Raw genomic sequence first — 57,671 nt, 5'->3', positions numbered from 1 at the left:
ACGGGCCGCAACCACGGCACCGCCACCGCGCCCGCCGCCGCGAGCAGCGCCGGTACCGCCAGGACCGACGGCGGTTCGGCCGGCCACGCGGCGGCGACGGCGGCCAGGGTGGGCAGGACCGCGATCGGACCGAGGACGGCGGCCCGGCGCGCGGTCGCGAGCAGGGCCGTGGCGATCAGCACGAGGGCGACGGTCAGGGCGCCGCGCGCGGTCGGGCCGCCGGCGGGCCAGGCCGTGAGCAGCGCGGCGACGGCGGTGGTCAGGGCGACCAGCCCGAGCACGGCGTTGCGCCGTGCCACGGCGGCCAACCCGGCGGCCGCGGTCAGGGACAGCCACATCCCGACCAGGGGTCCCGGGCCGATCGGGGCCAGGGCGGTCACGGCGGGTCCGCCGAGCGCGGTCGCCGCGATCACCAGCGCGGTCACCCACGGGCGGACGCGGAGCAGGGCGGTCACCGCGGCCAGGGCGAGCAGGGTCACCACGAGGGCCGCGGCGGACAGCTCGCGGGCGGCGGTCAGCGTCGAGTCGTGCCGGGCGAAGGCGTCGGTGAGCGAGGTGTAGGCGCGCAGCTGCCACGCGGTGACGTCGGGGGCGAGCCCGGCGTAGGCGGCGTCGACCAGGGCCGGCTCGGTCGGGGTCGGCGGGACGGACGCGGTGGCGGTGCGCCAGACCAGGGCCGCCGCCGCGAGCGGGTACAGCAGCCAGGTCCGGGGCAGCGGCGTCGGCGGCGCCCCGCGCCACGAGCGCAGGAACGTCCAGGACTCGGCGACCCGGCGCAGCGGGAAGAGCAGCGCCGCCGGCGTCACCCGACCCACGACCAGGGTGACCAGGTAGTCCGGCAGCACGACGACGGCCACCGCCACCAGCGCGGCCCGCGGGTCGAGCACCGCCAGCCCGGCGACCACGACCGGCCACACCACCATCAGGACCGCCGCGACGACCCGGCCGACCGCGTAGCCCGTCGCCACGCGATCACCGCGCAGCCGGCCGCCGCGGAACTCGCGCCAGAACCACGCCGGGTCGTGCGCGCGGTCGGCGGTGACCACCGACCGGGTGCTGAACGCGCCCGGCGAGTCGAGGCCGTCGGGGTGACCGAGCGCCGCGGACCGGGACAACCGCGCGATCGGTGGCGCCCCTCGAGCCACCGAGAGCGACGGGTGCCGGGTCCGCAGGCGTTCCGTCACCGCGACGGCACGTGCGGGGAGGGAGCCGGGCACGACCACGTGCGGGTCGACGGACTCCGCGGCGTCGAGCAGCGGGCGGGCGTGGTCGAGGAAGGCCGGGTCGATCCGCACGCCGGCGTCGACCACCAGCACGAACGGGAACCGCTCCGCGAGCCGGAACGCGCGCAACCCGGCGTCCACGGCGGCGGCCCGGTCGAGGTCCGCGAGGGTTTCGACCACCCGCGCGCCGGCCGCGCGCGCCCGGTCCAGGTCGCGACCGACCACGAACACCTGGTCGACCGGCACGACGGAGGGCAGCTCGCCGACCTCCCGGTCGTGGGCGAGCACCAGCACGGCGACGTCGTGCGCCCACCCCTGTTCCACGCGTGCACTGTGCGCGAAAGTCACCCGGATGTACTCATGCAGATGCACGAGTTCGGTGAGGGCCTGACCACGTGCGCGACCTGGTCGCACCGTCGCGATCACGGCGGCGGCGGGTCGAGCCCGGGCGGTCGGGTCGCGCGGTGGCGTGCGGTCGGGACGCCGGTGGTGTGTGCGCGGTCGGCCGGCAGGCGCCGTCACGCGCGCGGTCCCGCCGGGAACGCCCGGCGGGACCGGAGGAGTTCGCCCCAGTGAAGCCCCAGTGCGGTGTGGCTAGATCAGGTCGGGCAGCGCGCGCGCCACGTCGGCCGGCGCGGGCAGGCTCGTGATCTCGGCGGCGATGAGGCGTGCCGCGTCCCGGATCACGGTGTCGGCGAGCAGGGCGCCCGCGCGGTCGGCGACCGTCTCGGCGGTGACGGCCTCGCCCAGCAGCCGGTCGCCGAGCCCGCCGGCGGTGACGTGCTCGGCGTTGTTGAACTGGTCCGCGCCCTGCGGCACGATCAGCTGCGGCACGCCCGCCGAGAACGCGCCCAGGGTGGTGCCGCTGCCGCCGTGGTGCACCACGAGGTCGGTGTAGGGCAGCAGGTCGGCCTGCGGCACCCACTGGCGCACCTCGACGCCCGCCGGGAGCGCGCCGAGCGACGCCGGGTCGACCGTCGGCCCGGAGGCCACGAGCACCCGCGCGTCCAGGCGCGCCAAGCCCTCGATCGCGGTGCGCAGCACGCCCTCCGCGGCGAACGCGGTGCCCAGCGTCAGGTAGACCAGCGGCCGGTCGTGCGCGACCACCCAGTCCGGCAGCTCGCCCGGCTCGGCGAACGGCACCGGCCGCAGCGGCACCCGGCGCACGTCGCTCGCCAGGAACTCCTTGTCCTGGAACGACGGCGGGCACACGTCGACGTAGGTGTTGCCCAGCAGCATGGCGTGGTCCGGCTCGACGCCGAGGCCGATCTCGGCGGCCAGCGCCGTGACGTTGTCCTGCCACAGCGACTCGGCGACGTCCGGGCTCCACATCCGGCCGAAGCCGTGGCTCAGCGCGGGCACGCCCGCGAGCTCGGCGGCGAACCCCGCGCCCAGGTTGGCGATGCCGCGCACCACCAGGTCGGGCTTCCAGTCGGCGAGGATCGGGCGCAGGTCGTCGATGAACCTGCGGGGGATGATCGACCCGAAGACCCGCGCGATGACGTCGTGCGGGACCTCCTTGGGCTCGAGGGTGTCCGGGTTGCCCTGGAGGTCGAGGAACGCCTGGCGGATGCCGATGCCGCCCTGCGCGAACGCGATGTCGTGCTGCTCGAAGATCGGCGCGAACTGGCGGTCCGTGACGAACAGGACCTCGTGGCCCTGCTGCCGGGCCGCGATCGCGAGCGGGAGTGTCGGGTAGAGGTGGCCGTGTGCGGCCAGGCTCGAGAAGAGGATTCTCACCACCTCGATCATAGGCAGATTTCGCTGCCCGCCAACGGGTTCATCTCCCGTTGATCACGTTTGTCCCCCTGGTGTGTCGTGGTTCACGTCCGGGCGGGCGGACACCGTCGCGGCGATGCTGGCGGTCAGGAAGCGGGCCACGACGGCCTTCTCCGCGTCGCTGAAACCGGCCCACGCGGCGGTGAAGGCGGTGTCGAGCGGCCCGAAGAACCGCGCGCCCAGCGCCTTGGCCTTCTCCGGCACGAGCAGCTCGATCCGCCGCCGGTCGTGCGCGCTGCGGGACCGCTCGACGTGGCCGGACGCCTCCAGCCGGTCGAGCACGGACGTGGTGGCCGACGCGGACAGGTGCATGGCCTCGGCGAGCCTGCTCGGGGACATCGGCAGGCCGCTCCACCGGGCGTCCATGATCAGCGCGAGCGCGTTGAGGTCGGTGCGGTGCATGCCCTGCGCCTCGCCGAACAGCTCCGCGAACCGGTCGGTTTCCACCGTGAGCTGCCGCAACAGCCGTACCAGCGTCGAGTTGTCGACCACGAGCCCTCCCGTTAGCCTTTCGACGGTCGAACTATCAGATCGTCGAACAACGTATCCCCGGAGGACATTCTCCCGTGAACGGCACGCCGTCCCGAACCCGCTGGCTGCTGCCGGCGCTGATCGCCGTGGCCTGGCTCGCCCTCGGTGGCGTCGCCGGGCCGTACGCGGGCAAGTTGTCCCAGGTCTCGGTCAACGACAACACCGCGTTCCTGCCCTCCTCCGCCGAGGCGACCGAGGTCGCCGAGCGGGTGCGCGCGTTCGACACCACCCGCAGCCTGCCCGCCATCGTGGTCGCCGAGCGCGAGTCCGGCCTCACCGAGGACGACCTGACCTACCTGGGCAACCGGCCCTACCCGGGCCAGGCGTCGCCGGTGATCCCCTCGCAGCAGGACAAGCAGGGCGCGCAGGTGGTCGTCGCGGTGGACGCCTCGGACCCGGCCGACGGGGTGCAGAAGGTGCGCGCCGCGCTGTCCGACGTGCCCGCCGGGTTGACCGTGCTGGTCGGCGGACCGGCCGCGCAGGTCGCGGACCTCAAGGAGGCGTTCGGCGGCATCGACGGCATCCTGCTGCTGGTGGCGGGCGCGGTGGTGGCGTTGATCCTGGTGCTGGTCTACCGGAGCCCGCTGCTGCCGTTCGTGGTGCTGCTGTCCGGCGTGTTCGCGCTGAGCCTCGCGAGTTTCGTGGTGTACCTGTTGGCGGACAACGACGTGCTGGACCTCAACGGGCAGAGCCAGGGCATCCTGTTCATCCTGGTGTTCGGCGCCGCCACGGACTACGCGCTGCTGCTGGTGTCCCGGTTCCGCGAGGAGTTGCGCGACACGGGCGACCGCTACGTGGCGATGCGCACCGCCTACCGGGCCACGATCGAGCCGATCGCGGCCTCCGCCGGCACCGTCGTGCTCGGCGTGCTGTGCCTGCTGTTCAGCGACCTGAACTCGAACAAGGGCCTCGGCCCGGTGGCCGCGATCGGCATCGGCGCGGCGTTCGTGGCGTCGGTGACGTTCCTGCCCGCCGTGCTGGTGCTGCTGGGCCGGTCCGCGTTCTGGCCGCTGCGGCCCAAGCTCGGTTCGCCGCACCCCGAGGCCAGTGGCGTGTGGGCGCGGATCTCCGGCGTGATCTCCCGCAAGCCGCGCGCCACGTGGGTGCTCACCACGCTGGTGCTGCTGGTCGGGGTGGCGTTCGTGCCGCAGCTCAAGGCGTCGGGCACCGCGCAGTCCGACGTGTTCCTCACCGAGGTGGACTCGGTGCAGGCGCAGGAGGTGCTGTCCCGGCACTTCCCGGGCGGTTCCGGCGCGCCGACGGTCGTGCTCGCGCGGGCCGACAAGGCGGACGCGGTGGTGGCGGCGTCCCGGGTCGACGGGGTGGCCGACGCCAAGGCGGGCAAGGTGGTCGACGGCACGGTCAAGATCGACGTGACGCTGAAGGACGCGGCCGACTCCGAGGCGGCGGTGTCCACTGTGGAGCGACTGCGGGACGCGGTGCGCGCGGTGCCGGACGCGGACGCCAAGGTCGGCGGGCCGACCGCCACCCAGCTCGACACCCAGCGCACCTCCGAGCGGGACCGGCTGGTGATCATCCCGATCGTGCTGGTGGTGATCTTCCTGGTGCTGGCGCTGCTGCTGCGTTCGCTGCTCGCGCCGTTGCTGCTGATCGCGACCGTGGTGCTGTCGTTCGGCGCGACCATGGGCGTGTCGGCGCTGGTGTTCAACCACGTGTTCGACTTCCCCGGCGCGGACCCGGTGGTGCCGCTGTTCGGCTTCGTGTTCCTGGTGGCGCTGGGCATCGACTACAACATCTTCCTGATGACCCGGGTCCGCGAGGAGGCCGCGGAGCTGGGCACCCGGAAGGGAGTCCTGCGTGGACTGACGATCACCGGCGGGGTGATCACGTCGGCCGGCGTGGTGCTCGCGGCGACGTTCTCCGCGCTGGCCGTGCTGCCGATCCTGTTCCTCGCGCAGATCGCGTTCATCGTGGCGTTCGGCGTGCTGCTGGACACGCTCGTGGTGCGGTCGCTGCTGGTGCCCGCGCTGGGCGTGGACGTGGGTCGGCGGATCTGGTGGCCGTCGAGGTTGGCGCGCGGCGAGGACTGATCGGACTTACCCTCGGCCGCGTGTCGGTGCGGTTGAGCGAGTCGGTCATCGCCGTGGTGCTGTTCGCCCTGCTCGTGCCGGTGGCGGTGCTGCCCTGGATCCACTGGCAGTACCGCCGCTTCGGCCGGCTCCGGGGCTGGACGGCGTTCGTCGCCGCGGCGGGCGCGCTGTACGGGTGCGGGGTGGTCGCGTTCACCCTGTTCCCCCTGCCCACCGTCACGGCGGACTTCTGCACCGGGCGTCGGCTGTCGTCGTACTGGCAGCTGACGCCCTTCGCGTCGCTGGACGACATCGCGGGCGCCGGCTGGTCGCTCACCGGCCCGGAGTTCCTCCAGGTCGCGCTCAACGTGGTGTTGTTCCTGCCACTGGGTTTCCTGCTGCGCTACCGGTTCGGCCGCGGCTTCTGGGTGTCCACCGTGGTCGGTCTGCTGGTGTCGCTGCTGGTGGAGGTGACCCAGGGGACGGCGGTGTTCGGGCTGTACCCGTGCCCGTACCGGCTGGCCGACGTGGACGACCTGATGACCAACACGGCGGGCGCGGCGCTGGGCTGGGTGCTCGCCTGGGCGTTCGACCGGGCGCTGCCCTCCGCGCTGCCCGCGCGGGTGCCCGACCTGGACCCGCCGGGGTTGGCGCGGCGCGGGTTGGCGTTCGCGGCCGACCTGCTGACGTTCACCCTGGCGCAGTTCTCCTGCCTGGCCGTGCTGGCGCTGACCGGGCACGCCACGGGGCGCAGCGGGTTGACCGACATCGCGCTGAACCGGTGGTTCGGCGCGGCGTTCGGGCTGCTGGTGGTCGTGGTCTGCACGCTGGTGGTGCCGCTGTGCCGGTCCGACCGGGCGACACCCGGTCAGCTGGTGTTCTTCCTGGCCCTGTCCGACGCCCGGACCGGTGGTCAGGTGGCGGGCGAGGCCGTGGTGCGGCGGTTCCTCGGGTGGTGGCTTCCGGTGTTCCTGCTGATCTCGTGGGACGACGCGGGCTGGGTGTGGCCGGTGGCGCTGGTGGTCGGGATCGCGGCGCGGCTGCGGGCGGACCGGCGCAGCGTGCTGGGCCTGCTGTCGGGCACCCGCACCGTGACCCGCGCCGCGCTGCGTCACACCGGGACCGACAGGGTCGCGGTGTAGCCCGCGGTCACGTCGCCGGTCACGGTCGCCAGTTGGTGCTCGGCGCCGTCGTCGCCGAAGACCATGTCCTTGGTCAGCGAGGTCTGGCTGAGGTTGCGCACGCTCTGCATGTACCCGGTGGTGCCGTAGACGGTCTTGCAGATGTCCTCGGGTAGCGCGAGCTGGGACGTGGTGATCTTCGTTCCCGCCTTGGTCGCCTCCGCCAGGCTCGGGTAGACCTCGAAGTGGATGTGCGGCCAGCGCCCGGAGTACGCCGCGGGGAAGACGCTGGTGAACGTGACGGCGCCGGCCGCGTCCGCCTCCTGCACCCCGCGCAGGTAGTTCTCGCCGGTGATCCCCTTGCCGTACAAGGAGTACTCGCCGTTGATGTCGCAGTGCCACAGGTACACCGCCGCGCCCGCGTACGGCTCGCAGCCCGAGCTCGAGCTCTGGATCGCGAGCTTGATCGTGAGCGGCACGCCCTCGGCCGTGGTGGTACTGGAGCCGAAACTGGACCGGATGTCGCCGCGCACGATGCCGCTCTGGGTCAGCACGTTCGGGCCGTTGGAGCCGTCGCCCGGGTACGGTCCGGCGGTTTCCTGGGGTATCACGTCGTCGCACGTGGCGGCGGTGCTCGTGGCGCCGGTGGCGGCGCTCGTGGTGGTGGGGTTCGACGCGGTCGGGGTGGAGCCCGTGCCGCAGGCGGCCAGCGAGGCGAGGCCCGCGCCGCCGAGGAGGATCAGCGCCCGCCTGCGGTTCAGCGTGGCGAGGTCGAAGGCGAGGCCGCGGTCGTGGATGGCTGTCATGGCACCACCTTCGCCTGGGACCCTGTGAGCCGCCTGTCGGCCGGCTATGCGTGGGCCAGGGATTCACCCCACTCGATCCGGTGGTCGAACTGCCAGGTGAACTTCTCCGCCTTCACGAACCGCATCCCGATCGGCATCAGCAGGTCGCGCAGCACCCGGGCGACCGGACCCGCGGCCTTGTCGCTGTTGGTGCGCGCGGCCTGCGCGATGATCCGCTCGACCCGGGCCCGGCGCAGGCCCTCGTAGGCGGCGAACGCCCGGTCGTGCGGCAGGTCGCGCAGGCAGCGGGCGAGCTGGACGGCGCTCTCGACCGCCAGCGACGCGCCCTGGCCCGAGCTGGGCGACGTGGCGTGCGCGGCGTCGCCGATCAGCACCACCCGACCCCGGCTCCACCGCGGCACGGACGGCAGGTCCTCCAGCGCGCCGGTCACCACCAGGTCGGCCGGGTCGGTGCGGGCGATCATCCGGGTCGCGGGCGTGCGGTCGGCGGCGAACACCTCTTCCAGCCGGCGCAACCACTCCTCGGGTCCGGTGCCCCTGGCCTCGGTGGTGGACAAGGGGGTTCGGCTCGGCAGGTTGGCGAACCAGCCGGCCTCGCCGTCGTCGTGCACCTGGTAGCCGAAGAACGCCCGCTTGCCGAACACCAGCCGCATCGCGCCGTTCGTGGACGGCTCGTCGGTGTGCCCGAGCCGGGCGCCGAAGCCGAGCAGGCCCGCGTACCGGGGTTTCGGCGCGTCCGGGTCGATCAGCCCGCGCACGGTCGACCGGATGCCGTCCGCGCCGACGAGGACGTCGGAGTCCACAGTGGACCCGTCGGCGAACTCGGCGCGCACGCCGTCGGCGAACTCGGTCGCGGTGGTGAACTCCGCGCCGTGCCGGATCTCCACGCCGCGGCGCTCGGCCTCGTGCCGCAGCGCGCGGTGCAGGTCTTCGCGCCACACCAGCAGTTGCGGGGGCTCGCTGCCGAAGGCGCCCAGGGTTTTCCCGGTCCAGCTCTGGAGTTCCATGCTCCTCATGGGGGTGCCGACGGCGCGGACCGCGTCGCCGAGCCCCAGCACGTCCAGCGCCTGGAGCCCGTTGGGCGCGATGCTCAACGCGCCGCCCGTGCCGCCCTGGCCGGTGTGCCGCTCGTGCACGGTCGCCTCGACGCCCGCCTTGCGCAGGGCGACCGCGGCCACCGGTCCGCCGATGCCGCCGCCGATGATCGTCGCTCTCATGACCCCTCCTCGTGGAAGCCCGCCCACAGCGGGCGCCAGTCCCCGATCCGCTCCAGGAAGCCGGCCACGAACCGCGCCTCGGCGTCGATCATGGCCAGCCGGTACTCCTCCTCGACCAGGAAGAGCGGGTGCACGTCGGTCCCGTCGAGCAGGGCCTTCGTCTCCGCGCGCTGTGCCTCGAGCCCGCGCAGCCGGTCGTGCAGCAGCACCACCACCTCGTCCGGGTGCAGCGCGCCGATGAACGACAGCGCCGCCACGAACTGCGGGAACTCGTGCCGCGGCACGGCGACCAGGTCGCGCATCCAGTCCTTCAGCTCGGCCCGCCCGGCGTCGGTCAGCGCGTACACCGTCCGCTCCGGCCGCTGCCCGTCGCGCGAGGTCTCGTGCTCGGCGATGAACCCGGCTTTGGCGAGCTGCCCGACGACCATGTAGAGCGAGCCGTGGGTGAACTTGATGCTGCGGTCGTCACCGTGGTCGCGCAGGGCCTTGCTCAGCTCGTAGGGGTGCATGGGCTGCCGCACGAGGTACCCGAGCACGGCCAGTCCGAGCAGGTTCCCGACCTTCCGCTTCACCCGCTTCTCCTTTAGTCAGTCCTGACTATCTACCCTCGACTAGTCAGTGTCAACTATATGCTTGGCTGGGGGCATGACCGACTGGGAACCGCGGGTGGCACGGGTGTGGGCGCTGCTGGACGTACTGCCGGAGGCCGAGTTCCGGGCCCGCGTGGCGGATTTGGACCTCCCGCCGGCCGTGGCGGCGTTCGAGCGCGCCGCGGCGTTCGACTCGACGGGCCGCTCCGACCTGGCCGTGCCGCTGTACCGGGAGGCCCTGGCCCTGGGCGTGCCGGGCGAACGACGGCGGCGGGCGGTGGTGCAGCTGGCCAGTTCGCTGCGCAACCTGGGCGAGGTCGCGGAGAGCGTCGCCCTGCTGACCGCGGAACTCGCCGAACCCTCGGACCACCTGGACGACGCGGTCCGCGCCTTCCTGGCCCTGGCACTCGTGGACGCGGGCCGAGAACGTGAGGCGGCCTCGCTGGCCCTGGCCGCGTTGGCACCGCACTTGCCGCGCTACCAACGTTCCCTGGCGCACTACGCCCGCGCCCTGGTCGAGAGCTGACCGCCGGCTGTCGGTAGGGTGTGCGCCGTTCAGACGGGGAGGCGCGCGTGCGGTTCGAGCCCAAAGACCCGGACATCGCCACGATCGTCCGCCGGATCGACCAGTCCATCTACGATCTCCAGCCCGACTTCCAGCGGGGCGAGGTCTGGCCGATGGGCAAGAAGCAGCGGCTCATCGACAGCATCCTGCGCAACTGGCACGTGCCGCCGATCCACCTCGTGGCCACCGACGGCGGCACCTACGACGTGCTCGACGGCCAGCAGCGGCTCATCGCGATCCGGGACTTCGTCAACGGCCGGTTCGCGGTCGACGGCCGGATCGAGCCGCTGGACGACGTCCTGTCGGAGATCCACGGCATGCGCTACGGCGAGCTGCCCGTCAAGATCCGGAACCGGTTCGACAACTTCTCGATCCGGGTCTTCCAGCTGGACGACTACGAGCCGCAGGAGCCCTACGAGCTGTTCTTCCGGCTGAACCAACCCACCGTCCTGACCGAGGCGGAGAAGCGGAACGCGTTCATCGGCGGGCCGCGCAACCAGGTCAAGAAGCTGGTGGAGTGGGCCGCCGGCGAGGGCATGAACGCCGCCCGCCTCGGCTTCTCCAACGCCCGGATGAGCTACGACGACCTGATCGCCCGGTTCCTGATCACCCTGGACCAGGGCACGCTGCTGGAGAAGGTCACCGCCGCCAAGATCACCAACCGGTACCGCGACAACACCCCGTTCGCCGACCGGGTGATCGAGATGGCCCAGGTGGCGTTGGCGGAGCTGCTGAAGCTCCCCGTGCTCGACGAGTCGGTCCGGCGGGTCAAGCCGAACAAGGCGACCGTGCACACCTGGCTGTGCATGATCGCCAAGGCGCACCGGCACGGTCTGCTGGACGATCGGCGGGCGGCGCTGGTGGGCACCATCGAGTCCTTCGAGCTGCGCAGGCTCAGGCAGGCCGAACCCTCGGACCAGGACCGCCCCGACGCGTGGTTGATCCCGATCTTCAACGACCGCGCCACCTCCCGGGTCGCGGACATCTCGTCGGTGATGCTGCGCGACCTGACGGCCTGGATGGCGTTCCACATCCGGTCCGGGGGCACCGTCGAGGCGGGCTTCCTGGCGAGCCTTCCCGCCGCCTGGAAGGCCAGGTCGCTGCCCTCCGGCGCGGGCGACTCCGCGCTCAACGCCTGGGGCGTGCTCAACCAGTGGGGCGGTGACGGGTGGTTCTGAGGTCGGCCCAGCGGCGGAAGAACCTGGGGAGGCTGACCAGTCGGACCTATCCCCTCACGGTGACCTCGGCGCGCCTGTCCAACGGGTCCACGACCTACGAGGTGCCGTTCGCGCCCGGGTTGACGGTCGTGTCCGGCGGCAACGGCGCGGGCAAGACCGGGTTGCTGGAGACGATCGCGAAGTGCCTGTCCGGTCGCGACCCGGTCGCGCGGCTGCCCCACTGGCTCACCTCCGCCGAGATCTCCGGCACGCACGGGGACGAGCCGTGGACCGCGTCCTACGACGTGGCGACCGGGAGCAGGGCCGGTCGCTGTCCGGTGCCCGTCGAGTACATCGACGCCTCCGCCGAGACCGACCGGCTGCTGTCCCAGGTGCGCCAGGACGACAACCACCTGGACCTGATCGAGGGGCTCGACCCGGTGTACTTCGACCGCGACCAGGTCGAGCTGCTCGGGTACGTGCTGCGCCGCGGGTACGAGGAGGTGCGGGTGTTCGAGGTGACGTCGTTCAGCGACGACGAGACGCCGATCCCGTACTTCCAGGTCGTGTCCAAGGGCAAGTCCTACGACCTGCTCGAGATGGGCCGCGGCGAGCTGGCCGCGGCGTACCTGCTCTGGCGGCTCGGCGCCGTCGACAAGGGGTCGCTGGTCCTGGTCGAGGAGCCGGAGAGCCACCTCGCGTCCTTCTCCCAGGACATGCTCGCCGAGGCGATGATCGGGACGGTGGTCGAGCGCGGTCTCACCCTGGTGGTCTCGAGCCACTCGCCGGGTTTCGTGCGGTTGCTGCGGCAGGGGAGCGTCGTGCTCGTCGCCGCGTCGCCGGCACCGTCGTTCCGGTCGCCGGGACCGGTCGAGGTGGCCACCCACCTCGGGTTGCGGCCGTCGCGGGACGCGGTGCTGCTCACCGAGGACCGGGTGGCCGAGTTCGTGCTGCGGGAGGTGCTGGCCCGGACGGCACCGGACCTCCTCCACCGGGTGAGCACCCGGTTCGCGCCCGACGGTGAGTCGGCGGTCGTGCGCTCGGTGGCCCAGTTCGGCCGGTCGGTCGACGCGGACGGGTTCGTGGTCCTCGGGGTGCTCGACGGCGACCGACGCGAGGCCGGCCCCGGCCACGGTTACCTGCCCGGTGCGCAGGCGCCGGAACTCGTGCTGCGCGGCGTGGTCGACCAGTGGCGACAGGGCCGGTTCCCGGAGTGGGAGCCGACCCTGGCCGGTGGTCCGGAGCGGTTCGGGATGCTGCTCGAGGAGTGCGACGGGTTGGATCACCACGACTGGCTCGCCGAGCTGGGGAAGCGGTGTGGTGGTGACGGCCGGGTGGTGGGCGAGCTGGTGCCGTTGTGCCTGCGCGATCCCGTGCTCGCGGGACACGCGGACGAACTCGTGGAGTGGATCCGGGGTCGGCTCCGCCGCTAGGCGGGCACCGCGACCCGGGCGCCGACCCGGCCGCGCACCACGAGGACGGCCAGCCAGAGCAGCCACAGGCTCCAGGCCACGTAGCCCGCGAAGTTGACCTTCGACGCCCACTCGACGCCGATGGCCACGCCGGTGGCGATGCCGGCCGCGGCGAGGTAGGCCAGGGCCGTGTTCAGGAGGCCCGGGCGCAGGGCGCGGACGGTCAGCACGGTCCACGCGGCGGTCAGGAGGTAGCCGCCGATCTCGCCGATCCCGTTGCCCAGCACGGTGTTCAGCACGGTGAACGTGTGCACGTCGGCCGGGTCGGCCGGGTCCAGCGACGGTACCAGCAGGGGCCAGCGGAGCAGCCCGATCACCTGGACCACCGCGGCCGCCACGCCGGTCAGGGCGGCGGCTCTCGCGCCGCCCGCCAGGCGGGAGGTCAGCAGGGCGGCCGGTGCCAGGAGGGCGGCGCTGAGGGCGAGCAGGGCGAACTGCCACGCGACGGCCGGGTTCTCGTGGAAGCGGCGCAGGACGTCGGTCGGGTCCTGTGCCAGCACGGCCGGGTAGTCGAAGGAGGTTCCCAACAGGGTGAACGCCGTGTTCACCGCCACGACGGCGGTCACGAGCACGGCTGCGGTGGTGTGGCGGAGGGTCATCGCGAGGCCCCATCTCTGTACGGTGTACAGAGAGTTTGGACGCTGTACAGTGATCGTGTCAAGGAGGATCTGTGGGCAAACCTGGGCCGAAGCGGACGCTGTCCGGGGACGTGATCGTCACCGCGGCGCTGGCACTGCTGGACGAGCGCGGCGCCGAGGCGGTGTCCGTGCGGGGGATCGCGGCACGCGTGGGCGTCGCGCCGAACGCGATCTACACCTACTTCCCGGACAAGGCGGCCGTGCTGCGCGCGATCGTGGACCGGCTGATCGGCGAGCAGGGGCTCGAGGTGCTCGCCGGCGACCGGCCGTGGCGCGAGCGAATCGTGGCCGTCGCGCTCGGGTTGCGGGAGAACCTGCTGCGGCACCCCGGCGCGGCGGTGCTGATGATGAGCGCGCCGATGGACGGGCCGCGCGCGCTGGAACTGGGGGAGCGGCTGCTGGACGTGCTGGCCGAGGCCGGGCTGCCGCCGGACGACGCGGCCCGCGCCTCGTACGCGCTGATCGTGCACGTGCTCGGCTCGATCGCGCTGGAGGCGGCCGAGGTCGACCCGACCAAACCCGCGCCGCCCGAGGCGGAACGGGTCGCGGCACGGCGGCTCGCGTTCGCCGCCGTGCCGGCCGAGGTGTTCCCGCGCAGCGCCGCGGCCGCCGACGTGATGGCGGCCTACGTGTCCGAGGAGCAGTTCCGGTGGAGCCTGGGTCGACTGCTCGGGGGCCTCGCCTAGCGTCAGAACGCCTGGTTCGCGAAACCCTTGCGCGCGGCGGCGGACAGGAACGACTGGTACGCCGCCGTGGTCGTGTGCGGGTCGCCGGTCACGCCGAGCTTCGCCTTCGCCGCGTCGAACGCGGTCGTCGTCTTCGGGCCCCAGATCCCGTCCACGGCCAGCCCCGAGGACTGGAAGTCGTTGCACAGCGACTGCACGAACTTGGTGTCGGCCTCGGACGAGGTCAGGCAGCGCACCGGCAACCCGCCGAAGTCCGAGTGGATGTGGTCGGCGTGGTCGGCGTTGTACCAGCCGTCCAGCACGTACCGGAACCGCCGCCGGCACACCGCGTCCACGGCCAGGTAACGCCGTCGCACGGCCAGGTCCGTCGACGCGTGGTGGTGGTCCAGCGGTGACGAGACGGTGCCGCCCGACCACCGCACGTGGTCCAGGTCCATCGCGGTGCCCTCGCCGTGCTGACCGGTCTTGTTGACGTAGAACCCGGCCGACACCAGGTAGGTGATCGTGCCGTAGCCCGCCGACAACGACCGCAGGTCCCGGATCCAGGGCACCAGCACGTCGTAGAACGCCTGCGTGGCCTGCCAGTTGCGGGTCGACGTGTCACCGCGCGTCGAGCGCCAGTAGTAGACGGGCGTGCCGTCGATCGCGCTGAACGTGATCACCGGGAGACCTCCGTCGTGACCAGGCGGCCGTCGGCCAGCCAACCGAACCGGTCGCCCGCGGTGCCGGACGCCTTGGCGGAGAAGGGAACCGGCGCGGCCGTCGGCGCCGAGCCGAGCAAGCCGGTGAGCGGCGCGGAGCCGGCCAGTTCGTTGCCGATCCACCGCACGCCCGCCGGGGTGTGGACCAGCGCGCGCACCGCGACGCCGTCGACCCGGGAGTGGGCGGACCAGGTGACGCCGTCGCGCGAGGAGTGCAGCACCGTGCCGGAAACCCCGACGGCGGCGGCGATCCAGCCCTCCGGGGTCGAGGCGAGCGCGGTGGCCGACCACCCGTCGGTCCACTCGGGACCGCGCGCCGGCACGGTCGTCCAGCCGGCCGCGGAACGGCGGGCCGCGATCCGGGTCACGGGCGCTTTCTCGTGCGCCAGCACGGATCCGAGCGCCAACCCCGGTCCGACGGCGGTGAACGCCGACCGCACGCCGTGCAACCGGCGGACCTCGCGCCAGGCCAGGCCGTCGGTCGACTCCCAGATCACCGCGACGGGCTCGTCGCCGAGCGAGCCGACGGCGATCGCGGTCGTGCCGGAGACCGTGGCGTCCACGACGTCCGCGCCGGTCAGCCCGGTGGTCGGGAGGGTCGCGCCGGACGGGTCGACGAGCACCCACGAACCTCCTTGCCGGGCAAGGGCTCGCGGGGTGTCGCCGGTGGTGGCCGGACCCGCGACGCGGTCGACGGGTGTGGCGGCGGAGGCGGTGGTGGCCGCTGTGCTGACCAGGGCCGCGGTGGCGGCCGTGCCGAGTACGAACGTTCGCCGATCGAGCACGTCAGTCCTTTCGGGGGCAGGGGAATCGCTGACGTTGCGCATGGCCGGTGGGAACATTTCCCACGCAGGGTAGCGAACCGGTCACCCGGCGGGGCAAGGGTTTCCACCGGGTGTTCACCGGAGGTCGGTACGGCACCGAAGGCCGGCCGGGGGTCGGCCCTCCCGGTGACCGGTGCCACGACGGCTGGTCCGGGGCCGATCGGGACGGTTAAGCTCGCCGCGTTCGCGACTGGCGTGCCGAGGGTGGGACCGACCACCGGGGAGCGTTCCGCCGACGGGCACCGCGCGCCTGGGTGCCGCGGCAGCGCTTCCGCGCGCGTGGAGGTCGTCGTGCACGAACCCGCCATCACCCACCTCACCGGCGCCGATCCCGAGGTCGCCGCGCTGGTGCAGGCCGAGGCCGGGCGCCAGTTCGACAAGATCCGGCTCATCGCCTCCGAGAACTACGTGTCCGCCGCGGTGCTGGAGGCCACCGGCTCGGTGCTGACCAACAAGTACTCCGAGGGTTACGCGGGCCGCCGCTACTACGAGGGCCAGCAGGTGGTCGACCAGGTCGAGACGCTGGCCGTCGACCGGGCGAAGCGGCTCTTCGGGGTCGACCACGCCAACGTGCAGCCGTACTCCGGCTCGCCCGCGAACCTGGCCGCCTACCTGGCGTTCCTGGACCCGGGCGACAAGGTGATGGGCATGGCCCTGCCCGCGGGCGGCCACCTGACGCACGGCTGGCCGGTGTCCGCGACCGGGAAGTGGTTCCGCGGCGTGCAGTACGGCGTGCGCAAGGACACCGGCCGGGTCGACCTGGACGAGGTGCGCGACCTCGCCCTGGTGGAACGGCCGAAGGTGATCTTCTGCGGTGGCACGGCAATCCCGCGCGCCATCGACTTCCCGGCGTTCGCGGCGATCGCCCGCGAGGTCGACGCGGTGCTGGTGGCCGACGTCGCGCACATCGCGGGCCTGATCGCGGGCGGCGCGCACCCGTCGCCGGTCGGCCACGCGCCGGTGATCACCACGACCACGCACAAGACGTTGCGCGGTCCGCGCGGCGCGATGATCCTCACCGACGCCGAGCACGCGAAGGCGATCGACAAGGCGGTGTTCCCGGGGTTGCAGGGCGGCCCGCACAACCACACCACGGCCGCGATCGCGGTGGCGCTGGGCGAGGCGCTGCGGCCGGAGTTCTCGACCTACGCGCACGCCGTGGTGGCCAACGCGCGGGCGCTCGCGGCGGCGTTGGCGGAACGCGGTTTCGACCTGGTGTCCGGCGGCACGGACAACCACCTGATCCTGATCGACCTGACCTCGAAGCTGGTCGCGGGCAAGCCGGCCGCGAAGGCGCTGGACCGCGCGGGCGTCGAGCTGAACTACAACACGGTGCCCTTCGACCCGCGCAAGCCCTTCGACCCGTCGGGCGTGCGCCTGGGCACGGCCGCGATCACCACCCGCGGCCTGGGCGTCGAGCAGATGCCGCGGGTGGCCGAGTGGATCGACCGCGCGGTGGCGAACGTGGGCGACGAGGCCGCGCTCGACCGCGTCGCGGCCGAGGTGCGCGAACTGCTCGCCGGTTACCCGATGCCGGGCTGGGCCTAGGGAAACGCGGTCGGGCGGCATTGTCCGACAGTGCCGCCCGACCGCGGGCTAGCCGACGGCCGGCTGGGCGTGGCGCAGCAGGTCGGCCAGCCGGGTCACGTCGCGCAGGAACGTCTCGTGGCGCAGTTCGACCCGGTTGTCGTGCGGCGGGCCGACGGGTGGTGGCGCGCCGTCGACCAGGACCGGGATCGTGGTCGCCGAGGTTTCCGCCGGCGGTGCGCCCTCCGGGCTGACCACCAGCAGTTGCACGTCGCTCTCCCGCACGTCCTCCACCACCGCGCCGCCCAGGTGCCGGTCGAGCGCGTCGCCGATCCGGCCCGCGAGGTGGCGGTCCTCGTGCCGGTAGCGCAGGAACACCCGGACCGCGGGCCGGGGCTGCGGCACCACGAAACCGGCCAGCACGGCCAGCACGCGCTCGCGCACGTCCTCGCCCCGCACGCCGCACCGGGCCAGCACGTCCAGCGCGCCGCCGTCGGTCAACCCCAGCAGGCCGAGCAGCAGGTGTTCGGTCGCGACGTGGTCGTGCCCGAACTCCAACGCCTGCCGCACCGCGAGCTCCAGCGACTTCTTGGCGCGCGGCGTGAACGGCAGGTGCCCGCCGCCCGCGCCCCGGCCGCGCCCGACCACCGCCACCGCGTGCCGGGCGCACCGCTCGGCGGTGAGGCCGAACGACGTCAGCACCCGCGCCGCGGTGCCGGTGGACTGCCTCAGCAGACCGAGCAGCAGGTGCTCGGTCCCGATGTGGTCGTGCGCCAACCGGTGCGCCTCGTCCTTCGCGTGCACCGACACCGCACGCGCGCCTTCCGTGAACCGCTCCGACACCCCGTGCCCCCCTCCGGACGTCCGTAGGACCATCGTGGGGGCACGGCGGGCGTTACCGGAAGCGGTCGGTGGCGGCCACGCGTGCGTCCGACATCGCGGTGCTGCCGCCGTGCGCCGCGTCGTCGATCACGATCAGCTCGGCGTCCGGCCAGGCGTGCGCGAGCAGCCACGGGATGCCGACCAGGTTGCCCAGGTCCAGCGTGCCCTGCACGAGCACGCCCGGGATGCCGGCCAGCCGGTCGGCGCCGTCCAGCACCTCGTTCTCCGCCAGCCACGACCCGTGCGCCCAGTAGTGCGCGACCAGCCGGGCGAAGGCCAGCCGGTACTCCGGCGGGTCGAACCGGGGGTTGGCGGTCAGCGGCAGCATCGCGTCCTCCCAGCGGCACCACTCGTCCGCCGCCGGCTGGTGCACGGCCGGGTCCGGGTCGACCAGGCGCTCCAGGTAGGCCGCGGCCAGGTCGCCCTCCGGGTCGCCGACGTGGGCGCTGAACCGGGCCCACGCGTCCGGGAACATCGGGCCCAGCACGCGGGTCAGCAGGTCGGTCTCGGCCCGCCGCCCGGTCGCGACGCCCGCCTGCACCAGCTCGGTGACCCGCTCGGGGTGGCGCTGCGCGTAGACCAGGCTGAGCACCGTGCCCCAGGACGCGCCGAACACCAGCCACCGCTCGACGCCCAGGGTCGCCCGCAGCAGTTCGATGTCGGCGACCAGGTGGTCGGTGGTGTTGGCGGACAGGTCGACCACCGGCGTGCTCGCGTGCGGGGTGCTGCGGCCGCACCCCCGCTGGTCGAACAGCACGATCCGGTAGGCGTCCGGGTCGAAGTGGCGGCGCATGCCGGGCGAGCACCCGGAGCCGGGCCCGCCGTGCAGGACCAGGGCCGGCTTCCCGTCCGGGTTGCCGCACGTCTCCCAGTAGACGTGGTGCCCGTCGCCGACGTCGAGCAGTCCGTGGTCGTAGGGCTCGATCTCCGGGTACAACGCGACCTCCAGGCTAGATGCAACAGTGCTGTTATATCAGCCCGGGAACAGCGACCGCACGTCCTGGTCCTCCACCCACAGCTTGATGACGAACGCCGCCGCGGCCTCCAGCAGGGCCGCGCGGTCGAGGCCGCCCGCGAGCACCGGCGCGCACCCGGCGTCGCGCACCAGCCGGGCGACCACGTGCAGCGCCTCGGGGGAGTCGCCGCACAGCGGAACGCCCAGCGGCCGGCCCTGGAACACCGGCTCCGGGGTGCGCCACACGTCCACGTGGCACAGGTTGAACGCCTTCACCACGTCACCGCCGGAGCGGGCCAACCTCCGCGCCTGCTCCGGCTCGTCGAGCACGAACCCGGGCGCCACCGAGTTCGTGCAGTCCACGACGACCTTGCCGGTCGCGTCGCCCAGCACCTCGAGGGCGACGTCCGCGGGCACCGCCGTGAGCAGCACGTCGCCGAACGCGCGCGCCTCGTCCACGGTCCCGGCCCGCGCCCCGATCCGGTCCGCGAGGTCCCGCTGCCGCCCGCGCCCGCCGATCACCACCTCGTGCCCGGCCGCGACCCACTTGCCGCCCAACGCCTCGGCCATCCCGCCCGAGCCCAGCACACCGATCCGCACCTGTCGTCTCCGTTCGTGATTGGCTTCGCGGAGAACGCTAAAGAGGCGGACAGGCACCGATCGGTGCCCGCACGAGGGGGTACGAGCATGCGGTTCCTCGCCGACTGCCGGTCGAGGCTCGCCTTCGACCTGCTGGCCAACACCTGGAACCCGGTCGTGCTGTGGGCGCTCAAGGACGGCCCGCTGCGCCACGGCGAGTTGAGCAGGACCATCGGCGGCATCCGGCAGAAGGTGCTGACCGAGACGCTGCGCCGGCTCACCGGGTTCGGACTGGTCGAGCGCACCGACGCGCACTACCGCCTGACCGCGCTCGGCGAATCGCTGATCGGGCCCATCGCCGCGCTGGGCGCGTGGGCGTTCGAACACGGCGACGAGGTGCTGCTCGACTGATCGGGACAATACGCCCCGAATCACCGCGGTGATTCGGGGCGAGCGTCCTCCTCCGGGCGCTCCCGCCCGATTCGCGCAATTCGCCGGCGCGCCGCCCGGAGCCGGGGTCAGGCGGCCTCGCCGATCCGCCTGCGCACCGCCCGCTCGACCAGGATCGGCACGAACGCGGTGATCCGGGCCGCGGCGAGCCGGTTCGACTCCTCCCGTCGCCACTGCCGCACGGCGTCCGCGGGCACCTCCGGGAACTGCTCGACCAAGCGCTCGTCCAGCACCGCGAGGTGGTTGTCGAGGTCGACCTTGTGATCGTTCATCGCATTCTCCTCGCGCCGGTGGACAGGCACCGCAACGTTACCCGGAGAATGCGCGGAAATGAATGGCGGTGAAATCGATCGACCCTCGCGTGTCGGTTTTGCGCCGATCACCCCGAGTGCGATTCCGCGGACACTCCGAGTTCGCGCACCTCGCGCACGCACAGCACCGCCGCGACGGCCACCGCGCTCAACGCCGCCGCCGCGAGCACCACGTGCGCCGGCGCGAACCGCTCGGCCAGGAAACCCGCCGCGACCTGACCGAGCGGCAGCGCCGCGAACGAGCCGAACAGGTCGTAGGACACCACCCGGGACAGCACGTCCTCCGGCACGTTCTGCTGCAACGCGGTGTGCCACACGACGTCGAACACCCCGATGCCCACGCCGGTCGCGAACGCCATCGCGGCCAGCACGAGCGGCTGGGGCACCAGTGCCAGCAGGACCAGCAACGGCCCGTACGCGGTCAGCCCGAGCACCCCGACGAGCAGCGGGCGGCGCGGGTGGAACCGCATCGTCGCCGCCGCGCCGACGACCAGGCCGACCGTGGTCGAGGCGAGCACCGCGCCCCACCACCCGCGCCCGAACGAGCCGTCCGCGATCACCGGTCCGAGCGTGCTCCAGCCGCCCGAGTACATCGCGTTCGTGACCGTCGCGGCCGCCACCACCGCCCACAGCCACCGCCGCGACGCGAACTCGGTCCACCCGCCGCGCAGGCTCGCGAACAGCCCGCTGCTCACCCGGGCCGCCGCCGGCAGCCGGAGTCGGGCGAACAGCACCGCCGACACCGCGAACGTGGCCGCGTCCACCGCGATCGCCCAGCCGGAGCCGACGGTCGCGACCAGCAGGCCGCCGAGCGCCACCCCACCGATCCGGGTGCTGTTGTTCGCGAGCCCGAACAGCGCGTTCGCCTGTCGCAGCAACCCCTTCGGCACCAGTTGCGGCATCAACCCCTGCGTCGCGGGCAGGGTGAACGCGGCCGCCGCGCCGTTCACCGCCTCCAGCACCACCAGCCACCACACCGGCGGGCTCGTCGTCAGCAGCGCGCCCGCCGCCACCGCCTGCGACCCGGTCGCCAGCACGGCGGACCACACCAGCACCCGCCCGCGCGGCAACCGGTCCGCGACCGCGCCGCCGAACAGCAGGAACACCAGCGACGCCGCCGTCCGCGCGGCGAGCACCACCCCCAGGTCCAACGCCGACCCGGTCAGATCCAGCACCGCGAACGCCAACGCGATCGGCGCCACCCCGTTGCCCAGCACCGACACCAACCGCCCGGTCGCGAACACCCGGAACTCCCGGTGCCGCAACGGTTCCCACGTCCCTCGCCCCATGCCGGGACTATAGGCGGACGGGCCTGGAGCGATCACCCAGTTCGGTGGTCAACGCCGCGAGCGCCTCGACGGGCAGCGCGTCCACCGCGTCGACCCACCCGCCCGCGCGCAACGCCCGGCGGGTGTAGTGGGCGGTGAGGCGTGCGGGCGCGACGCGGGCCATCGCGGTCCACGTCTCGGCGTTGTGCGCCAAGTCCTCGGCCTCGTCGGTGAAACCGACGGTGACCAGGGCCGCGGCCACGGCCGGGCGGGCGGAGGGGACCTGGTGGGTCAAGAACGCGGCGTTGTTCAGATTGCCGGCGGCGATCAGCGCGGTCACGACGGCGGTCAGCGCCAAGCGGCGGTCCAGGCTGCTCTTGATCCCCGACGCCCGGTGCCGTGCCCGTCCGACGCGGTTCTCCGCCAAGTCGGCTTCCACCAGGTGGAGCATCGCCTCGCCCCCCGTCACGTAGTACTCGAACGACGACTCCCCGAACTCGTTCGCCAGCTCCTCGGCCCGTCGGATCAACCGCTCGGTCTGGGCTTCGTCGCCCGCCGCGCCCGCCACCACGCGCAGGACCCGGAACCGCAGCCAGTCCCGGGCCTCGTCGTCGAGCTGTGCCGCGGCGGCGTCGGCGGCTTCCAGCAACGGCGCGGCCCGGCGGGTTTCCCCTTGGGCGATCAGCGCTTTCGCGGCGATCAGGAGCGCCTCCCCGCGTCGGTGCGGATCGGGGATCCGGTCGGCCAGCTCCTCCGCCGGCCCGAAATCCCCTTGTGCCGCATGGCCTCCGGCGATCATCCCGGCGGCGCGGGCGGCCGGGAACGCGGCGGTGATCAACTCGGCGACCCGGGTCGCCCGGGTCAGGTCGCCCGCCTCGACGGCCGCCGCGACCACGTCCGCCAACCGCGTCGACCGCTCGTGGCGCTTGCCTGCCAGCGCGAACCGCTCGGCCACGTCCAGGTCGGGTGCGCCGACGACGAGGTCGTCCAGCAGCCACGACCGGTTCATCGGTTCGCTCACCCGCCGGAGTGCGGAGAGCGCCCGTTCCGGGTCGTGGCGCGCGATCGCCACCAACGCCCGGCGCACGGCGGTTCGCGGGTACTGGGCGGGAGTTGTGCCGACCACCTCGGACAGCCAGGCCACCGCCCGGTCCACGTCGCCGAGTTCGGCCCAGCGCGCGGCGAGCGCCGCCGCCTGGTCGTCGGCCGGCCGGTGCGCCATCGGCCGGGTCGTGCGGTCGAGCGCCTCGGCGGCGGTGCGGTCGCGGTCGCCGGCGGCCACGGCCGCCCGTGCCGCGGTGGTCGCCTGCTCGGACGTCGGAGCTTCCGCCGCGGCCTCCCGGGCCAGGGCCAGCGCTCGCGTCCGGTCACCGCTCGCCGACCGCGCGAACGAGATCCAGGCCAGCGAGACGGACGGTGTCCACGACGCCACCATGTGTCGGGCGGTGTCCTCCGCCTCGTCCAGCCGGCCCTCGTCCACCAGACCTCGGATCACCGCTCCCAGCGACCCGTTCCACGTGGGCCGGGACATCCGGACCGCCAGCGGTTCGGTCAGGTTGCCGTCCGAGTCCACAGTGGACAGTTCGAGTTGCGCGCGGAGCGCCGGGCTCACGTGGTCGGTCAGCTCGGCCAAGGCTCCGTCGCCGGACTTCCGCAGCACGCGCGCGAGTTCGCCCACCGCCGCGGTCCGCCGATCCGGGTCGGTGATGCCCAGTGCCAGCGACACCGCGCGCCGCACCTCGCCCAGCTCGGCCCACAGCGCGGGCAACTCGAGCGGGACGGCGATGTTGCGCTGCACCAGCTCGTCCCGGTGCACGGCCAGCCGGGCCAGGTCGGGCAGGTCCTCGGCCGCCGTCATGATCGCGGCGAGTTCGGTCAGGGCGGCGGTGTCCGAGCCGGTCAGCTCGAGCAGGCGCTCCTGCCGGGTCCGGTGGGTGGCCAGGGCGACGAGTCGGGGCAGGTCGCCGGACGCGAGCAGCACCCGGGCGTAGCCGTCCAGCAGGTACTCGGGCGTGTCCGCCGGCCAGTCGCGGTACCGGTCGGCCCAGGTGTGCAACCGGTCCCGGTACGCGTCGAGTGCCTTGCGCCCCAACAGGTTCTCGGTCAGCACGTGCAGCCCGTCGTGGGCCAGGGCGTAGTGGGAGGCCGAAGGGTGCCACCGGCTGACGCGGGCGGTGAAGGTACGGCCCCGGGACGCGGTCAGGTGGGCGCGCACCCGCCACGGCGGCTCGTCGGTCAGCTCGGCCAGGTTCTCCGCCGTCAACCCGCCGCGCGCCACCACGATCGTGCCGAGCAGGTCGCGTTCCAGGTCGCTGCCGCCGAGCAGCCGCTTGACCTCGTTCTCCGACACGACCTGGCGCAACCCGGCGTGCCGCGACCCGGCCAGGTCGCGCGCCACCGACGGGTCGCGCAACGGGTGGTCGGCCGGCACGTCGTCCGGCAGCGGCGGGTGGGGGCGCGAGGTGACCAGCACGTGCAGGTCGAGCGGACGGGCGGGCAGCAGGGCGGCGATGCTGGTCGGGTCCGCGCCGGCCGGCACGCCGAGGTCCTCGTCCAGGCCGTCGACCAGCAGCACCAACCGTTCCCCGCGCGCCGAGCACACGTGGGCCGCCTCCTCCAGCAGCGCCCACAGGTGGCCGGTGCGGGTGGCCTCGGCCAGCACGGGAGTGCTCCGGCCCAGCAGCTCGGCCAGTTGCTCGATCACCACGTCCAGGAACGCGGTCCGGGTGCCCTGCGCGGCGTCGCGGCCGTTGACGAAGAACGGGACCACCCGCACACCCTCGGGCGGCTGCCGGGCGAACCACGCGACCAGCCCCGTCTTGCCGGCCCACGCGGGCGCGCGGTAGCAGCGGTAGCCGGGCGGCCCGGCGCAGAACGCGGCCAGCTCGGCGAGTTCGGCGTCCCGGTCCCGCAGCACGTCCGGGCACAGCGTCGCGACCAGGCGGTGGTACTCGGAGCGCGCCGGGGTGTCCGACCAGACGTTGTACTGGGTGTTGTGGTCGCCGTGCTGGACGCCCCGCTCCATCAGAAGGTGTTGTGCTGGGTGTTGTGGTCGCCCACCTGGAGGCCCTTCGCGTCGTGGACGACCACGCCCGGCCGGTCGGCCAGGAACGACGCCAGCACCGCGCGGGCCAGCGCGACCAGGTGCGCGTCGACCTCGCCCAGCGCGGCCGCGAGGTGGTCCCGGCGGGGACCGGGCTGGAGGTTCCCGGTGTTCAGCACCCGCAGGGACCGCTCGTCGGAGAGCCGGGCGGCCACGGCCGCGCGCAACGCCTCGTAGCGCCCTCCGCCGGTGCCCGCGCCCGCCGCCAGGCCGGCCAGCACCACGTCGAGATCGGTCATCGGACGAACGTAGCGGAGGGGACTTGACCAGCGTCTCGAAACGTTGTTATATAACACTGTTTTCAGGAGGTGGGTCATGGACGCGGGTTTCCGCACGCTCGACGCCGAGATCGCGGTGGACGACCTCGCCGTGCGCGGCGAGGTGCCGCGCTGGCTCGCGGGGTCGCTGGTGCGCAACGGCCCGGCCCGGTTCGAGGCCGGGACCAGGTCGTTCCGGCACTGGTTCGACGGCCTCGCGATGCTGCACCGGTTCGGCTTCGCCGACGGCGCGGTGTCCTACCGCAACCGGTTCCTGGAGACGCCGAGCTACCGGTCCGTGCGCGACACCGGGAAGATCGCGTTCGGCGAGTTCGCCACCGACCCGTGCCGGTCGATCTTCGGCCGGTTCTTCACCCGCCCGAAGATCACCCCGAACGCCAACGTCAACGTGCTGGCGGCGGGTGACGAGAGCTGGGCGATCACCGAGACGCCGCTGGCGGTCGAGTTCGACCCGCGGACGCTCGCCACCGTCGGCCTGGTCGACTACCGGGACTCGGTGCCCGGCGAGGTCACCACGGCGCACCCGCACCGGGCGCCGCTGACCGGCGACCTGGTCAACTACGTGCTGAAGTTCGGGCCGCGCAGCGTGTACCGGCTCTACCGGCAGCGCCCCGGCTCGCGCACCCGCGAGGTGCTCGCGGAGCTGGCCACCGACAAACCCGGCTACCTGCACAGCTTCGCGATCACCGAGCGGCACGTGGTGCTGGTGATCTTCCCGCTGGTGGTCAACCCGCTGTCGTTCCTGGTGCGGGGCAAGCCGTTCATCGAGAACTACCGGTGGCGGCCCGACCGCGGCACCCGGTTCGTGGTGTTCGACCTCGAGGACGGCTCGGTGGTCGCCGACGCGCGCACCGACGCGTTCTTCGCCTTCCACCACATCAACGCCTACGACGCCGAGGGTCGGGTGGTGGTGGACATCAGCGCCTACCCGGACGCCGGCGTGGTCGACGCGCTGTACCTGGACCGGGTGCGCGGCGACGCGGAGCTGCCGCTGCCGTTCCCGGTCCGCTACGAGGTCGACCTGGCGGGCGGCGGCGTGCGGGAGCGGCGGCTCGCGGAGGAGGCCTTCGAGCTGCCGCGGATCTCCTACCTGCCGCACAACGGTCGCGACTACCGGTACGCCTACGGTGTCGGCGCGCACCGCAACGGCCGGGACGACTTCTTCAACCAGCTCGTCAAGCTGGACGTCCGCAGTGGACGGACGCGGATGTGGCACGAGCCGGGCAGCTACCCGGGCGAGCCGGTGTTCGTCGCCGCGCCGGACGCCCGCGCGGAGGACGACGGCGTGGTGCTCTCGGTGGTGCTCGACGCGGCGGCCGGCCGGTCCGGTCTGCTCGTGCTGGACGCCTCCACGTTCGCCGAGTTGGCCCGCGCGGACGTTCCGCACGCGATCCCGTTCGGTTTTCACGGCCAGTTCACCGCACGGCAACCCTGACCATTCGAGACAAGAAAATTCCACGTCCTTGTATCCATCCGCGAACCGCCTGCCTCTGTAGGTCGATCCGAATTCCGACCCAGCCGGGGAGGCAACTCGTGCGACCACGAGTCGCGGTCGTCGGCGCCGGTGTCGCGGGCATTTCCGCCGCTTACCACCTGCGCCGCGAGGCGAGCGTCACACTGTTCGAAGCCGATACCAGAGCGGGCGGTCACGCGCACACCGTGGAAGTGCAGGACAGCGGTCGCACGCTGGGCCTGGACACCGCGTTCATCGTGTTCAACGAACCGCACTACCCGAGGTTGACTCAATTTTTCGCCGATCTCGGGGTGGCCACTCAGCCGCACCCGGGAAAGTTCAGCTTCTTCGACCTGGACGAGTCGACCGCGTACGTCTCGGACGATTTCGACCACACCGAGGAGGAGGTGCGCGCGAAGTACCCGGAGGCGTTCTTCGGGTTGTGGCGGGAAGCCACCCGGTTCCTCGCCGAGTCGCCGCGCGACTTCGTCCGCAAGCGCACCGACGTGCCGCTGGGCGAGTACCTGGAGCGCAACGGCTACAGCGAGTCGTTCCGCCGCGGGTTCATCGTGCTGATCGCCACGGCGGCCTGGTCGGTGCCCGCCGACCGGGTGTGGGAGATGCCCGCGAGCACGATCATCGCGTTCTTCTTCGCGCACGGCGGCGAGGGCCTCGGCGGTCGCACGGTGCCGTGGCGCACCGTCACCGGCGGGTCGATCAGCTACGTCCGCGCGGCCCTGAAGGAGATCGAAGCCGCAGGTGGGGACGTGTTGCTCAACACGCCCGTCGACTCCGTGCGGCAGCACGAGGACGGCGTGGAGATCCGCACGGCGGCCGGGCCGCGGGAGTTCGACCAGGTGGTGCTCGCCACCCACGCGGACGACTCGCTGCGGCTGCTCGTCAACCCGACGCCGCGCCAGCGGCTGCTGGAGGCGATCTCCTACAGCCCCACCCGGGCCACCCTGCACACCGACGCGGCCGTGCAGCCGACGCCGCGCGACACGTGGCGCAGCTGGAACTACGGCCGGTCCGGCGAGGCGACCTGGGTGAACTACTACCTGAACGACCTCCAGGAGTTCACCGCGGATCGGGACTACTTCCTGACCCTCGACAGCGGTGTCCCGATCGCGCCGGAGAAGGTCGTCGCGGACCTCTCCTACCGGCACCCGGTGTTCACCACGCAGGCCCGCCGGTTGCAATCCGACATCTACTCGATCAACGCCGGCCCGACCCGGGTCAAGTTCGCCGGCTCCTACTTCCACTCCCGGAAGATGGGGCCGGACATCCTCGGCATGCACGAATCCGGCTTCGATTCCGGAATGGCCGCCGCGGAAGCCGTCCTCGCCTCGTCCGACCACCGCTGACCACCAGGGGGAGAAACATGTCCGAACTCACCGTTGACTCCGTCCAGGAATGGCTGGTCGGCAAAATCGCGCACCGCCTCGGGGTGCCCGCGGACCAGGTCCGCACCGACCAGTACTTCGACGAGTTCGACCTCGACTCGACCGAGGCGCTGGTGCTCTCCGGCGAACTCGAGAACTGGCTCGGATTCGAGCTGGAAACCACCGCGCTGTGGTACCACCCGACCATCGCGGACCTGGCCCGCCACATCGTTTCGGAGCGGGCCGGTGACGGCGCCGCGGTCTAGCCTGGTCCGGGAGTTCCCGCCCGGAGGCCCGCACCCGGTGGTGCTGGTGCACCCCGGCGCCGTGCGCGCCGCCGACTACGCCGACCTCGCCGAGGCGGTGCGCCCCGGCGCGTCGCTGACCGTGGTCGACCTGGAACAGGTGCCCGAGTACTTCCAGGCCGCCCTCACCGGCGGCACGGCGGACACGTCCATCGACGCGCTCGCGGACCGGGTGGTCGAGGTGCTGCGCGGTCGGGACCTGCCCGACCGCTGGACCCTCGCCGGCTGGTCGTTCGGCGGCGTCGTGGCGCACGCGGCCGTCTCCCGGCTCGAACCCGGCGAACGGCCGGAAACGCTGGTGCTGCTGGACAGCATCGCGCCGGTGCCCGAGTACACCGCGGGAGAGGAGGACCTGGCCTCCGGGCTGGTCCTCGACTGGTTCGCGATGTACCTGGCGGCCAAGCGCGGCCGGCCGGTGGACGTGCCGCCGTTCACCGGCGCGGACCTGGACGCGGGGCTCGCGCTCGTGCTGGCGGCGGGGCTGGAGTCGGGCGCGCTGCTGCCCGGCACCGGCCCGCCCGGCCTGCGCAAGGTGTTCTCCGCCTACGCGGACGGCTTGCGCCGCAACAACTCCCTGTCCAGGGCGCACCGACCGACGCCGGTGCACGTGCCGACCTGGCTGGTCCGGCCCGAACGCGGGCTGCTGGCCACACCGGACCCGCTCGGGTGGTCGGCGCTGACCACCAGGCTGGTCGTCGCGCCGTGCCCGGGCGACCACTACTCGATGCTCCGCGACCCCGCCGCCCTCGCGGTGCTGGCCGGCGTGACGAGCCCACCCGCTTTCTCCCGCTGACACCGCCGCTGCCCCCACAGCATGGAGACCTCCGCGATGAACCAGCACACCCCCCTCGGCGACACACCGATCGCCGTCGTGGGTCTCGGCGCGCTCTACCCGCGCTCCGGAGACCTGCGCGAGTTCTGGGGCAACGTAGTCGACGCCCGGGACTGCATCGAGGACGTTCCGGCCACGCACTGGAACGTGGACGACTACTACGACCCGGACCCGAGCGCTCCGGACAAGACCTACGCCAAGCGCGGCGGGTTCATCCCGACCGTGCCGTTCAACCCGCTCGAGTTCGGCCTGCCGCCCACCTCCCTGGAGGTGACCGACGTTCTCCAGCTGCTCAGCCTCGTGGTGGCCAAGCAGACCCTCGCCGACGCGGGCGCCGTCGGCAGCACGTGGTACGACCCGTCGCGCACCGGCGTGGTGCTCGGCATCACCGGCGCGAACTCGCTGACCCAGCCGCTGGCCACCCGGTTGCAGACGCCGGTGCTCAAGGAGGTCGTGCGCAGCGTCGGGTTGTCCGACCGGGACGCCGACGAGATCGCGGCCAAGTTCGTGAAGGCGTTCGCGCCGTGGGAGGAGAACTCGTTCCCCGGCATGCTCGGCAACGTCGTCGCCGGCCGCATCGCCAACCGGTTCGACCTCGGCGGCACGAACTGCACCGTGGACGCGGCGTGCGCCTCCTCGTTGGCCGCGCTGCACATGGCCGCGTCCGAGCTGGTCTCCGGGCGCGCCGACCTGATGATCACCGGCGGGTGCGACGCCGAGAACACGATCCTGATGTACCTGTGCTTCTCCAAAACCCCGGCGCTGTCCAAGAGCGGCCAGATCCGGCCCTTCGACGAAACCTCCGACGGCACGCTGATCGGCGAGGGCGTCGGCATGCTGGCGCTCAAGCGGCTGGCCGACGCCGAGCGCGACGGCGACCGGATCTACTCGGTGCTGCGCGGCATCGGCAGCTCCAGCGACGGCCGGTTCAAGTCGATCTACGCGCCCCGGCGCGAGGGCCAGGTCGTGGCGCTGCACCGGGCGTACGCGGACGCGGGCGTCGGTCCGGAGTCGGTGGGCCTGGTCGAGTGCCACGGCACCGGCACGGCGCTGGGCGACCTGACCGAGCTGACCGCGTTGCGCGACGTGTACGCGGGCGCCTCGGACGAGAAGCAGTTCGCCGCCGTGGGCAGCGTGAAGTCCCAGATCGGGCACACCAAGGCGGCGGCGGGCGCGGCGGCGCTGATCAAGGTGTCGTTGGCGCTGCACAACAAGGTGCTGCCGCCCACGATCAACGTGACGGCGCCGCGCGAGGCGGTGGACTTCCCGAACTCGCCGTTCTACGTCAACACCCGGTCCACGCCGTGGTTGCTGGAGCCGCGCCGCGACCGGCGGCGGGCGGCGGTGTCGTCGTTCGGCTTCGGCGGCACCAACTTCCACTGCGTGCTGGAGGAGCACGACCCGCGCCCGGCGGACCTGCTGGTGACGCACCGGACGGCCACCGCGCACCTGTGGCACGCGCCGGACGCGGCGGGCCTGGTGGCCGCGCTGGAGAGCACGCCGTCGGGTTCGTGGGACGCGGTGCCCGCCGCGCACGCGCGGTTGGCGATCGTGGCGACCTCCGACGAGGAACTGGCCGTGCTGCGGGCGGACGCGGCACGCCGGTTGACCGCGAAGCCGGACCTCGCGGAGTTCGAGCTGCCCGGTGGCGCGTACTACCGGCGGTCGGCGGCGTCGACGGGTCGGGTGGCCGCGCTGTTCGCCGGTCAGGGCAGCCAGTACGTCGGGATGGGCGCGGGCGCGGCGCTGGCGCTGCCGCCGGTGCGCGAGGCGTTCGACGCGGCGTCGCTGCGCTCGGACCCGGCCGACCCGCTGGGCCGCGTGGTGTTCCCGCCGCCGGCGTTCGGCGCGGACGTGGCGGCGCGGCAGGAGGAGTCGTTGCGGCGCACCGACTACGCGCAGCCGGCCATCGGCGCGCTGTCGGCGGGCCAGTTCCGCTACCTGACCGGGTTGGGCTTCCGCGCCGACGGCGTGCTGGGGCACAGCTTCGGCGAGCTGACCGCGCTGTGGGCGGCCGGTTCGCTGACCGAGGACGAGTTCCACACCCTGGCCGCCGCGCGCGGTCGGGCGATGGCGCTGCTGCCCGAGGGCGCCGCCGACCGCGGCTCGATGGCGGCGGTCAAGTCCGATGTGGACGATCTGGCCGCGTTGCTGGCCGCGCACCCGGACGTGCTGGTGTGCAACCTGAACGGGCCGCAGCAGACCGTGGTCGGCGGTGGCACGCCGGAGGTCGCGGCGTTCGTCGCGGCGGCTCGGGAGGCCGGGCTGGACGCGCGGGTGCTGCCGGTGGCGGCGGCGTTCCACACCCCGTTCGTGGCGCACGCGGTGGAGGACTTCCGGGCCGCGGTGGCGGCCGTGGAGGTGCGCGAGCCGGTGGCCGAGGTGTACGCGAACACCGAGGGCGCGGAGTACGGCCCCGACGTGGCGGCCAACCGCGCCGTGCTGGTGGACCAGCTGGCCCGGCCGGTGGCCTTCGCGGCCCGCGTCCGCCAGATGTACGACGCCGGCTACCGGGTGTTCGTGGAGTTCGGCCCGCGCTCGGTGCTGACCGGCCTGGTGCGACGCGTCCTCGGTGACGCGGCCGACGTGGTGGTGCTGTCCGCCGACGCCGGCCCCGCCAAGGACGGCGACCGCTCGATCAAGCAGTTGACCGCGAGGCTCGCGGTGCTCGGCATCACCCTGACCAACCCCGACCGGCACACCGCGCCCATCGCGGAGGCCGAGGAGACCAAGGGAATGAGGGTCGCGTTGACCGGTGTGAACCACGTGCCCGAGGAGCGGCGACGCGCCTACCGGGACGCCCTGGAGAACGGCTACCGCATCCCGACCACGCCGGTGCCCGCGCACGGCGCGGCGAACGGCGACCACGCCAACGGCAACGGCCACGCCCCGCAGCCGGTCGCGAACGGCAACGGCAACGGTTCGGCCGCGGCCCAGAACGGCAACGGCCACGCGCCGCAGCCGACCGCGAACGGCAACGGCCACGGCGTGCCGCAGCCGACCCAGCACGGCAACGGGTCGGCCGTGCCGCAGCCCGTCGCCCACTCCTCGTCCCCTCAGCCCGGTAACGGAGCCGTTGTGCCGCAGCAGGTTCCGCCCGCCGCCCCGCTTCCCGCCGGCGCCGGCGTCGCCTGGGAGCACCTCGCCCTGCACCGCGACTACCTGGACAGCCAGCTGCGCGTGGCCGAGCGGCTCTCGGGCGTGCTGGAGCACGAAACCCGCCAGGGCAGCCTGACCGACCTCGCGGTCGCGGGCATCCACTCGGTCACCGAGCACAGCATCGCCATCGGCCGCAGCCACATCCACGCGAGCGACGTCCTGCTGGGCTTCGCGCACCTGGAGGCGGGCGTCCCGACCTACGCGCCCTCCGAGCGGCTGACCCGCGAGCCGGCCCGCTACGAACTCGCCCGGCCCGCCACCCCGCAGGCCCTGACCGCCGCGCCGCCGCTCGTGCCGGACACCCGGTCGCTGCCGACCCCCGAGGTCGCCGCGCCCGCCGCGCCGCTCGCACCCCAGCCCGCGCCGCCCGTCGCGCCGCCCGTGGCACCGGCACCGGTCGCACCGCCCACCCCACCACCCGCCGCGCCCACCCCACCCGCCGCCGACGTGAAAACCGTGCTGCTGTCGGTCATCGAGCAGAAGACCGGCTACCCGGCCGACATGCTCGACGTCTCCATGGACGTGGAGGCTGACCTGGGCATCGACTCGATCAAGCGGGTCGAGATCATGGGCGAGCTGCGCGATCGCTTCCCCGGCAGCGAGTCCGCGTCACCGGAACGCCTCGGTGAGCTGCGCACGCTGCACGACATCATCGAGTTCGTCGGCGGTACTCCCGCACCGGCCGAGACGCCGGCTCAAGCTCCGGCCGCGCCCGCCGCGCCGTCCACCTCGGACGTGAAGTCGGTGCTGCTGGCGGTGATCGAGCAGAAGACCGGCTACCCGGCCGACATGCTCGACCTGTCCATGGACGTGGAGGCGGACCTGGGCATCGACTCGATCAAGCGGGTCGAGATCATGGGCGAGCTGCGGGACCGGTTCCCCGGCAGCGAGTCCGCGTCACCGGAACGGCTCGGCGAGTTGCGGACGTTGCAGGACATCGTCGGCTTCGTCGGCGGCGAGGGGGCCGATCTCCCAAAAGCTGACGGCGCGCCCGGCATCGGCCGGATGCAGGCGCGCCTGACCACGCTGCCCGCCGTCGACCAGGTCCTGGACGTCTACGGGACGCGGCCGGTCGCGCTGCTCTCCGGCGCCCGGACGTCGTTGGCCGACCGGATCGACACCGCGCTGACCGGGGCCGGGTGGCAGGTCGCCCGCGAGCACGCCGAGCCCGACCTGGTGCTGCACGTGCTTCCGGAGCACCCGGCGGGCTGGTCCGAGGGCACCGCCGCGCTGTCCGAGGCGCTCCTGGTGGCGGGCGCGACCCAGCAGGCGCTCGAACGCCGGCCGCACCGCGCCGGTTTCGTCACCGTCACCCGGGTCGACGGGCTGCTCGGACTGTCCGGTGTGGACAGTGCGAGGGCGCTGCCCGCCGGGGTGTCCGGGCTGGTCAACACCCTCGCCGTGGAGGCGCCCGCGCTGTTCGCCCGCACGGTCGACCTCGACCCGGCGCTGTCCGACGACCGCGCCGCCGCCGCGCTGCTGGCCGAACTGCACGACCTCGACGCCACCCGCACCCAGGTGGGCGTCGACGCGACCGGCACCCGACGCGGCCTCACCCTCGGCGACCAGCCGGAACCGCTGCTGCCCCAGGGATCCCCGATCGCCGAGCCCGGCACCGGGGACCTGCTCGTGGTCACCGGCGGCGCGCGCGGCGTCACGGCGGCGTGCGCGATCGGCCTGGCCCGGCGCTACCGCGCGAACCTCCTGCTGCTCGGCCGCACCGCGCGCCAGGAGGAGCCGGCGCACCTGCGCGGCGTGCCGGAGGAGGGGTTGCGCGCGGCGATCGTCGCGCACGCCCGTGCGCGGGGCGCGAAGCCGCTGCCGAGGGACGTGGAGAAGGTCTTCCGCGCCACCGTCGCGCAGCGCGAGGTCGACCGCACGCTCAACGCGGTGGCGGACACCGGCGCGCGGGTCGACTACCTGGCCGTCGACGTCACCGATCCCGCCGCCGTGCGGGACGTGCTCGCCCCGTACCGGGACCGGGTCACCGGTGTCGTGCACGGCGCGGGTGTGCTCGCCGACCAGTTGATCACCGACAAGCGCGCCGAGGACGTCGCGGCGGTGCTCGCCACCAAGCTGCACGGCCTGAAGTCGGTGCTGGACGCGCTCGACCACGACCGGCTGCGGCACGTGCTGCTGTTCTCGTCGGTCGCGGGCTTCTTCGGCAACCGGGGCCAGTCCGACTACGCGATGGCCAACGAGGCCCTGAACCGGGTCGCGGCGAGCCTGCGCGGCCGACTGCCCGACAGCCGCGTCACCTCCGTGGTGTGGGGCGCGTGGGCGGGCGGCATGGTCACGCCCGAGTTGGAGCGCATGTTCGCCGAACGCGGTGTCACGCTGATCCCGCTCCAGGCGGGCGTGGACTTCTTCACCGAGCAGTTCACCACCGCCCGGTCGGCGGACGTGGTCACCGTGATCGGCCCGGACACCCCGTTGACCGCGCGGGAGACCACGCCGGTCTCGACCGGCACGGTCCGCCGGGCGCTCCCGTCGGCCGACGACCCGGTGCTGCGGGACCACGCCCTCGGCGGGGTGCCCGTGCTGCCGGCGACGGCGGCGATCGGCGCGCTCCTGCGCGACCGGGTGCTGACCGACTTCGCCGTGCTCAAGGGCGTGGTGCTGGACGGGACCCGGCAGGTGCTGGACTTCGTGGCCGGCCCCGACCACGTGCTGGTGCGCGACGAGGGCGGCCGACCGCGCTACCGCGGCACGCCGACCGCCGACGTGCCGACGCCCGCGACCCTGCGGGACGTCTCCGGGCAGGCGCAGGCGTACGACCCGTACGCCGAGGGCGTGCTGTTCCACGGACCGGGCCTGCGCGGCATCACCGGCATCGTGTCCGAAGTGGACGGACGGTTGGTGTTGCGCGCCACCCTCCCCGACGCCGAGATCGGCGACGGGGCGTGGCGGCGCGGCGACTACAGCCCGGTGCTCGCCGACCTGCTGCTCCAGGCGGCACTGGTGCGGGAGCACCGGACCACCGGTCGGCACAGCCTGCCGACGGCGGTCGGCTCGGTGCGGGTGCACGCGCCGCTGCCGGACGGCACGCCGTTCGCGATCGTCGTGGAACCCGAGCCGGACGCCCGGGTCACGGTCACCGCGTGCGCGCCGGACGGCCGCGTGCTGCTCCGGTTCGGCGGTGTCGAGGTCGTGCCGAGCGCGGCGCTGGCGGCGAAGTTCGGACAGGGGGAGCGGTGAGCGAGCCCGTCGCGATCGTCGGGGTGGCGTGCCTGCTGCCCGGCGCGCACTCGCCCGAGGAGTTCTGGTCCGGTCTGCTCGAAGGCGCGGACCACCGCGTCGACGGCGGCCCGGAGGTGTTCGGCACGGACCCGTCCGTGCCCGGCGGCTGGGGCGACGACCGGCACCGGGTCACCGCGACCCGGGGCGGGTTCGTCACCGAGCCCGAGATCGACCTGACCGGGTTGCGGCTGCCCGCCGAGGAGTTGCACGGCCTCGGCAAGGTGGTCCGCTGGCCGCTGCACGTGGTCCGCCGCGCGCTGGCCGACGCGGGCCTGGCCGAGGACGACCTCGGCCGCACCGGCCTGGTGCTGGGCAACTACTCGTTCCCGACCGAGCAGTCGGTGCGGCTGTGCGTGCCGCTGATCCGGGAGGCGGTGTCGGAAGGCCTGCGCCAGGCCGGACTCCCGCTGCCGGCCGCCGTGCCGACCGCGGGGCCGGACCCGCGCTCGCTGTGGCCCTCCGGTGCTCCCGCGACGGTGGTCGCCGACGCGCTGGGCATCGGCGGCCCGCGGCTCGCGCTGGACGCGGCGTGCTCGTCGACCCTGTACGCGCTGGCGCTGGCCCGCGACTACCTGGGCACGGGCGCGGCGGACGTGGTGCTCGCGGGCGCGGTGTGCGCGCCGGACCCGCTGCTGATGCACCTGTCGTTCTCGGACCTGAACGCGTTCCCGCGCAACGGCGTCAGCACGCCGTTCCACCGCGACAGCAGCGGCATCGTGACCGGTCAGGGCGCGGGCGTGCTGGTGCTCAAGCGGCTGTCCGACGCCGAGCGCGACGGCGACCGGATCCGGGCCGTGATCCGGTCGGTGGGCCTGGGCAACGACGGCGCGGGCGCGCACCTGCTCAGCCCGAACGTGCGCGGCCAGGTCGACGCCTACCGCCGCGCGTACGCCGAGGTCGACGTGTCCACTGTGGACTACCTCGAGTGCCACGCCACCGGCACCCCGCTCGGCGACTCGGTGGAACTGCGCGGCATCACCGAGTTCTTCGGCGACCGGGTGCCCCTGCTGGGCTCGGTGAAGGGCAACGTGGGCCACCTGCTGACGGTGGCGGGCTTCACCAGCGTCCTGAAGGTCCTGCTGGCCATGGAACACGGGGTCATCCCGCCGACCCCGGGCGTCACCGACCCGATTCGCCCCCAGGGTGGTGAGTCGGCCGCCGACCGCATCGTCCGCGCGGTCCGCTCCTGGCCGTCCGACGGCGTCCGCACCGCGGGCGTCTCGGCCTTCGGCTTCGGCGGCACGAACGCCCACGTCGTGCTGTCGACCCCGACCGACCCACCGCACACCCCGGGCACGCCGAGCGCGACCGGGCCGGGTGGGGCGACCTCGGACGGGGTTCCGCTCGGTGGCGCGGTGTCGGCCGTGGAGCGGGCCAACGGCACGCCGCAGCGGGTGACCCCACCCCGGCTCGCCGTGCGCGGCCTGGGTGTGCGGTTGGGCCCGGTGCGCGACGCGGCCGAGTGGGGTCGCGTCGTGCGGTCCGGCACGCCGCGGCTGGTCGAACGACCCGCCGACCGCTGGTACGGGCTCGAACCCGGCGTCGCCACCCCCGACCAGGCAGGCTACGTGGACCGGGTCGAGGTGGACGTGCGGACCTACCGCATCCCGCCCGCCGAACTCGGTGACGCGAACCCCCAGCACCTGCTGCTGTTCGAGGCCGCCGAGCAGGCGCTCACCGAGGCCGGGTACCCCGCGCCCGACCCCGCCACCCGGGCCGAGCAGTTGCCGCCCACCCGGGTCGCCGTCGTCATCGCCATGGAGATGGACGCCCGTGCGCACAGCCACCGCGCGCGGTTCGACATCGGGGTGCACGTGCGGGACGAGGTGCGGCGGGCCGGGGTGACCCTGCGACCCGACGAACTCGACCGGCTGGAGGCCGCCGTCCGGGACGCCGTGCACGACCCGATCGGCGCCAACGAGGTGCTCAGCTTCATCGGCAACGTGATGGCCAGTCGGATCTCCTCCTCACGCAACCTCACCGGACCGTCGTTCACGCTCTCCACCGACGGCACCGGCGGCGCGCGGGCACTGGAGGTCGCCCGGCTGCTGCTGCTCGACCCGACCATCGACGCCGTCCTGGTCGGCGGGGTGGAACTGGCCGCCGGCGCGGAGAACACGCTCGCCTCCGCGCGCACCGCCGACGGCGCCGCCGAGGTGCTGGGCGACGGCGCGGTCGCGATCGTGCTCACCCGGCCGAGCACCGACGACGAGGTCACGCTCGACGCGATCTCCTTCGACAGCAGGGCGAAGCACCACGTCGACCACGTGCAGGTGGCAGGCCCGGTCGACCTGGCCGGGCTCGCCGAGCACTACGACGGCGGCGTGCTGTCCGCCGTCGTGCCGCTCGTCGGCGACACCCGGCACGCGGGCGTCCTCGCGGGCGTGGCCGCCGTCGTGCAGTCGTTGCGGCACGCCGACCTGCCGCCCGCGCCCGAGGCGCTCCGCGACGCCGTCCGGAACACCGGGGGCCTGAACGGTTTCGTGCTGCTCGACCAGCCGCGGCCGTGGGTCCGCGAACACCGGACCGACCGCCGCACCGCCGCCGTCCACGCCGGCACCTCCAGCGTGCGGCTCTCGGCGGGCGCGGTCTGGGGTGACGTGGACTGGGCGCACGGACCCGGTGTGCTCATCCTGCCGCTGCACGGCGACACCCCGGCCGACCTCGCCGCCGAGGCCCGCGCGTGCCTGGACGAACTGACGGGCGACGGCCTGGCGCTGGTGCGGGACCGGGTGACCCGACCACGAAAGGCCCGTACGGCCGTGCTCGTCGCGGCCGACGTCGAGGGTCTGCGCAAGGAGTTGACCCTCGCGGCCCGCGACCTGCCGACGAAGCAGGGCGACTGGTCCACCCCGGCGGGCAGCTTCTGCGCCGCCGAACCGGTCGGCGCGGGCAAGGTCGCGTTCGTCTACCCCGGCGCGTTCACCACCTACCCGGGCGCGGGACGCGACCTGTTCCGGCTGTTCCCCGGGCTGCTGCGGGACTTCGAGGCCGAGGCGGACCGGCCGCGCGACCGGTTCAAGCTCGACGCGCTGCACCCGACGGCGCCGCTCGGCCTGAACCGCACCGAGCTGATGCGGCACGAGTCCGCGCTGGTCGAGGACATCCCGGTGATGCTCGCGGCCGGCACGAACCTCGCCGTGCTGCACACCAGGGCGGTCCGGGACGTGCTCGGCATCCGCCCCGACGGCGGCTTCGGCTACAGCCTCGGCGAGTCCAGCATGCTGTTCGCGCTGGACGTCTGGTCGGCGGCGGCCCGCGACGACGCGGCGCTGGCGGCGACACCGCTGTTCCGCGACGAGTTGCGCGGTCCGAAGAACCTCGTCCGCAGGCTCTGGGGGCTTGCGGACGAGGAGAAGGTCTGGGCCACGCACGTGGTGCTCGCGCCGGCCGACGAGGTCCGCGCGGCGCTGACCGACCGGGTGTACCTGACGCACGTCAACACGCCCGGGGAGGTGGTGATCGCGGGCGCCCCGGACGCGGTCAAGGCGGTCGTCGAGCGGCTCGGCGCGAAATCCGCCAAGGCTCCGGCGAACCACGTCATGCACTGCTCCATTGTGGATGGTGAGCTGGACGCGTTGGCGGCGTTGAACGACTACCCGCTGGGCTCGCCGGCCGCCGGCCTCGAGCTGTTGTCCGCGTACGACTACGACACCGCGGCCACCGCCGACCGCGCGGAGATCGGCCGGCGGATCGCGCGCACCCTGTGCACCACGATCGACTTCGCCCGCCTCGCCACGACCGCGCACGACCGCGGTTTCCGCTACTTCGTGGAGGTCGGGCCGGGTGCCACCTGCACCCGGTGGATCGGCGAGACGCTGCGCGGCCGACCGCACGTCGCGGTGTCGCTCGACCGGCGTGGCGCGAGCACCGCGACCGCGTTCGCCGCCGCGCTCGCGCGGCTCGTCAGCCACGGCGCGGACGCCAGGCTCGACGTGCTGTTCGGCGTGGAAACCCCGGTGCCGCCGCGGTTCCGGCACTCGGTCGCGGTCGGCGGCGAGTCGGTCGTCCGGCGCGCGGCCCGCGCCGCGGCGCCCTTCGTCGCGGCCAGGACGGTCGTTCCGGTGAGCAGAGAGGACCTGGACGTGATCACCGTGCACGGCGAGCCGTTCGTGTACCTGCCGGTGCCGCTGCCGCAGCGCGAGCCGCAGGCCGCGCCGGAGCCGGCGCCGGTGGCGGTGTGGCCGGCCCGCGAGGCGCCGGTCGCCACCCTCGCGCGCACTCCGTTGCGCGCCTTGGGTTCCACCGTCGCCCAGGCCCACCGACACGCGTTGCGCCTGCACGACGCGCTGTTGGACCAGGCACTGCGCGCGTTGGAAACCGGTGGCACCCCGCCACCGCCGACCGGGCCGATCCCGGTGCCGACGCCCGCGCCGCGCGACCCGAACGCGGTGTGGGACGAGGCGGACCTGCTGGAGTTCGCGCAGGGGAAGGTGGCGAACGTCTTCGGCCCCGAGTTCGCGGTGGTCGACACCTACCCGGTGCGGGTGCGCCTGCCCGAGCCGCCGTACCTGTTCGTCAGCCGGGTCACCGACATCAAGGCCCGCACCGGCGTGTTCGAGCCCAGCACCATCACCACCGAGTACGACATCCCGGCCGACGCCTGGTACCTGGTCGACGGGCTCGCGCCGTGCGCGGTGACCATCGAGGCGGGCCAGTGCGACCTGCTGCTGGTGGCGTACCTGGGCATCGACTTCCGCAACGAGGGCCGCCGCGCCTACCGGCTGCTCGACTCGAAGCTGGTGTTCCACGGCGGTCTGCCGCGCGCCGGGCAAACCCTGCGCTACGATATCCGCATCGACCGGTTCGTCTGGAACGGCGACACGCTGCTGTTCTTCTTCAACTACAAGTGCTACGCCGACGGCGAGCTGATCCTCGAGCTGCTGGACGCGTGCGCCGGGTTCTTCAGCCCGGCGGAGCTGGACGACTCGCTCGGCGTCGTCACCACCGAGGCCGACCGCAGGCGGCGGGCCGCGATGACCCGCGCCTGGTTCACCCCGCTGGAGCGCACCGACCGGACCTCGTTGTCCCGCACCGATCTGGAGCTGCTCGCCGCCGGCCGACCGGGCGAGGTCTTCGGGCCGCGCTGGGACCAGACCGCGGACGGCTCCAACCGGTCGCTGCGGCTGCCCGGCGAGATGCTCCGGATGGTGGACGAGATCACCGCGATCGACCGGCTCGGCGGCCCGCGCGGGCTGGGCGAGCTGACCGCCGTCAAGCACCTCGACCCCGACGGCTGGTACTTCCGCTGCCACTTCACCGGCGACCCGGTGCTGGCCGGCTCGCTGGTCGCGGAGGGCGGCGTGCAGCTGCTCCAGGTGTACGCGATGTACCTGGGCCTGCACCTGGTGCTGCCGGACGCGGAGTTCCAGTCCGTGCCCGGGTTGCACACCGAGGTCAAGGTGCGCGGCCAGATCACGCCGTCGACGCCGGACATCCGGTACCACGTGGAGATCACCGACGTCACCCTGCTGCCGCGCCCGACCGTGATCGCGGACATCGTGGTGTACGACGGCGACAAGCCCATCATCTCCATGCGTGACTTCGGCATCCGGGTCAGCGAGAAGCCCGGCACCCCGTACCGGCCGGGAACCGGTGGCGTGCCGCCGTTCCTGGGTCGGCGCAACCACCGGGGCGAGGTCGCGTTCATCAACGAGCTGCACCTGTCGCACGCGGCCAAGGGCGACCTGGCCACCGCGATGGGCCCGGAGTTCGAGATCTACGCGAACCGCCGCGCGCCCTACATCCCCAACGGCGACTTCCGGTTCGTGGACCGGATCATGCGCCTGGACGGCACCCGCGGCGTGCTCAAGCCCGGCGCGCGGATGGAGACCGAGTACGACTGCCCGCCCGAGGCGTGGTACTTCCACGAGAACTCGGTGCCGCAGCCGGTGAACGCGATCCTGATGGAGTCCTCGCTCCAGGCCGCGATCCTGCTCGGCTACTACCTCGGCGCGACGCTCGCGAGCCCCGACGAGGAGCTGAGCATCCGCAACCTGGACGGGCAGGCCACCTACACCAAGGAGATCGACCTGCGCGGCCGCACCGTCCGGCACCGGTCGGAGATGCTGTCCAGCCAGGCGGTCCCGGGCGCGACGCTCCAGAAGTTCCGCTACGAGCTGTCCGCCGACGACGAGGTGTTCTACGTCGGTGAGTCGCTGTTCGGCTACTTCAGCGCCGAGGCGTTGGCCAACCAGGTCGGCCTGGACGGCGGCAAGCTCACCCGCACCTGGCTCGAGGAGTCCGGTGTGGACGGTCGCACGCTGCCGGTGCGCACCGACGACCGGTGGTTCCGCGGCTCGCTTCGGCTCTCCGACGGGCACACCAGGCTGGTCGACTCGGTGGACCTGGTGGTCGACGGCGGCGTGCACGGCAAGGGTTACGCGCGCGGCACCCGCAAGATCGACCACGACGACTGGTACTTCTTCTGCCACTTCCACCGCGACCCGGTCATGCCCGGCTCGCTGGGGGTGGAGGCGGTGATCCAGGCGTTGCAGGTGTTCGCGATCGAGGCCGGGTTGGGCGACGGGTTCGCCCAACCCGCGTTCGGCCTGCCGCGCGGCGTGGAGATGGGCTGGAAGTACCGCGGCCAGGTGTTGCGCACCGACGCCGAGATGGCGTTCGAGCTGCACGTCAAGGACGTCCGGCGGGAGGGCGGCCGGGTGGTCGTCGTCGCCGACGCCTCGGTGTGGCGGCACACCACCGGCGAGGGGCCGGGCCTGCGGATCTACGAGCTGACCGATGTCGCCGTGCAGCTGGGCGAATCCGAGTGGGAGGACGCGCGATGACCGCCACGATCGGCGCCACCTCGGTGGTGCGCACCGACGCCGAGGGCGTCTACGAGACGCTGACCAGGCTCGCCGAGCCGTGCTACGTGGTGCGCGGCGACCAGGGTGTCGGCGTCACCGCGGTGCGGCCGGCCGACGACTCGATCGTGGTCGCCGCGGTCGGGCCGCTGACCCCGGAGTCGTTGGGCTCACCGGAGTTCCGCGCCCACCACGGGGTCCGGCACGCCTACCTGGCCGGCGCGATGGCGGGCGGGATCGCCTCCGAGGACCTGGTGATCGCGTTGGCGCGGGCCGGTTTCCTGGCCTCGTTCGGCGCGGCCGGCCTGCTGCCGGAACGCGTCGAGGCGGCGCTTCGGCGGTTCCGGCAGGAGATCCCGGGGTTGCCCTTCGCGGTGAACCTGATCCACAGCCCGAGCGAGGAGGCGCTGGAGCGGGCCGCGGTGGACCTGTTCCTCGCGCACGGCGTGCGGTGCGTGGAGGCCTCGGCGTTCATGGACCTGACCCCGCACATCGTGCGGTACCGGCTCGCCGGCCTGGCCAGGGGACCGCACGGCGTGCAGGCGCACAACCGGGTCATCGCGAAGGTGTCCCGGGTCGAGGTGGCGGACCGCTTCCTGCGGCCCGCGCCCGAGGCGATCGTCCGGCAGCTGCTGGCGGACGGCCTGATCACCGCCGAGCAGGCCGAACTGGGCCGGCACGTGCCGCTGGCCGACGACATCACCGCCGAGGCCGACTCGGGCGGCCACACCGACCGCCGTCCGCTGACGGTGTTGTTCCCGTCGATCGTGCGGCAGCGCGACGTGGTGCGGCACGAACTCGGCTACACCGTGCGGGTCGGCGCGGCCGGTGGCATCGGCACCCCGCACGCGGCCGCCGCCGCGTTCGCGATGGGCGCGGACTACGTGGTGACCGGCTCGGTCAACCAGGCGTGCCTGGAGTCGGGCACCTCGGAGACCGCGCGGTCGTTGCTGGCCACGGCCGGCGCGGCGGACTGCGAGATGGCGCCGGCGGCGGACATGTTCGAGCTGGGCGTGGAGTTGCAGGTGCTGAAGAAGGGCACGCTGTTCCCGATGCGCGCCAAGCGCCTCTACGAGCTGTACCGGACCTACGACGGCCTGGAGTCGTTGCCGGCGGCGGAGAAGGAGCGGCTGGAAACCCAGATCCTGCGCCGCCCGGTCGCCGAGGTGTGGGACGAGGTCGTGGGCTACTTCACCCGCCGCGACCCGGACCAGCTGCGCCGCGCGGCCGACGACCCGAAGCGCCGGATGGCCCTGGTGTTCCGCTGGTACCTGGGCATGGCCTCGCGCTGGGCGTCGGTGGGCGACCCGGAGAGGACCGCGGACTTCCAGGTGTGGTGCGGCCCGGCGATGGGCGCGTTCAACGAGTGGGTCCGCGGCTCCTACCTGGCCGCGCCCGCGAACCGCCGGGTGGCCGACGTGGCGGCGAACCTGCTGGCCGGCGCGGCGTTCACGAGCCGGGTGCAGGCGTTGGCGGCCAACGGGGTCCGGTTGCCGGCGGTGTGCGGCGACTACCGGCCGGTGCCTTCGGCGGTGGGGTCGTGACGACCGTCGCGCGGAACCTCCGGGTCTCGGGGGTGTGGGCCGGCGCGGCGTTCGCGGGCCGGGTTCGGGCGACCGGTGGTGTCCGCCTGCCGGTACCGCCCACTGCCTGCGGCGTCGCGTGGAACCGCCGGGTGGCGAACCGGCCGGCTGCCCTCACCAGCCCCGCGCGGGCGGTGGCCGGTGGCGTCCGGCTCCCGGCCGGGCGCGGCTGCCGTCCGACGGCGGTGGCGTCGTGACGACCGTCGCGCCCACCGGGTTGCGCGCCGTCGAGCTCGACCGGGCGCTGGGTGACCCGCGCGACCCGGCCAACCCGTGCGGGTTCGCGGCGCTGGTCGAGCGGGACGCGGGTGGTGGGCGGCCCGAGGCGTTGATCGCCGCCACCCGCGGCGCCCTGGGTTTGTCGTTCGTGCCGCGCGAGCTGGGCGGCACCCTCACCACCGCCGACGACACGTTGGCGCTGGTGCGGGTCGCCGCGCGGCGCGACGTCACCGTCATGCCGCACACCATGTTCGCGGTCACCGCCGCCACCTGCGTGTTCCTCGCCGGCACCGCCGAGCAGAAGGCCCAGGTCGTCGCCCTGCTCGAGGCAGGCCACCCGGTCGGCTTCGCGCTGTCCGAACCCGACCACGGCAGCGACCTGCTCGCCAACGAGTGCCTGCTCGAACCCGACGGCGACGGCTGGCGGATCACCGGCGACAAGTGGGTGGTCGGCCTCGGCGACCGGGCGCACGCCCTGCTTCTCCTCGCCCGCAGCGGCGGTCGGGGCGCGGCCGCGTTCACCGCCGCGCTGCTCGACAAGTCCACTGTGGACAAAGCAAGGGGTGGAACCGGAACCACCTCCGGCATGCGCGGCGTCGGGTTCGCCGGGTTCCACTTCGACGGCGTGCCGCTGCCCGCGTCCGCGACCGTCGGCGAACCCGGCCACGGCCTGGAGATCGCGATGAAGGCGATGCAGGTCGTGCGCACCCTGAGCACCGGGGCGAACCTCGCCGCCGCCGACTCCGGCCTGCGGCTCGCGCTGGACTTCGCCGAACGCCACGTGGTGGCGGGCAAACCCGTCGTCGCGCACGAGCGCAACCGGCGCGAGCTGGGCACGGCCGCCGCCGCGCTGCTCGCGTGCGACGTGGTCGCGGTCGCCTGCGCCCGCGCGCTGCACTCGAACCCGGCCGGCCAGGCCCTGTGGTCCAGCGTCGCGAAGAAGGTGTGCACGGAGCTGACCGAGGAGGTCTTCACCCGGTGCGCCGACGTGCTGGGCACCAGGGGCCTGCTCGCCGACCACCCGTTCCCGGTGCTGCGCAAGGACAACACCGTGGTCCGGCACATCGACACCGGCCCCACCGCCAACCTGCGGCTGGTCGCCGCGCACCTGGCCGGCCGGTCCACCGACACCACGCCGCCCGCCACCGCGTTCACCCTGGACGCCGCCCTGCCGCCACTCGACCCGAGCCGACTGGAGCTGTCCACCCGGGGCCGCGACGACGTCACCCAGTCCCTGCCCTACATCCTCGCCGCGATCCGCGCCACGCTCACCGACCAGCGCGTGCGCGCCCTGCTCGACCGGCTGGAAACGGCACTGCAAAAGGACACCGACACCGACCCGCTCGACCGGGCCGAGCGGTTCTGCCACCTGCACGCCGCCGCGTCCTGCGCGCACCTGTGGTGGTTCAACCGCCACCGCTCGCTGTTCGGCGCGGAACCCGGCTCGACCGGCTGGCTCACCGCCACCCTGACCCTGCTGCTGGACCGCGCGCACCGCGTCCACGACCGCCTGCGCACCGAGGACGCCGACCCGGTGCTGAGCCTCGTGCGCGCCCTGCACACCTCCGGCCGGCTGTTCTCCGCGACGCCGCTGCCGCTCGCCGAAGGAGAACCGGCATGACCGTGGAGAAGATGGTCGCGCTGAACGAGGAGCTGGAGCGCTACCTCGGCGACCCGCACGACCCGGAAAGCCCGATGTCGTTCGCGAAGATCCTCGACCTGGACGAGCGCGAGGAGTTCCCGTTCGAACTCGTCGGCGTGCTCCAGCGGTGGCGGCTGCACGAGTACTGCCTGCCCGCCGAGTGGGGCGGACGCGCGGGCGACGTCGAGGTCGGCTTCAACCTGCTGCGCCTGGCCGCCCGCCGCGACCCGACCTCGGCCACCACGCTGATGCTCACCGACCTGGCGTTCATGCCCGCCTGGATCGCCGGCACCGAGGAGCAGCGCCGCTACTTCGTGCAGGCCATCAACAACGGCGTCCGGATGGCCTGGGGCCTCTCCGAGCGCCGGCACGGCAGCGACCTGCTGTCCAACGAGATGCGCGCGGAGAAGGTCGAGGGCGGCTACCTGCTGACGGGGGAGAAGTACCTCATCGGCAACGCCACCGTCGCCGACGTCGTCTCGGTGCACGCCCGCACCGGCGAGCGCGGCGGACCGGGTGACTGGTCGATCTTCGCGGTGGAGAAGCGGAAGGCGCCCGCCGGCGCGATCGTGGAGCTGCCCAACGAGCGCCTGCACGGCCTGCGCGCGCTGGACATGAGCGGCATCCGGCTGGAGAAGCTGTTCGTGCCGGACGAGAACCGGCTCGGCAAGGAGGGTCAGGGCCTGGAGATCGCGCTCAAGAGCGCCCAGGTCGCCCGCACCACGATCAGCAGCATGGCGCTCGGCGCGGTCGACACGGCGCTGCGCGTCACGCTGGACTTCGTGGTGGAGCGGGAGATCTTCGGCCGCAAGGTCGCCGACATCCCGTACTCGCGCCGCCAGCTCGCCGAGTGCTTCGCCGACCTGCTGCTGGCCGACGCGGTCGCCACCGGCGCGGTGCGCGGACTCCAGGCCAACCCCGGCCAGGCGGGCGTGTTCTCCTCCATCACCAAGTACTTCGTGCCCACCTCGCTGGAACGCACCATGGCCCAGCTGTCGATCGTCCTGGGCGCACGCCTCTACCTGCGCTCGCACCCGCACTACGGCATCTACCAGAAGATGCTGCGCGACGTGCTGGTGGCGATCTTCGGCGACGGCAACACCGTGGTGAACCTCAAGAACATCGCCTCCCAGCTGGACACCATCCTCACCGCCGCCGTCGAGACGCCCGCCGACGCCCGCGGCCCGGCGGAGCAGCGCGTCGCCACCCAGTTCGGCGTCGACGTCGAGCTGCCCGAGTGGCGACCGGCCGACCAGACCCTGTTCAGCCGCGGCGGCGACGAGACGCTGCTCGCGCTGCCCACGTCGGTCAAGGCGTTGCGCGCGCTCGCCGACGCGCACCCCGACGACGCCCAGCGCTCGTGGTTCCACCGCAGCGCGGACGTGGCCGACCGGGTGCTGTCCGAGGTGGACCGGCTGCGCACCGAGCTCACCGAGCTGAAAACGCTGATGGGGCGCGACTTCAGCTCGTCCGCGGAGATCTTCCGGCTGGCCGAGCGGTACTGCGCGCTGCACGCGGCCGCCGCCGCGGTGCACCTCGTGGTGCACTCCGGCGCGGCGCTGCCCGACCCGTTCCCGGACGGCGCGGTGCTGCTGCTGTGCCTGGAGCGCGCGTGGCGCCAGGTCGACCCCACCCGGCCGGTCACCGACGCGGCCGCGGTGGACCGGGTGGTCGAGGTGCTCTACGGACTGCACCGCGACCACCGACTGTTCTCGCACTGGCAGTTCCAGTTGCGCGCAAGTGGCGAGTGAAACCGATGGGAGACAACCGATGACAGCCATTCCGACTCGGCGGGTCGGGTGGGGCTGGGCGATCGTCGCCAGCTCCATCCCGATGTTCGTGGTGGCCCTGAACAACCTCGTGGTGACCAACGCGCTGCCCCAGATCGCCGAGGACTTCTCGGCCGACCAGGAAACCCTCCAGTGGGTGATCAACGCCTACGTGCTCGCGTTCGCGGGCATGCTGCTCACCGGCGCCGCGCTCGGTGACCGGTACGGCCGCAAGCTGTTCTTCCTGCTGGGCATCGGGGTGTTCAGCCTCGGCTCGGTGGCGTGCGCCCTTGCCGACTCCAGCGCGACCCTGATCGCGGCGCGGATCGTGCAGGGCGTCGGCGCCGCGGCGATCCTGCCGCTGTCGCTGACCATCCTGGCGGCGGCCGTGTCGGAGAAGATGCGCAGCGCCGCCATCGGCATCTGGAGCGGCATCAACGGCCTCGGCGTCGCGCTCGGCCCGCTGGTGGGCGGCGCGGTCACCGAGGGCCTCGACTGGAAGTGGATCTTCTGGGTCAACCTGCCGGTCGGCGCGATCGCGGTGCCGCTGGTGCTGTGGGCGATCACCGAGAGCCGGGGCGCGGACCGCGGCCTCGACATCCCGGGCGTGGTGCTGGTGACCGGGTTCATCACCTCGCTGGTGTGGGGCATCGTGCAGGCGGGCGACGAGGGCTGGGGCTCGCGCCCGATCCTCACCGCGTTCGGCGTCGCGCTGGTGCTGCTGATCGCGTTCGTGCTGTGGGAGCGCAAGGCCAAGTCGCCGCTGCTGCCGCTGCGCTTCTACCGGATCCCGAACTTCGTGCTGAGCAACGTCGTGTCGCTCGCCATGTACTTCGGCGTGTTCGGCTCGATCTTCTTCCTGGCCCAGTACCTCCAGGGCCCGCTCGGGTACTCGCCGCTGGAGGCGGGCGTCCGCACGCTGCCGTGGACCGCGATGCCGATGGTCGTCGCGCCGCTCGCGGGCCTCATCACCGACAAGGTCGGCGGCGGCCGGCTGATGGCGCTCGGCCTGGCCCTCCAGGGCATCGGCCTGGCGTGGATCGCGAACATCGCCACCACCACGACCCCGTACGGCGACATGGTGCCGCCCATGGTGATCGCGGGCATCGGCATGGGTCTGGTGTTCGCGCCGACCACCGCCGTGGTGCTGGGTTCCGTGCGGCCGCACGAGCACGGCAAGGCCTCCGGCGCGAACAACACCGTCCGCGAGATCGGTGGCGCGCTGGGCATCGCGGTGCTGACGACGGTGTTCACCGACTACTTCGACGACGTGCAGATCCGCAAGCCCGCCGACGCCGCCGAGGCGTTCGTGCACGGCATGGTCCCGGCCATCTGGGTCGGTGTCGTGTTCGTCGCGGTCGGCGCGCTCGCCGGGTTGTTCATCCGCAAGCGCAAGGCGCTGTCCGCGGAGCCCGCCGCGACCGACGCCGTCCCGGAGGTCGCCGAGGTGTGAGGTGACCTCGGAAACCGGTTCCCCGCCACGTGAGACGGTTCGGGCGGCGCGACTTCGGGATGCCACCGCGTCCCGGGTCGCCTGCCCCCGTTTTTCCGACGCGGCCCGGGCGTGCGGACCCCGACCGCGCCCGGTCCGATCCGGGCCGCCCCGCGCGCCCCCCCCCCGCCGGGCGGGCCCCCCCCCCCCCCCCCGCGGGCCGGGGGCCTATTCGGCGTGCGACCCGGGAACCGGGCGGTCGACCGCCAGTCGCCAGTCGCCGCGCTCGTTGCGGATCAGCACGTCGGTGCACACGCCGCGGACGGTCGTGACGACGCCGTCCGGGCCGGGGATGTCGAGGCGGTAGTCCACGATCAGCAGCGACGTGTCGCCGGTGGTGTGGCTCTGCACCACCCTGGAGTCGATCTTCGGCCCAGTGGCCAGGAAATCGGTGAAGAACGCGGTGCGCGCGGCGCCGGTGAGTGGCGCGCCGGAGATGTTGGAGATGGCGTCGGCGGTGTACATCGAGTCGTAGAGGGCGCCGTCGCCCGCGTTGAACAACCGCACGAACAGTTCGTTCTGCTCGTCCGGGTCGTCCGGGATGACCTCCGGAATGCGCGCGCTCAGTTCGGTGCTCATGGCGAATCCGTCCCGCTTTCGTCGGCTGATTCGGGCAATGGCCTCGAGGGCAGTCTCGCCGGGTCGCACTCACGGACCGGTAACCTTTCGTCCCGCCGTCGCGGTGAGCCCGCGGTTACCCGGCGGTGACGCGCCGGTGCGGCGTTCCGACACCGCGCGCGGGCGGCCCGGAGAGTGGTACCGGACACTGTCGGCGGGTTCCCGAAGTTGCCCTCCGACCGCCCTTTTGGGACAATGGCTGCCGCGCTGACCTGCGGCGACCACCTGCTATAGGTGAAATGCCGGTCGGGCTACTTACTTTGAAGTCAGTACTTACCTCGATACCTGTGCCTGCCTTACTGTCACGTCTGCACCAAAACTGGGGTTGTACCGGCGGTCGCGCTCACGCGACGTCGGTTCGGGTGTGCGCCGCACGGGAGCCTGGGGGTGACCGCGGCCGGCGCGAAGACGTGTTTGTGGCATTTACCGATGGGGCGGTGTATGCACAGCACCGGTACGACTGCCGTGTCGCTGCAATCCGGACGAGCGGGCCGAGCGCCCGATTCCCGGTCGGCGGCCGTCCGTGGTCGGCCGGTTCGGCTGCCTGCCGAGGCGATTGGCGCCATTCGTTCGGGGGGATGATGGATTTTCACGTTCTGGGTCCATTGGAGGTGTCCGACGCGGGCGAGTCGGTGGCGCTCGGCGGTGTCAAGCAGCGGGCCACGTTGGGGTATCTGCTGCTCAACGCCAACCGGGTGGTGGCGACGAGCCAGTTGTTGAGCGCGCTGTGGCCGACGCACGAGGCTCCGGTCACGGCCCGGAAGGTGTTGCACAACGCGGTGTGGGGACTGCGTCGGATGTTGCCGGGCGACGGCATGGGCAGCGCTCCGGCGCTGCTCACCCAACCGCCCGGCTACAAGCTCACGGTCGACCCGGAGTCGGTGGACCTGTACCGGTTCCACCGCCTGGTCGCGTCGGCCAGGACGGAGTTGTCGGCCGGGTCGCCGGAGTCCGCGGCGGTGATCCTGCGCCAGGCGATGGGGCTGTGGCGCGGTCCGGAACTGGCCGACCTGGCCGAGGCCGGCATCGCCTGGCCGGAGCTGACCGCAGTGCGCAACGCCCGGCTGGACGCGCTGGAGGACTACTTCGACGCGGAGTTGGCCTGCGGGCGGCACCAGGCGGTGCTGGGGGAGTTGGAGGCGATGGCCGACGGCGCGTGCCTGCGCGAGCGGTCGTGCGGTCAGCTGATGCTGGCGCTGTACCGCTGCGGGCGGCAGGCCGACGCGCTCGCCGTGTACAGCAGGATGCGGGCGACGCTGGTGGAACGGCTCGGGCTGGAACCCGGCCGGGACCTCCAGGCGTTGCAGCGGTCGATCCTCGCGCACAGCCCGTCGCTCGACCTCGTGCCGCCGGTGACGCGGATCGAGTTGCCCGCGGCGGAACCGACCGGGCTCGTGGTGCTCACCCGGTCCGAGCCGGAACCGGAACCGCCGCTGCCGCAACCGATCCGACCGGCGCGCACGCAGGTCAGCGTGGTCCTGGTGCAGACGAAGCTCGGCCCGTCGCCGGTCGACGTCGACCCGGCCGACGTCGACGAGGCGCTGGACGCGATCGCCGAGCGGATCCGGCGCACCGTCGGGGGGTTCGGCGGCGTCGTCACGGCCTCCACCGGGTTGATCACCATGGTGCTGTTCGAGGCGCCGCCGCCCGGCGGGCGGGACACCTGCCAGGCGGTCGCCGCGGTGCTCGCGACGCTGGCGGTGCGCGACGGGTTGCGGGAGCTGGTGCCGCCGGCGGCGGTGGGCCTGCCGACGTTCCACGCCGCGGTGGCGACCGGCGCGGTGCCCTCGCTCGCCGGCTCGGCGGTGTCCGGGACGCTGGTCGACCGGTGCCACACGCTGCTGGCCACGGCCGACGCGGGCGAGATCCGGCTCTGCCCCGACACCCGGCGGATCGGGGAGCGGGTGGTGACCGGGTGGCTCGCGGGCCAGGGCGTCTCCACCCGGTGCGACGAACCGCCCGTCGACCGGCACCTCGACCTCGAACTGGTGCGGTGCCTGCTGGAGCGCAGCCGGAAGCGGTCGACACCGCACCTGGTCACCGTCCTCGGCGCGCCCGGCACCGGCAAGTCCGCGTTCCTGGCCGAACTGGCCCGGCTCACCGGCGAGGCGCCGCCGGTGACGAACGCGGCGCAGTGCTCGGCGGCCGACCTCCGGGAGGTGCTCGCGGCGACCAGGGCGGCCGGGTCGCCGCAACCGCTGGTGCTGCTGGTGGACGACCTGCACCGGGCCGACGACGCGGTGCTCGACCTCGTCGACGAGCAGACGGACCGGTCGGCGGCCGGCGGCGGCGCGGTGTTCGTGGTCGCGACCGCGCGGCCGGAACTGGTGCTGCGCAAGCCCTCCTGGGGCGCGGGCAAGCGGGACGTCACCACGATCACGCTGGACTCGGTGCCGACACCCGCGATCGAGGCGCTGTGGGACCTGCTGCTGTCCCAGGGCGCCGATCCGCGCTGCGAGCCGGAACTGGCCCGGCGACCCGCCTAGCGGGGGAGCACGCCGACCGCGGCGCCGGATCGACTCCGACGCCGCGGTCGGCGTCCGTCGCTCAGGCGCGGACGGCCAGGTGCTCGCGACCCCAGGCGCCCAGCGGTTTGAGCGCCTCGTCCAGCGCCGTGCCCCGCGCGGTCAGCGAGTACTCGACCCGCAGCGGCGCCTCGGCGAACATCTCGCGCAGCACGATCCCGTCCGCCTCCAGTTCCCGCAACTGCTGGATCAGCACCTTCTCGCTGACACCCGGGACGAGTCTGCGCAGCTCGCCGAACCTGCGGTGCCCGTCGCGCAACGCCCAGAGGATCAGCACCTTCCACTTGCCGCTGATGACCTCCATCGCCGCGTCGAGCCCGCAGAACGGCGGCCTTGTCCTCACACTCATGTGTTCGTCCCCCCATGTCAGGCCCAGGACGAAGTCCGGCGGGCGCATGACCTCGGCACAGCCTCCACGGTAACGCAGAGCCGTGCGACCGGGGTCGCGGTGCTCGGCCTTCAGCTGAAGAGACGAAGCTCGTCCTGGTCGCGCAGCACCCCGCACACCGCGCGCAACGCCACGTCGAGCCGGTCGACCTCCTCGTCGGTCAGCAGGACGGAGGGCTCGAACCGCAGCGTGTTCACCGCGCTCGCGGTGGGGAACGTGCGGATCCGGTGGTGCCGCAACAGGTGTCCGGAGACCACGTAGCCGAGCGAGTCGGCGAGCGCGACCTGCCGGATGCCGGGCGAGGTCGACTCGGACTGGTCGCGGAACTCCAGGCCCAGCATCAGCCCGCGACCCCGGACGTCCACGACCACGTCCGGGAAGTCCCGCCGCAGCGCGGTGAACAGCGCGGTCAGCCGCTCGCCCCAGTACGCGGCCAACCGGTAGACGCGGCCGTCGTCGGCCTCGAGCAGGTCCAGCACGGTCAGCGCGATGGCGCAGGAGAACGTGTCCTTGGCGAAGGTCGAGCTGTGCACCAGCTCGAACTCGGGGCGGTAGCGGCCTTCCCGGACCAGCGTCACGGCGGTTTTGACCAGGCCGCCGCCGAGGCTCTTGGCCAGCGCGTAGTAGTCCGCCCGCAGCCCGATGTGCGCGCTGGCGAAGAACGCGCCGGTGCGACCCATGCCGCTCTGGATCTCGTCCACCACGATCGGGCAGTCCACGGCGGCGCAGGCCTCCTGGATCCGCGCGGCGAACTCGCGGGACACCACCCGGATGCCGCCCTCGCCCTGGATCACCTCCAGCAGGAACGCGCCGAACACCGGGAAGGCGCGCTCCACCACGTCGACCACGCCGTCGGTCACCACGACGTCCAGCGCGGTGGCGCGGTGGTCCGCGATCACCTTGACGAGCTGGTCGGGCTGGTCGAACGGCACGAACCGGGCCGGTGCGGCCATCGCGGCGAACGGCGTGCGGAACGACGCGTTGTGGGTCAGCTGCACGCTGCCCGCGAGCTTGCCGTGGAACGAACCCTCCAGCGCGAGGAACACCGGCGGGCGCGCGGCCAGTTCGTCGTTGTGCGCGGCGATCCCGCCGACGACCGCGTCGAAGTCCCGGTCCGCGCCGACACCGGCCGCGGCCCGCGCGCCGGGCGCGATCCCCGCGGTGCCGGCCAGCACGGCGGCGCGCGCCTCCTCGACGTGCGCGGCGATCTCCGCCCGCAGCGCGGCGATCCGCAGCACGCGGTCGAACTCGGCGTGCTTGATCGCCACCTCGATCGATTCCGCCCCGCTGTTGGAGAACACCGCGTAGTAGGGCTCCGCGGTGTCGAATTCCCGGTGCAGGACGGTGTTCAGCCTGGCCGCGACCCGGCCGGCGAGCGGTTGCCGCGAGGCCTGCGCGAGCACCGGCGTGCCGGCGTCGAGGAATTCCCGCGCGCGGTCGACCACGGCGGGGTGGTTGTGGCCGAGGATCAGCGCGCCGTACCCGCCGGCGTAGTCGAGCACCGGCACCTCGGCGCCGTTCCCGTCCAGCAGGTACAGCGTGTTCCCCTCGGCGCGGACGTATTCCACGTCGACCCCGAGCGAGACGAGCAACTGGTGCATCTGGGGTTCGGCGAGTTCAGCGGATGCGGACTGCATATCGGCCCTTCTCGACCAGGGACTGGCAAGTGCGCTCCACCCTAGGCACGGCCGGTCGATTCGCGGTCACACGCCGGTAAGCCGTTGCGCGCGGTCGGGATGAGTCGCCGGTGACCGTTCGATGAGCGCATTTCCCGCGCCGCCTCGCTACGTTCTCCCGTGGTCCGGAAAACGACTTCGGTCGGCCCAGTCGAAAGGACGACATGTCCGAGAGCGGTGCACCGGCGAACACCCTGCGACCGTCGTCGTTCCGGCAGGTGATGTCCCGGTTCGCGACCGGAGTCGTCGTCCTGACCGTGGGCGGCGAGCACGTGCACGGGATGACCGCCAACTCCTTCACCTCGGTGTCGCTGCGCCCGCCGCTCGTGCTGTGCTGCGTCGCGCACAGCGCGGCGATGCACGGCGCGCTGGTCGCCGAGCGCCGGTTCGGGGTGTCCGTGCTGGCCGCGGACCAGCAGCACCTGGCCCGGTACTTCGCCGACCGCACCCGGCCGCGCGGCAGCGCCCAGTTCGAGCCGACCGACTGGTGGCCGGGACCGCGCACCGGCGCGCCGCTGCTGTCGAACTCCTTGGCGTGGCTGGAGTGCGAGCTGACCGACGCGCACCGGGCGGGCGACCACTCGGTGTTCGTCGGCGCCGTGCTGAGCACGGTGCGCGGCGCGGACCGCGACGGCCTGCTCTTCCTCGACGGCGCGTTCCGCCGCGTGGAGCGCTGACCCGACACCCCTGGTGTTCGCGCGGTGCGGGGTGGCGCACGGCGGGCGCGGAGGGGTTGTGGTGGCGTGGTTGTCGCCCGGCCGACCGCGCGCGGCGCGGCTGCCGGCGGGTGCCCGGCCACCCCGAGGCTCGGCCGATTGCCCTGGTGCGCGGTCGATCGACCCGCGCGGCGACGGGTGTCGGCTCGCGCCGGTGTCCGGCCGGCTGCGGTCGGTTCGGCGGAGGTCGCCCCGGTGTGCGGGTGACCTGGTCCCGGGCGGTCCGAGGCCAGGTCACCCGCGTTCACCGTGGTGGGTCAGGCCGGGACGGAGGACCCGGACAGCTTCGCCACCGCCTGGCGGGCGGCCGCCATGCCGGACTCGATCGCGCCTTCCACGAAACCGTTCCAACCCGAGGCCGTGTCGCCGCTGGCGAACATCAACCTGCCCACCGGCTGCTGGATCGCGGGCAGCTGCGCCAACAGCTGGTTCGGCTTGCGCAACGCCCATCCGCCGAGCGAGTACGGCTCGTGTCCCCAGTCCTGCGTCTTGTACTCGATCAGCGACGCCTCCGGCAGCACCCGCTGGAGCTCCCGCTCCACCGCGGTGAAGTTCTGGAGGTCGATCTCGGGCAGGCTGTTGAACGCCACCATCAGCTGGCCGCTCGTCGTGGTCGCCTGCGACAGCACGGTGGTGAACACGTCGCCCTCGGCGCCGTGCACCAACACCTTGTCCGGCACGCCGCGCACGTGCAGCCACAGCTTCACGCTGTGCGGCACGCCGACGCCCTGCGCGCTCGCGGTCGCGTGCACGGCGGGCAGCGCGGGGGAGAACTGGATGTTCTTCCACACGTTCACCGGCGTGGCGACGACCGCCGTGCGGCCCTTGAACACCTGGCCGTTGCGGGTGGTGACGGTGACCTGCGTGCCGTTGTCCACGACCGAGGTGACCGGCGAGGCGAACGCGGTCGCCGGGTTCGCCTCGACGAGCATCGCCTTGAGCAGCCCGACGAAACCGGTCGACGGGCGCTGCGAGGTGACCGCGTCCATCCCCTCCAGGCTCCAGCCGGCGAGCGCCCACCAGTGCGCGAGCGCCGTCAGGCCGCCGGTGGCGCTGGAGCCGCCCGAGTAGCCCGCGGTCTGGCCGCTGATCCAGCTCTCGTCCTGCGGCGAGAGGCGGAGTTCGTCCAACCGGTCCCGCAACGACATCCCGTCGATGCCGACCAGGAGATCCCGCCGCAGCAACGGGTTGAGCGGCTGCGGGAAGTACTTGTCGGCGTCCTTGAAGATCATCTTCCACAGCTCGGAGAGCCGGGTGTCCACGTCCAGCGGCGGGAACGCCCGCGGTCCGGTGGGCGAGGGCATGATGATCCGGGTCGGGAAGCCGTCGCGGACCGTCGGGATCCCGTAGCGCCGCAACTCGGCCTGGACCAGCTGCTGCGTCGGGCCGACCCACTGGCCGCCCAGCTCGACGGTCTTGCCGGCGAACTGACCGGTGAACGTGCGCCCGCCCAGCCGTTCGCGGGCTTCCACCAGCAGCACGTTCAGACCCCTGGCCCGCAGGTCCCGCACCGCGGTGATGCCCGCGAACCCGGCCCCGATCACGACCGCGTCGTAGACCGTGTCGCGGGTGCCGGTCGCGCCCGCGACGCCGGGCAGCAACCCGGTCGACGCGGCCACCACCGACAACCCGCCCGCCCGCAGCAGCGTGCGTCTGGATAAACCTTCTCTGCTCACGTTTTCCTCGTTCTGGTCGGTCTGGACAGCGGTCGACTCCCGCGTGGACGGTCCACACGGGAGCCGAAGACGGTGTCGTGCTGTGGTGGGAGGAGGGATCAGAGCAGCGGGGTCTCCGGGTCGAGCCCGAGCAGCACCCGGCCGTACACCTCGAGCGACGTGCCCAGCAGGATCATCCCGTGCAGCGACAGGCCCTGGAGGTCCCGGTGGAACCGCTGGAGCGGCACGTCGCGCTGGATCACCCCGGCGCCGCTGGCGTTGTACAGGATCTCCACGGCCTCCCGGGCGAGCTGCACGGCGTACGCGCTGTGCCCGCGCACCGAGGCCTTCTCCGGCACGGTCGGCTCCTCGCCGGCGTCGGCACGGCGCTGCAACAACTCGTAGACACCCCGCATCAACGCCTCGGCCGCCGCGATCTTGCTCTCCGCGGTGGCCACCTGGATCTGGGTCAGCGGGTGCTGGGACTGGTCGGTCCACTTCGTGTACGCGATGCCGCGACTGGGCAGCCGCTCCAGGAACAGGTCGTACGCGCCGCGCGCGATCCCGATCAACGCCGACACGCCCTGGGCGATGATGTAGCCGAACAGCCCGTACTCGCGGCCGGTCGGCTGGTAGTCCGGCGGCAGCTCGTAGGCGGCCGGGTCCGCGGAGACGACCCGGTGCGCCGGCACGAACACGTCGGTCGCCGTGGAGGTGCAGCTGCCCGTCGCCGCCACCGACGAGGTGTTCCAGTCGTCGGCGACGACGAAGTCCGACATCGGCACGACCGCGATGGCCTCGCTCTCCGCGCCGTCGGGACCCTGCACGATCGACGTGGCGATGTTCCAGTGCGCGCCGCGCGCGCCGGAGTTGAACCGCCACGCGCCGTTGAGGACGTAACCGCCCTCGGTCGGGGTCAGGATGCCGGACGGGGTGAACCCGCCGGAGATCCGCACCGAGCTGCTCGCGAAGATCTCCTTCTGCAACTCCTCCGGGTACATCGTGGCCATCCAGGTGCTCGACACCCAGACGCTCGCGATCCAGGCCGTCGAGCCGTCGCCGCGGGCGATCTCGGCGAGCACCCTGGCCTGGTCGGCGACCGGGAACTCCAAACCACCGAAGTGCCTCGGGGTCGCCATCCGGAACACGCCCGCGCGTTCGAGGAGTTCGACGTTCTCGTCGGGCAGCCACCGCCGGTCTTCGGCGTCCAGGCCGTTGCGACGCAGGATGGGCACGATGTCGCGAACGGCGTCCAGGACGGACGCGACATCTGCTTCGGATTCGGTCGTGGTCATGCCAACTCCTCGGTGACTATTCGGCACGCGGGTGATTCCCGGTTTCCCACCGGACACCCGCAGATTGGCAGAACGCGCGCACCGCGCAGTCACGACGCGGTAATCCGCCGCTCCCGCCGACCGGTTCGCGCGCACGAAAAATCCCCCACGAGTGACGGATCACTCGTGGGGGACGGTGAAAGGCGTCGGGCCCGGCGGGTGGTGATCGGCGCCGATGCCGATC

The 57,671-nt window shown here is 73.1% G+C and carries 41 protein-coding genes (1 of these 41 running past the window's edge); 20 read left to right on the top strand and 21 right to left on the bottom strand.

Annotation, left to right across the window (positions count from 1 at the left end; translation table 11 throughout):
• From AB0G50_RS14155 to AB0G50_RS14145, 3 genes are all read right to left on the bottom strand, one after another.
• Positions 1–1,547, bottom strand: partial view of a hypothetical protein gene (locus tag AB0G50_RS14155; protein WP_360107081.1) — the 5' portion only. Its footprint begins 775 nt before the window's first position; the window shows 1,547 of its 2,322 coding nt (coding positions 1–1,547); it begins with the start codon at positions 1,545–1,547; its stop codon lies beyond the left edge, outside the window.
• 270 nt (positions 1,548–1,817) lie between these two features.
• The gene (locus tag AB0G50_RS14150) at positions 1,818–2,963 is read right to left on the bottom strand and encodes a nucleotide disphospho-sugar-binding domain-containing protein (protein ID WP_360107078.1); all 1,146 of its coding nucleotides are present in this window, start codon (positions 2,961–2,963) and stop codon (positions 1,818–1,820) included.
• A gap of 54 nt (positions 2,964–3,017) precedes the next feature.
• Positions 3,018–3,494 (bottom strand): MarR family transcriptional regulator, encoded by a 477-nt coding sequence (locus AB0G50_RS14145; protein ID WP_360107076.1) that lies wholly within the window; start codon positions 3,492–3,494, stop codon positions 3,018–3,020.
• Between the two features lie 74 nt (positions 3,495–3,568).
• On the opposite strand from AB0G50_RS14145, the gene AB0G50_RS14140 reads away from it, so the two are divergent.
• Positions 3,569–5,584, top strand: coding sequence for an MMPL family transporter (locus AB0G50_RS14140; protein ID WP_360107073.1), 2,016 nt, complete (start codon positions 3,569–3,571; stop codon positions 5,582–5,584).
• A 20-nt stretch (positions 5,585–5,604) separates the two neighbouring features.
• Entirely contained in the window at positions 5,605–6,705 is a 1,101-nt protein-coding gene (locus AB0G50_RS14135) for a VanZ family protein (RefSeq protein WP_360107070.1), read from the top strand.
• On the opposite strand, the gene AB0G50_RS14130 is transcribed toward AB0G50_RS14135, so the two are convergent.
• The 3 genes from AB0G50_RS14130 to AB0G50_RS14120 are packed head-to-tail and all read right to left on the bottom strand — an operon-like array spanning position 6,675 to position 9,279.
• Complete coding sequence (locus AB0G50_RS14130; protein ID WP_360107067.1) at positions 6,675–7,490, bottom strand: intradiol ring-cleavage dioxygenase; 816 nt, start codon at positions 7,488–7,490, stop codon at positions 6,675–6,677. The two genes, AB0G50_RS14135 and AB0G50_RS14130, sit on opposite strands and share 31 nt — an antisense overlap.
• 44 nt (positions 7,491–7,534) lie before the next feature.
• Entirely contained in the window at positions 7,535–8,707 is a 1,173-nt protein-coding gene (locus AB0G50_RS14125) for an NAD(P)/FAD-dependent oxidoreductase (RefSeq protein WP_360107064.1), read from the bottom strand.
• Positions 8,704–9,279 carry a PadR family transcriptional regulator gene (locus tag AB0G50_RS14120; RefSeq protein ID WP_360107061.1) on the bottom strand — a complete coding sequence of 192 codons (576 nt, stop codon included), beginning with the start codon at positions 9,277–9,279 and terminating at the stop codon, positions 8,704–8,706. The genes AB0G50_RS14125 and AB0G50_RS14120 overlap by 4 nt, the downstream gene beginning before the upstream one ends.
• A 73-nt stretch (positions 9,280–9,352) precedes the next feature.
• Between AB0G50_RS14120 and AB0G50_RS14115 the strand changes: the two genes are divergently transcribed.
• Genes AB0G50_RS14115 through AB0G50_RS14105 form a run of 3 tightly spaced genes read left to right on the top strand, consistent with a single transcriptional unit; the run spans position 9,353 to position 12,452 of the window.
• The gene (locus tag AB0G50_RS14115; protein WP_360107058.1) at positions 9,353–9,823 is read left to right on the top strand and encodes a tetratricopeptide repeat protein; all 471 of its coding nucleotides are present in this window, start codon (positions 9,353–9,355) and stop codon (positions 9,821–9,823) included.
• Between the two features lie 47 nt (positions 9,824–9,870).
• The gene (locus AB0G50_RS14110; protein WP_360107056.1) at positions 9,871–11,040 is read left to right on the top strand and encodes a DUF262 domain-containing protein; all 1,170 of its coding nucleotides are present in this window, start codon (positions 9,871–9,873) and stop codon (positions 11,038–11,040) included.
• A 59-nt stretch (positions 11,041–11,099) separates the two neighbouring features.
• Positions 11,100–12,452 (top strand): AAA family ATPase, encoded by a 1,353-nt coding sequence (locus AB0G50_RS14105; protein ID WP_360107053.1) that lies wholly within the window; start codon positions 11,100–11,102, stop codon positions 12,450–12,452.
• Here AB0G50_RS14105 and AB0G50_RS14100 read toward each other — a convergent pair.
• Positions 12,449–13,090 (bottom strand): DUF4386 domain-containing protein, encoded by a 642-nt coding sequence (locus tag AB0G50_RS14100; protein WP_360107050.1) that lies wholly within the window; start codon positions 13,088–13,090, stop codon positions 12,449–12,451. The two genes, AB0G50_RS14105 and AB0G50_RS14100, sit on opposite strands and share 4 nt — an antisense overlap.
• A 71-nt stretch (positions 13,091–13,161) precedes the next feature.
• On the opposite strand from AB0G50_RS14100, the gene AB0G50_RS14095 reads away from it, so the two are divergent.
• A complete protein-coding gene (locus AB0G50_RS14095) occupies positions 13,162–13,815 on the top strand; it encodes a TetR/AcrR family transcriptional regulator (protein WP_360107047.1) in 654 nt (217 codons plus the stop codon).
• A 2-nt stretch (positions 13,816–13,817) separates the two neighbouring features.
• Here AB0G50_RS14095 and AB0G50_RS14090 read toward each other — a convergent pair whose 3' ends face one another.
• Together AB0G50_RS14090 and AB0G50_RS14085 are read right to left on the bottom strand one after the other, a co-directional pair.
• Positions 13,818–14,477 (bottom strand): extensin family protein, encoded by a 660-nt coding sequence (locus tag AB0G50_RS14090; protein WP_360107044.1) that lies wholly within the window; start codon positions 14,475–14,477, stop codon positions 13,818–13,820.
• Entirely contained in the window at positions 14,474–15,301 is an 828-nt protein-coding gene (locus AB0G50_RS14085) for a hypothetical protein (protein ID WP_360107041.1), read from the bottom strand. Before AB0G50_RS14085 ends, AB0G50_RS14090 begins: the two co-directional genes overlap by 4 nt.
• A 330-nt stretch (positions 15,302–15,631) precedes the next feature.
• Between AB0G50_RS14085 and glyA the strand changes: the two genes are divergently transcribed.
• Complete coding sequence (gene glyA / locus AB0G50_RS14080; protein WP_360107038.1) at positions 15,632–16,888, top strand: serine hydroxymethyltransferase; 1,257 nt, start codon at positions 15,632–15,634, stop codon at positions 16,886–16,888.
• 48 nt (positions 16,889–16,936) lie between these two features.
• Here the strand turns inward: glyA and AB0G50_RS14075 are convergent, their stop codons facing one another.
• From AB0G50_RS14075 to AB0G50_RS14065, 3 genes are all read right to left on the bottom strand, one after another.
• The gene (locus tag AB0G50_RS14075; RefSeq protein ID WP_360107036.1) at positions 16,937–17,677 is read right to left on the bottom strand and encodes a Clp protease N-terminal domain-containing protein; all 741 of its coding nucleotides are present in this window, start codon (positions 17,675–17,677) and stop codon (positions 16,937–16,939) included.
• Between the two features lie 85 nt (positions 17,678–17,762).
• Positions 17,763–18,686, bottom strand: coding sequence for a prolyl aminopeptidase (pip, locus tag AB0G50_RS14070; RefSeq protein WP_360107033.1), 924 nt, complete (start codon positions 18,684–18,686; stop codon positions 17,763–17,765).
• Positions 18,687–18,722: 36 nt separating this feature from the next.
• Positions 18,723–19,304: an NAD(P)-binding domain-containing protein gene (locus tag AB0G50_RS14065; protein ID WP_360107030.1), complete on the bottom strand. Its 582-nt coding sequence runs from the start codon at positions 19,302–19,304 to the stop codon at positions 18,723–18,725.
• A gap of 87 nt (positions 19,305–19,391) precedes the next feature.
• Here AB0G50_RS14065 and AB0G50_RS14060 point away from each other — a divergent pair, with 87 nt between their 5' ends.
• A complete protein-coding gene (locus AB0G50_RS14060) occupies positions 19,392–19,694 on the top strand; it encodes a helix-turn-helix domain-containing protein (RefSeq protein WP_360107027.1) in 303 nt (100 codons plus the stop codon).
• A gap of 107 nt (positions 19,695–19,801) precedes the next feature.
• Here AB0G50_RS14060 and AB0G50_RS14055 read toward each other — a convergent pair whose 3' ends face one another.
• The 4 genes from AB0G50_RS14055 to AB0G50_RS14040 all read right to left on the bottom strand — a co-directional run bounded on the left by AB0G50_RS14055 (position 19,802) and on the right by AB0G50_RS14040 (position 24,654).
• Positions 19,802–20,005: a three-helix bundle dimerization domain-containing protein gene (locus tag AB0G50_RS14055; protein ID WP_360107024.1), complete on the bottom strand. Its 204-nt coding sequence runs from the start codon at positions 20,003–20,005 to the stop codon at positions 19,802–19,804.
• 107 nt (positions 20,006–20,112) lie between these two features.
• Positions 20,113–21,333, bottom strand: a complete 1,221-nt coding sequence (locus AB0G50_RS14050) for an MFS transporter (protein ID WP_360107021.1) — start codon at positions 21,331–21,333, stop codon at positions 20,113–20,115.
• Between the two features lie 7 nt (positions 21,334–21,340).
• Complete coding sequence (locus AB0G50_RS14045; RefSeq protein ID WP_360107018.1) at positions 21,341–24,337, bottom strand: hypothetical protein; 2,997 nt, start codon at positions 24,335–24,337, stop codon at positions 21,341–21,343.
• On the bottom strand, positions 24,337–24,654 hold the full coding sequence (locus AB0G50_RS14040) for a hypothetical protein (protein WP_360107016.1): 318 nt from the start codon (positions 24,652–24,654) through the stop codon (positions 24,337–24,339). The genes AB0G50_RS14045 and AB0G50_RS14040 overlap by 1 nt, the downstream gene beginning before the upstream one ends.
• Positions 24,655–24,730: 76 nt before the next feature.
• On the opposite strand from AB0G50_RS14040, the gene AB0G50_RS14035 reads away from it, so the two are divergent.
• The 10 genes from AB0G50_RS14035 to AB0G50_RS13990 all read left to right on the top strand — a co-directional run bounded on the left by AB0G50_RS14035 (position 24,731) and on the right by AB0G50_RS13990 (position 48,536).
• Entirely contained in the window at positions 24,731–26,128 is a 1,398-nt protein-coding gene (locus AB0G50_RS14035; protein WP_360107013.1) for a carotenoid oxygenase family protein, read from the top strand.
• Between the two features lie 98 nt (positions 26,129–26,226).
• Positions 26,227–27,510 (top strand): FAD-dependent oxidoreductase, encoded by a 1,284-nt coding sequence (locus AB0G50_RS14030; RefSeq protein ID WP_360107010.1) that lies wholly within the window; start codon positions 26,227–26,229, stop codon positions 27,508–27,510.
• A 17-nt stretch (positions 27,511–27,527) separates the two neighbouring features.
• Positions 27,528–27,794 (top strand): acyl carrier protein, encoded by a 267-nt coding sequence (locus AB0G50_RS14025; protein ID WP_360107007.1) that lies wholly within the window; start codon positions 27,528–27,530, stop codon positions 27,792–27,794.
• Complete coding sequence (locus tag AB0G50_RS14020; RefSeq protein WP_360107004.1) at positions 27,775–28,626, top strand: thioesterase domain-containing protein; 852 nt, start codon at positions 27,775–27,777, stop codon at positions 28,624–28,626. The genes AB0G50_RS14025 and AB0G50_RS14020 overlap by 20 nt, the downstream gene beginning before the upstream one ends.
• A 36-nt stretch (positions 28,627–28,662) precedes the next feature.
• Entirely contained in the window at positions 28,663–35,022 is a 6,360-nt protein-coding gene (locus AB0G50_RS14015) for an SDR family NAD(P)-dependent oxidoreductase (RefSeq protein WP_360107001.1), read from the top strand.
• Positions 35,019–41,852, top strand: a complete 6,834-nt coding sequence (locus AB0G50_RS14010) for a beta-ketoacyl synthase N-terminal-like domain-containing protein (RefSeq protein ID WP_360106998.1) — start codon at positions 35,019–35,021, stop codon at positions 41,850–41,852. The genes AB0G50_RS14015 and AB0G50_RS14010 overlap by 4 nt, the downstream gene beginning before the upstream one ends.
• Positions 41,849–43,414: a PfaD family polyunsaturated fatty acid/polyketide biosynthesis protein gene (locus AB0G50_RS14005; protein ID WP_360106995.1), complete on the top strand. Its 1,566-nt coding sequence runs from the start codon at positions 41,849–41,851 to the stop codon at positions 43,412–43,414. Before AB0G50_RS14010 ends, AB0G50_RS14005 begins: the two co-directional genes overlap by 4 nt.
• A 232-nt stretch (positions 43,415–43,646) precedes the next feature.
• Positions 43,647–45,293, top strand: coding sequence for an acyl-CoA dehydrogenase family protein (locus tag AB0G50_RS14000; RefSeq protein WP_360106992.1), 1,647 nt, complete (start codon positions 43,647–43,649; stop codon positions 45,291–45,293).
• Entirely contained in the window at positions 45,290–47,065 is a 1,776-nt protein-coding gene (locus AB0G50_RS13995; protein WP_360106989.1) for an acyl-CoA dehydrogenase family protein, read from the top strand. The genes AB0G50_RS14000 and AB0G50_RS13995 overlap by 4 nt, the downstream gene beginning before the upstream one ends.
• 19 nt (positions 47,066–47,084) lie before the next feature.
• A complete protein-coding gene (locus AB0G50_RS13990) occupies positions 47,085–48,536 on the top strand; it encodes an MFS transporter (RefSeq protein WP_360106986.1) in 1,452 nt (483 codons plus the stop codon).
• Between the two features lie 207 nt (positions 48,537–48,743).
• Here the strand turns inward: AB0G50_RS13990 and AB0G50_RS13985 are convergent, their stop codons facing one another.
• Positions 48,744–49,154: a nuclear transport factor 2 family protein gene (locus AB0G50_RS13985; protein ID WP_360106983.1), complete on the bottom strand. Its 411-nt coding sequence runs from the start codon at positions 49,152–49,154 to the stop codon at positions 48,744–48,746.
• A gap of 617 nt (positions 49,155–49,771) precedes the next feature.
• Between AB0G50_RS13985 and AB0G50_RS13980 the strand changes: the two genes are divergently transcribed.
• Positions 49,772–51,679, top strand: a complete 1,908-nt coding sequence (locus AB0G50_RS13980) for a BTAD domain-containing putative transcriptional regulator (protein WP_360106980.1) — start codon at positions 49,772–49,774, stop codon at positions 51,677–51,679.
• 61 nt (positions 51,680–51,740) lie between these two features.
• On the opposite strand, the gene AB0G50_RS13975 is transcribed toward AB0G50_RS13980, so the two are convergent.
• The gene (locus AB0G50_RS13975) at positions 51,741–52,067 is read right to left on the bottom strand and encodes a helix-turn-helix domain-containing protein (RefSeq protein WP_360106977.1); all 327 of its coding nucleotides are present in this window, start codon (positions 52,065–52,067) and stop codon (positions 51,741–51,743) included.
• A gap of 110 nt (positions 52,068–52,177) precedes the next feature.
• Positions 52,178–53,743, bottom strand: coding sequence for an aminotransferase class III-fold pyridoxal phosphate-dependent enzyme (locus AB0G50_RS13970; protein ID WP_360106974.1), 1,566 nt, complete (start codon positions 53,741–53,743; stop codon positions 52,178–52,180).
• A 203-nt stretch (positions 53,744–53,946) separates the two neighbouring features.
• On the opposite strand from AB0G50_RS13970, the gene AB0G50_RS13965 reads away from it, so the two are divergent.
• Positions 53,947–54,459 (top strand): flavin reductase family protein, encoded by a 513-nt coding sequence (locus AB0G50_RS13965; RefSeq protein WP_360106971.1) that lies wholly within the window; start codon positions 53,947–53,949, stop codon positions 54,457–54,459.
• Between the two features lie 296 nt (positions 54,460–54,755).
• Here the strand turns inward: AB0G50_RS13965 and AB0G50_RS13960 are convergent, their stop codons facing one another.
• Both AB0G50_RS13960 and AB0G50_RS13955 read right to left on the bottom strand, forming a co-directional pair.
• Complete coding sequence (locus tag AB0G50_RS13960) at positions 54,756–56,174, bottom strand: NAD(P)/FAD-dependent oxidoreductase (RefSeq protein WP_360106968.1); 1,419 nt, start codon at positions 56,172–56,174, stop codon at positions 54,756–54,758.
• A gap of 98 nt (positions 56,175–56,272) precedes the next feature.
• Positions 56,273–57,448: an acyl-CoA dehydrogenase family protein gene (locus tag AB0G50_RS13955; RefSeq protein ID WP_360106965.1), complete on the bottom strand. Its 1,176-nt coding sequence runs from the start codon at positions 57,446–57,448 to the stop codon at positions 56,273–56,275.
• Positions 57,449–57,671: the final 223 nt, after the last annotated feature.

The organism is Actinosynnema sp. NPDC020468 (assembly GCF_040642015.1).
Taxonomy (GTDB): domain Bacteria; phylum Actinomycetota; class Actinomycetes; order Mycobacteriales; family Pseudonocardiaceae; genus Actinosynnema.
Note: the sequence above shows the minus strand (reverse complement) of the source record. Positions and strands in the feature narration are given on the sequence as shown.

Bases quoted from the DNA above. Each gene is read 5' to 3' on its own strand.
- AB0G50_RS14130 (WP_360107067.1), bottom strand. From the start codon at position 7,490: ATGACAGCCATCCACGACCGCGGCCTCGCCTTCGACCTCGCCACGCTG.
- AB0G50_RS14125 (WP_360107064.1), bottom strand. From the start codon at position 8,707: ATGAGAGCGACGATCATCGGCGGCGGCATCGGCGGACCGGTGGCCGCG.
- AB0G50_RS14115 (WP_360107058.1), top strand. From the start codon at position 9,353: ATGACCGACTGGGAACCGCGGGTGGCACGGGTGTGGGCGCTGCTGGAC.
- AB0G50_RS14100 (WP_360107050.1), bottom strand. From the start codon at position 13,090: ATGACCCTCCGCCACACCACCGCAGCCGTGCTCGTGACCGCCGTCGTG.
- AB0G50_RS14060 (WP_360107027.1), top strand. From the start codon at position 19,392: ATGCGGTTCCTCGCCGACTGCCGGTCGAGGCTCGCCTTCGACCTGCTG.
- AB0G50_RS14055 (WP_360107024.1), bottom strand. From the start codon at position 20,005: ATGAACGATCACAAGGTCGACCTCGACAACCACCTCGCGGTGCTGGAC.
- AB0G50_RS14050 (WP_360107021.1), bottom strand. From the start codon at position 21,333: ATGGGGCGAGGGACGTGGGAACCGTTGCGGCACCGGGAGTTCCGGGTG.
- AB0G50_RS14045 (WP_360107018.1), bottom strand. From the start codon at position 24,337: ATGGAGCGGGGCGTCCAGCACGGCGACCACAACACCCAGTACAACGTC.
- AB0G50_RS14040 (WP_360107016.1), bottom strand. From the start codon at position 24,654: ATGACCGATCTCGACGTGGTGCTGGCCGGCCTGGCGGCGGGCGCGGGC.
- AB0G50_RS14035 (WP_360107013.1), top strand. From the start codon at position 24,731: ATGGACGCGGGTTTCCGCACGCTCGACGCCGAGATCGCGGTGGACGAC.
- AB0G50_RS14025 (WP_360107007.1), top strand. From the start codon at position 27,528: ATGTCCGAACTCACCGTTGACTCCGTCCAGGAATGGCTGGTCGGCAAA.
- AB0G50_RS14015 (WP_360107001.1), top strand. From the start codon at position 28,663: ATGAACCAGCACACCCCCCTCGGCGACACACCGATCGCCGTCGTGGGT.
- AB0G50_RS14005 (WP_360106995.1), top strand. From the start codon at position 41,849: ATGACCGCCACGATCGGCGCCACCTCGGTGGTGCGCACCGACGCCGAG.
- AB0G50_RS13995 (WP_360106989.1), top strand. From the start codon at position 45,290: ATGACCGTGGAGAAGATGGTCGCGCTGAACGAGGAGCTGGAGCGCTAC.
- AB0G50_RS13990 (WP_360106986.1), top strand. From the start codon at position 47,085: ATGACAGCCATTCCGACTCGGCGGGTCGGGTGGGGCTGGGCGATCGTC.
- AB0G50_RS13985 (WP_360106983.1), bottom strand. From the start codon at position 49,154: ATGAGCACCGAACTGAGCGCGCGCATTCCGGAGGTCATCCCGGACGAC.
- AB0G50_RS13980 (WP_360106980.1), top strand. From the start codon at position 49,772: ATGATGGATTTTCACGTTCTGGGTCCATTGGAGGTGTCCGACGCGGGC.
- AB0G50_RS13975 (WP_360106977.1), bottom strand. From the start codon at position 52,067: ATGAGTGTGAGGACAAGGCCGCCGTTCTGCGGGCTCGACGCGGCGATG.
- AB0G50_RS13970 (WP_360106974.1), bottom strand. From the start codon at position 53,743: ATGCAGTCCGCATCCGCTGAACTCGCCGAACCCCAGATGCACCAGTTG.
- AB0G50_RS13965 (WP_360106971.1), top strand. From the start codon at position 53,947: ATGTCCGAGAGCGGTGCACCGGCGAACACCCTGCGACCGTCGTCGTTC.
- AB0G50_RS13955 (WP_360106965.1), bottom strand. From the start codon at position 57,448: ATGACCACGACCGAATCCGAAGCAGATGTCGCGTCCGTCCTGGACGCC.